This window comes from Bacillus sp. NPDC077411, assembly GCF_044543425.1.
Classification (GTDB): domain Bacteria; phylum Bacillota; class Bacilli; order Bacillales; family Bacillaceae_G; genus Bacillus_A; species Bacillus_A bruguierae.
The window spans coordinates 364135-421805 of sequence record NZ_JBITWA010000002.1 but is presented as its reverse complement, the minus strand read 5'-3'; the positions used below and the strand labels follow the sequence as shown (position 1 = coordinate 421805).

The following is a 57671-nucleotide window of genomic DNA, read 5'->3' as shown; positions in this document are numbered from 1 at the left end:
TGGACACAAATTATACCTCTTCTGATTTCAGTGAATGTTTTGCATAATCTTAATTCGTTTACAATTCTAGCCCTACAACAGTAAAAATGCAACAATTTGATACAGTTTTATTGAGTATTTTTCAAATTTTCTAACTTCTTACCCCTCTTTTATAACAATGTCTTAGAATGGAATATGGTGTATAAAATTACGATATATGAAATTATGAACTTGATCTTCTTTATAGCGCTTTAATAGTTCATTTATGACATAGTCATAATGCTCATATCTTTCCACATGTTCGACTGTTTCCGTGATTCCATCAAAATCTGATCCGAATCCAACATTCCTCTCACCACCAAGCATACATACATGCTCTACATGGCGCAATATATCATCCGTACAAACAGACTTGTTTGCAGCTAAAAACATTGGAACGAATGTTATCCCAATCATTCCGTCTTTTTGAATTAACGCTCTTATTTGTTCATTTGTTACATTCCTTGGATGCGGACATAACTCATAGCTATTTGAATGCGATGCAATAGGATAATCAGCAAGTTCCATCACATCCCAGAACCCTTTCTCTGACAGATGAGAAACATCTGTCCATATCTTGTAACGATTTAAATCTTCCACTACTTTTTCTCCAAACAGTGTTAAACCGCCACCTCGAGACTCTAACGCTCCATCAGCAACTAAATTCGCGTAGTTCCAAGTAAGTCCAACAGAACGAACACCAAGATAATACAACGTTTGTAGCTTCGTTAATTCTTTTCCAATTGCATCGCATCCTTCTAAAGTTAAAAGGGCTCCTATATCATCTTTTTCTAATTGCTGAATATCTTCTTTTGTCCGGATCAAGTTTATATTCGGCAGTGCCAAAATTTGTTCATGAAATATATTCGCCATCTCTAATGCAACTGCAAATCGCTGTCCATATGGAATTTCTTCCGGTACATAAATTGCAAAACACTGAATACTACCGCCCTTTCGTTTTAATTGATCGTATGTAATATGTAAAAAAGAATCATTTTGAAAAGTTCGCTTGCCTTTCCCGAGCCATAGCTGCCACAATACATCACAATGCGCATCAAAAATTTTCAATGCTTTTCATCCTTTCTTCCTAAAATATCCTTACATTCCATCAGTGGTAAACTTCATCCACCCCTCCGAATTTTAAATTGAGGGCCTTATTGCCCACAAATAGAAGAATAAAAATGACCTGTTTGCAAATGCAAACAGGTCATCCAATTTAACGAGGCTCTACAATTAACTTAATTGCTGTACGTTCTTCACCATCAATCATAATATCTGTGAATGCTGGGATACATATCAAATCCACACCACTTGGCGCCACAAATCCTCTCGCAATTGCTACTGCCTTTACGGCTTGATTCAATGCACCTGCACCAATTGCTTGCATTTCTGCTGAACCACGCTCACGAATGACTCCAGCAAGTGCACCAGCTACAGAGTTAGGTACCGAAGTTGCTTTAACTTTTAATATTTCCATTGCTCGTTTCCTCCTCGTTTCTTTAAAAAATATTAGCGATTGAATTCACTTTTAACTTATATTCACGAGCAATGATTCATATTCCTGCTAAAACCCTCTAATTTTTCTAAAAAATTAAAATATATTCTCTTTTCTAATTTTTTATTTTTTATTCAAAAAAAGGCTGATCATCATTAATTAAAATACGATCAATTTTTTTAGCTTTCCCTGTATTTGGATCTACATCAATTAGTACAGCACTTAACTGCGTTCTTCCATTCGTTACTTCAAATCGCACTGGAAGGTTTGTTAAAAATTTCTTCAGCACAGCTTCGCGATCCATTCCTAAAATCCCATCATATGGACCTGTCATCCCAACATCTGTAATATAAGCCGTTCCACCTGGTAAAATACGATTATCCGCTGTCGGAACATGCGTGTGCGTTCCAACAACTGCTGTAGCACGTCCATCTACATACCATCCAAGCGCTTGCTTTTCACTCGTTGTTTCCGCATGAAAATCAATAAAAATAATGTTCGTACGTTTTTTCGCAATTTTAATCAATTCATCCACTTTTCGGAATGGACAATCAATTGGCGGAAGGAATGTGCGGCCTTGTAAATTAATTATCGCTACTTCTATACCATTACAGTTTACAAAAACAAGTCCTTTTCCTGGTGTTCCTTCTGGGAAATTTGCTGGTCTTGCAAGATACTTTGCATCATCAATAAACTCAAAAATTTCACGGTTATCCCACGCATGGTTTCCAAGTGTAACTGCTTGTGCACCGCACTCTAAAAAGTTACGATAAATTTTCTCTGTAATTCCACGTCCACCTGCAGCATTTTCTCCGTTAATAATTGTAACTGTAGGTGTATATTTTTTCTTTAATGCAGGCACGTAATCTTGAATCATCTTTCTTCCTGGCGAGCCTACTACATCCCCAACAAATAAAATTCTCATTGTTCTTACCCTTTCCATCTATACATTCTTCGCAGTTTCTTCTCATAAACTGCAACCTTCACTTATAAAAATACGGATCTTCTCACATTTTCCTATTTCGTGAATCATTTCCGATTCTACAAGCTTTTCTATATTGTGTCCATTCTCAGCACAAAAAAATAAAGTGGTGCAACACCACCACTTTATTTTGCATATTCAACTGCACGAGTTTCACGAATAACAGTAACTTTAATATGTCCTGGATAATCCAGTTCATTTTCAATACGTTTTCGAATATCACGTGCTAAACGATGAGCCTCTAAGTCATCAATTGTATCTGGTTTCACTAAGATACGAACTTCGCGTCCAGCTTGGATTGCATAAGATTTCTCAACACCTTCATAAGACTCAGAAATCTCTTCAAGCTTTTCAAGACGACGAATATAATTTTCAAGCGTCTCACTTCGTGCTCCAGGTCTTGCTGCTGACAGTGCATCTGCTGCTGCCACAAGAACTGCGATAATAGAAGTCGGTTCTGTATCTCCATGATGAGATGCAATACTATTGATAACCACTGGATGCTCTTTATATTTTGTCGCAAGCTCGACGCCAATTTCAACGTGGCTACCTTCAACCTCATGGTCAATTGCCTTTCCGATGTCATGCAATAAACCAGCACGACGAGCAAGCTTTTCGTCTTCACCAAGTTCAGCTGCCATTAATCCAGCCAAGTAAGCAACCTCCATAGAGTGTTTTAAGACGTTTTGACCGTAACTTGTTCTAAATTTCAAACGACCTAAAATCTTAATTAAGTCTGGGTGTAATCCATGTACACCTACTTCAAAAGTCGTTTGTTCTCCAACTTCACGAATATACTCATCCACTTCACGTCTTGATTTTTCAACCATTTCTTCAATACGCGCTGGGTGAATACGTCCGTCTTGTACAAGTTTATCCAAAGCAATACGAGCAGTTTCACGACGAATCGGATCAAAACCTGATAGGATTACTGCTTCTGGTGTATCATCAATAATTAAATCAATACCCGTTAATGTTTCTAGTGTACGAATATTACGTCCTTCACGTCCGATAATACGACCCTTCATTTCGTCATTTGGGAGATTTACAACTGAAACCGTTGTTTCGGCAACGTGATCAGCAGCACATCTTTGCATAGCTAAAGATAGGATTTCTTTCGCTTTCTTATCTGCTTCTTCTTTTGCACGTACTTCAGTTTCTTTTACCATAACAGCGATTTCATGCGAAATTTCATTTTCAACTTTTTCTAAGATAATAGCTCTTGCTTGTTCACGCGTTAAGTTAGAAATTCGCTCTAATTCATCTTGTTGTTTTTGTACTAACTCTCCCACTTTGCTTTCCAAATCTTCAATCTGCTGTTGTCTTGCTACAAGAGATTCCTCTTTCTTTTCTAACAATTGCTGACTTTTCTCAAGCGATTCGTCTTTTCGATCAAGGTTCTCTTCTTTTTGCATTAAACGATTTTCTTGTTTTTGCAACTCGCTTCTTCGGTCACGAATTTCTAATTCTGCTTCTGTACGAAGTGTATGAATTTCATCCTTTGCTTCTAATAGCGCTTCTTTTTTCAGTGCTTCTGCTTGACGATTTGCATCTTCTACAATGCGCTTCGCTTCATTGGCCGCACCGTTAATCTTCGCTTCTGCAATGGACTTTCGAACAAAAAACCCAACAACTGCACTGACGATGGCCAGCAAAATGGAGATGAGTATCCAAAATTCATTACTCATAAATTCACCTCCTCTTGCTATGAATGAAAAAAGACTGCATGGATGTACATTGTTTGCACCTGCAACGTACAGCGATGACCGTCGTCCCGCCTTTTCAAGGGACTTTCTTCATTTCACAATTAAACTAGACATATGCTTATTTCGGAAAGTATACGTCCTCTCCGAATGTTACTTCTCTTCTTGAGAAGAGTGTGTCGTATATAATATAAGAAAAAATATACATTATCATTGTATCTACCGCTATTTTCATTGTCAAGCATTGTCTACCTTTACTTTCTTTACCTATGATAAAGTGAAACTTTCCATCAGTAAGGTTTCTTTATCCCTCCACCGATTATTATATATATACAAGTTAAAAAAAAACGACATAAACCCCATTTCTTTTTAGGGGAAACAAGAGCATCTGGCCACGCATAGAAACGGTCAGGGCCTTTTCCTACCACATGCAATGTTTAAAACAAACGGAGAAAGCAAGTAGCGGTCATGTTGTATTCTGCATAACAGCTACTTATAAAGAAAAGCGGAAGCAGCTCGCTCAGAACAAGAGGGGGATGGAGCTTCTGACATAGAGGCGCTTTTTGCCTCGGCGGAAGACGCGAAGCCACCGACTGTTCTAGCCGCTGGAGCTGGATCATAAAGAAAAGCGGAGACGACTGTTTAGACATGAGGGCCTAGGAGGCAGAGCTAGACAAAGGTGTCGAAAAATTAAAATAGATTTATATAATTAAATTCATTTAAAGTAGGATATTACTCTTCGTAAATAGCGGGATAAAAAATAAAAGACACGAAACCGTGTCTTTTAATCATTAAGAAGAGTCATATCTTCTCCACTTCCAGATGCACCCTCTTCACCAATACCATAATGTTCACGAATAAAGAATGCTATTTCATCTGTAACTTCTGGATTTTCTTTTAAGAATTGCTTCGCATTTTCGCGCCCTTGTCCTAAGCGTTCCTCATTATAAGAATACCAAGCTCCGCTCTTTTGAACGATATCAAGTTCAGATGCCATATCTAAAATTTCGCCTTCTCTTGAAATTCCTTCTCCGTACATAATATCAACTTCTGCAACGCGGAAAGGAGGCGCTACTTTATTTTTTACTACTTTCACTTTTGTTTTATTACCAACAATATCGTTACCTTGCTTTAACTGCTCAGCACGACGTACTTCTAGACGCACTGTTGAATAGAATTTCAACGCACGTCCACCTGGAGTTGTTTCTGGCATAATTCTATAGATTTTCCATCTCTATAGCGCGGACTATCTCTTCATCTCTTTACAGAGAGCCTTGCACTTCCAGCAGGAGCCTATCTTCTGCCGTACCCTACTCAGTTAACTTTAAACGTCCTTTTCGGTAGTCTCTACACCTTCTTCATACCATTCTGAAGCTTGGCACGGTATTACCCTATTATTTGGAGGGCTTCACCGTTAGCAGCTATATAGCTACACCCTTAGGCAATAAGGTTCACAAGGTTTTTTGAACATGCTATCACTAGCAAGGGAAACCCATAGTAAACTCCTTAATCTATAAAGATTAAGCAACCATTTGTTGATTTCCAAACATAACCCCAACTTTTTCACGAATTTGGTTAATGAAAATTGCGATTGTTTTTGACTTGTTAATCGCACCAGATAATTTACGAAGAGCTTGTGACATTAAACGTGCTTGTAAGCCAACGTGAGAGTCACCCATTTCTCCTTCAATCTCCGCTTTTGGAACAAGTGCTGCTACAGAGTCAATAACGATAATATCAATTGCACCGCTTCGTACTAATGCTTCCGCAATTTCTAGCCCCTGTTCTCCTGTATCTGGTTGAGATAATAATAATTCATCAATGTTAACACCTAGTTTTTGTGCATATACAGGATCCATTGCATGTTCTGCATCAATAAATGCCGCTTGTCCGCCTTGACGCTGTACCTCTGCAATCGCATGTAAGGAAACTGTTGTTTTACCTGAACTTTCAGGTCCATAAATTTCAATAATACGGCCTCGTGGATAGCCACCAACTCCAAGGGCAACATCAAGTGCCAATGAACCACTTGGTACAGTAGAAATCCTACGTTCCGCTTGCTCCCCTAGTTTCATAATAGAGCCTTTACCGAATTGTTTTTCTATTTGTTTTAACGCCATATCTAATGCCGCTTGACGATCACTCATTCAAAAATTCCTCCTTAACTTAAATGCTAATTTTATTATACATATTTTCTTCCCATTATGCCAACAAAAATCGAACGTTTATTCGTTTTTTTTATTTCCAGTAGATGAAAACCTCTATTTTTCTATAGAAAATAACAGAAGCTAGAAGAGATTTATATCTCTTCTAGCTTCTTATACAGATGATAAAACCCATATTTTACAGTTCGTTCACGAATTTGCTGACGACTTCCACTTAATGTAAGGGGAATAACTACCGTTGGCTGTTCATCTATTGCTAAGCCGATAAACACTGTTCCTGGCTCTTTTCCTTCAGACATATCCGGCCCTGCTACTCCAGTAAAACTAATTCCGATATTGGCTTGCATCAGTTTTTTCACATTTTCAGCAAGATAACGGGCACAAGCTTCACTAACAGCTCCATCTGTTTGTAAAGTCTTTTCCGGAACATGTAAAACATGTTGCTTTACATCATTGCTATAACAAATTACGCCGCCTGTAAACAGAGAAGACACACCGGCAACCTCAGTAATACGATTACCAAATAAGCCACCTGTTAAACTTTCAGCACATGCAATCTTCAAACATTTTTGTTTGAGCAAAGTAATTGCTTTTTGATGAAGAAGATCTTGATTATATCCATAAAAAAATTGCCCTACTCTTTGTAAAATCAATTCTTCTACATGATTTATCAAAGATTCAGCTTCTTTTGCATCATGGTGCTTTGCTGTCAAGCGAAGCGTTACTTCTCCTTCAGAAGCAAGGGGAGCAATGGTCGGATTCGTTTGAGCATCTATTAAATCTTGAATCGTTGCCTCTAATTGTGATTCTCCAATTCCAAAAAATCGAAGAGTGCGAGAATATAGATTCTCACCAGATGTAAAAGGAAGAAGCCAATTCTCTACATAACTTGTATACATTGGATTCATTTCTTTAGGTGGTCCTGGAAGTAAAATATACACCTTGTTATCTTTACATAATCCCATACCCGGAGCCATACCATGATCATTTGCAAACACAGTTGCTCCCCTTAAAACAAGAGCTTGTTTTTTATTATTTTCTGTAAACTCTCTTCCCGTTCTTTTATAATAATCAGCAATGGAATCAAGTGCTATTTCATCATATACAAGCTCTTCCTGCAAGGAGGAAGCAATTGTTTCTTTCGTTAAATCGTCTTTTGTTGGTCCTAAACCACCTGTGAAAATCAACATATCTGCACGTTTTTGAGCGATTTCAATTGCCCGACGTAATCGATTATTGTTATCCCCAACGACAGTGTGATAATATACATCGATTCCGATAGATGCCAGCTTTTCTGATAAAAATTTGGCATTCGTATTCGCAATTTGCCCAAGCAATAGCTCTGTACCAACCGCGATAATCTCTGCATTCATCTTCCATTCCCCCATAAGCCGTTATTTCGAATCCACAAAAACTCCTCTATTTTTCCAGAAATAATCCCATCCTGAAATAATAGTGAAAATAAGTGCAACCCATATTGAAATATCTGCAATTGGAATATGAATTAAATTAAATGGAACATCGTGAAGTAAGTAGGCAGAAATTGCAATAACTTGCATCCACATTTTAATTTTCCCAGGCATCTTCGCAGCAGCCACTTCCCCTGTACCAGCTAATACAAGACGCAAGCCTGTAACAGCAAATTCTCGGCTAATAATAACAACCGCCATCCAAGCCGCTACATAATGTAAATCTACAAGCGTAATTAATGCCGCAGATACCAATAATTTATCCGCCAAAGGATCTAAAAATTTCCCTAAATTCGTTACAAGATTATGTTTTCTTGCATAATGGCCATCAATCCAATCTGTCGCAGAAGCAATAATAAAAACAAGAGCTCCAGCTAAGTGCTGAACTGGCAATTCTACATCTCCAATTGTATACACTCCCCAATCAAATGGAGCGAGCATAATAATTAAAAATACAGGAATTAAGCATATTCTTGATACAGTAATTTTATTTGGTAAATTCACAGCTATTCCTCCATCATGTCAAAAACAGTTTATGCATTGAAAAAAGTCATCGGAACGATGACTATTATTGTGCAGGTTGTTCCCCTAAGTTTTTAATCACCAAAATTTGATGACGCATTTCTTCTGTATTTTGTGGGAATTCAATAACTTGACCGTTAATTTTAATTTCAACATTTGGCGCACTACCAATGTTTAAACGCGCAACTTGTTCTGACGATAAATCCTGTTGTTGTGTTTCATCCTTATTTAAAGTACCTGTATAGAATACTTTACCACTTTCATTTTTAATATCTACATAACTTGTACCTTTTGCTGTTATTTCTAGTTTAAACTCTTTATTATGGCGAAGTTCTAATATAGATTCTTTCCCATCCTTGTCAACAACTTTAATCTCTTGTTGAGCTGTATTTTGTTGCTGCTGAGGTTGTTGAGGTACTGCTTCTTTTTTCTCTTCTTTTTTCTCTTCTTTCTTTTTATCAAGAGGAGAATTTTCCGCTTTTTCCACTTCTGTTTGTGCATTTTTCGTTTGTTTTACTTGACTATCGTCATTTTTACCTAAAACAAACTGAAATACAAACCAAATTGCAACACCAACAGCAATAACAAGCAATGTAATTAAAATTTTAGGCATATGGTCTGCAATTGGCGATGACGCTGCTCTTTGCACAGTTTCCTGCGCTTTTTGTCCCGTTGGAACTTGCGGAACACTCTGAGAAGCCGTCTGTGGTATTTCGTGTCTATATTCTTCTAGTGTCGCCTCTCCATTTAGCCCAACTGCTTCCGCATATTGCTTTATAAAGGCACGTGCGTAAAAATCCCCGGGCATTATACTAAAATTTCCTTCTTCAATACCAATTAAATAGCGTTTTTGAATTTTCGTAATTTCCTGCAGCTGATCGATGGAAAAACCTTTCATTTCTCGTGCTTCTTTCAGCTTTTGTCCTAATTCTGTCAATGCTAACACCTCAATATTTCTTTAAAAGTCGAACATAGAAAAATTATTTTGATTTCCCTGTTCAATTTCATCTACTAGACTGTATTGAATTTCTTCATCGTAATCATTTCGCAATTCAATAATGTAATCAAAATCATCAAGTGTATATTCTGACTGACTCACAAATACATCTGGATGCTCTACAACCTTTGTTGCTGGCAATCTCATAATTTCGCGAACAAGCTGCCAGTGTCGTTCATTTGCGCGCTTCGTTGAAACAATTCCATCTAAAATAAAGATATTATTATCATTATATTCATCTTCAATTAATTGACTGCGTACCGTCTGTTTAATAAGAGTAGACGACACAAAAAGCCAACGTTTATTTGCACACACACTTGCAGCAACGATGGACTCGGTTTTTCCAACGCGCGGCATCCCACGAATTCCAATTAATTTATGGCCTTCTTTTTTCATAAGTTCTGCCATAAAATCAACAAGTAAACCTAATTCATCACGAACGAAACGAAATGTTTTCTTATCATCCGCATCCCGTTGTATATATCTTCCATGCCGAACTGCTAATCGATCACGAAGCTTCGGTGGACGATATTTCGTTACAGTTATATTATCCATCGTATTTAGAATTGATTCAAGTCTAGAAATTTGTTCTTGATTATCGCACATTAATAATAATCCGCGCCTAGCATTGTCTACCCCATTAATTGTTACAATATTAATACCAAGCATACCGATTAACGAAGAAACATCACCAAGCAAGCCAGGTCGGTTTTTATGTATTTCATACTCAAAATACCATTCAATCATTTGATGACACTCCCCTTGCTTACTTTACATCTACGTACTATATTATATGATTTTCTCTTAATAGGAAAGTGAAATGTATAATCGAGAACTCAATTTAATGTAGAGATTCTCAAAATCGACAAAAAAAGAGAGGATTCTTCCTCTCTTTTCGCTACTTATGGTTGACCATTTTCACCATTAAGTTTGCAATTGTATGTTGCTCCTGTTCATCTGCAACCTTCCAAAGCTCCATCAATAATTTTTCTTGGTCATTTCGTGCTTCTACTTCATTTGCTAAATAATCCCCAATGCGATAAGCCATATCAGAAATTGCACCGCCGTCTAAGCCTTTTCCTTGTGCTTGATCTAAACGCTCTCCTAAAAAGCCTTTCCATTGTTCAAAGTTATCTAATACTGACATTGTTAAGCACCTCGCTATAAAGTAATGGAGTCATGTTTACTATTTGCCATTATGTCCTTTTTTATGTACGAGAGCAAAAAGTAAAATATGATACTCCTTACTTTAAGCAATTAACAATGCCAGCCCCCATTAACCCCAATAATTTGACCTGTTATATAAGATGCTTGTGAAGAAACTACAAATGCAACTGTATTTGCCACTTCCTCTGGCAGCCCTAATCGACCAAGCGGAATTTCTTCTGCAATCTCTTGCTTTTCTTCATTCGAAAATATATGCAGCATCTCTGTTTCAATTGCACCTGGAGCAATTGCATTTACTCGTACACCGCTTAATGCAACTTCTTTTGCCAATGCTTTTACATATGAATTTTGTGCTCCTTTTACCATAGAATACAACACTTCACAGGAAGCACCTATTTGTCCCCAAATGGAAGAAATAACGACAATATTCCCACTTCGGTTTCGAATCATTGAGGGAAGTGCAAATGAAACAAGTTTATATACATTTTTCACTTGCAGTTCCACCATCTCATTTAATTGTTCATCGGTAATATCTGTTTTTAACCCAAAGATACTTTTTCCAGCTGCATATACAACAGTATCAATTGGATGATAGATTTGCGACCATAGTTGCCAAGCACCATCTATTTCTGATAAATTAGCTTGAACTGGAATAATATCTTTCAGTTCTTGTTCTAATTGCTGAACTCTCTTTTCACCTTGGTTATAATGAACATACACTGTGTAGCCATCTTTCACTAACTGTCTTACAATGGCAGAACCGATTCCCCCACTTCCCCCGGTAACTAATGCAAACTTCTTCATCTTTTTCCTCTCTCTACTACATTATTTCTTCGGAAGTACCTGGCAAATACTTACTCGTTCTTCTTTTAAAAAGCTTTTCGAAACTGTTTGTAAATCTTCAATTGATAAACTTTCCAAAACAGATAATGCGTCAAACAAACTAGACCCATTAAATGCATATCGTGTGAACTGATTTGCAATATACTCTGGTGAATTTAGCGAGCGTAAAAAACCACCTATTTTCTTCTTTTTCACACGCTCTAACGTTTCTGCGCATAACTCATCATAATCTGTTTGCAACAAAATATCAGTTACGCGCTTTGCTAGTTCATCCGGTTGCTTCGTATCTCCGCCAATCATCGCAAAACCGAAACTGCTTTCTTCTGTATAATCATACGAAAACGTATCATCAATTAACCCTTCATTATACAATGTTTCATAATGGGTAGAACCTTTTCCAAATAAATAATCTAACAGAAGCGTTAAAGCAATTTCTTGTTTCAGCAAGTCTTTTCCTTCTTGTTTCAAGTCTTTCGTTTTCACACCAACTAAACATTTCGGTGTTTGTACTGGCATTGTAATGACCATTTTTTTCTCATTTACTTGTTCTGGTTCTTCATCAAAAGACCGCGCAATTTCTGAGGGAGCAGTATAATTTTTCTTCGCTTGATTTTCACGCACTAAATTCATTGTCTTTTCTGGATCAATAGAACCAACAACAAATAATAACATATTACTTGGGTGATAAAATGTATGATAACATTCATACAGCAAATCTTTTGTAATTTCGCTAATCGAATCAATTGTTCCAGCGATATCAATCTTTACAGGATGTTTCCTATATAAACTATCAATTAACCCAAAGTATAAGCGCCAATCTGCATTATCTTGATACATTTGAATTTCTTGCCCAATAATTCCTTTCTCTTTCTCAACAGTTTGTTCCGAAAAGTATGGATCTTGCACGAAATCTAACAATGTTTCTAGATTCGTTTCAACGTTTGATGTACAAGAAAATAAATATGCAGTTCTTGTAAACGATGTAAATGCGTTTGAAGAAGCTCCTTGCTTACTAAATAATTGAAACGCATCGTGATCCTCTTTTTCAAACAATTTATGTTCTAAAAAATGTGCAATTCCATCTGGTACACGAAGCATCTCGTCTTTCTCAAGCGGCACAAACGTATTATCAATAGAACCATACTTTGTCGTAAATGTTGCATACGTTTTATTAAACCCTTGCTTTGGGAGAATATATACTTCTAGGCCATTGGACAGTTTTTCGTAATACAGCGTTTCTTTTAATTGTTCATACACGATTTTTTCCATCTTAAACACCCTCCGTCCCATGTAAGAAGTAAATTGTATCTAGCTGAATATTATTTGCTACTTTAACGATTCCATCTTTCGTTACTCGTTCAATCTCTGTTAACCATTCTTCTACAGGGCGGTCATAATTTGCAATTACTCCATGATACAGAAGTTCTACAAGACCGCGCGGCGTATCAATTGTCTCTAAAATTTGATTTTTAATCACACTTTTTGTTTGTACGATTTCCTCATCAGTAAAATCGCCATTTTGCATCGCTATCATTTGTTCTTTAATAATCGTAACAGCTTTTTCATAATTTTCTCCCTCAATTCCAGACATTACAAACAGAAGTCCTTTATGACTTTCATAACGAGAAGCAGCATAATATGCCAAGCTGTTTTTCTCACGTACATTAACAAATAATTTCGAATGCGAGAAACCACCAAACAAGCCATTAAATAACTGCAAAGCAAAATAGTCTTCGTCACGATACGTAATATACGTGCGGTATCCAATATTTAATTTACTTTGTTTAAGTTCTTGTTTTTCTACAACCTCTTGCTCTTCCTCATTTTTCTTATGAAGCAATACATTTCTTTCTTTCGGTTCACGTTTAGAAACAGAAAAATACCGTTTCACAAGGTCAAGAGCTCCTTCTTCAATATCACCGATAATGTATAAATCCATTTCATCTTCAGCTATTACTTTTTTATAATATTGATACAACGTTTCGTTTGTAATCTTAGAAACGTGCTCTTTTTGACCATTTGCACTTAAGCGATACGGTTCTACTTTACACATTTCTTCGATAAGGCGTTCATTGGCATAGCGCATTTTATCATCAAACGTAGATTCAATACGCTGCACGAGTGCACGTTTTTCACTTTCTACTACCGTTTGTAAGAAACCACTTCCTTCTGTTGCTGGTCTTAGTAAAATATCAGCAAGCATAGCAAGCGCTTTTTCAAAGAGCGGCGGCGCTTCTTGTAAATAAGTTTCATTGGCAATGTCTATATAAATAGAAATAATATGATCCTCACCCTTTTTACTTACATCAACAGCTAATGACGAACCATATAACTCCTCTAAATATTGACGAATTCGAATAACAGATGGGTGTGTTTCTGTAGCACTTTGTAATACATAGGGAAGCAAGGCCCGTTCTGTTACCGTTTCTTCACATAACGGTGACTTTAACCGTAATACAAATGTATTCGTTTTATATTTTTCTGTTGGAATCATATGTACGCGTAATCCACCTAATTCATGTGTTTCTTGTTTTATAAGATCCATTCGTAAACCTCCTCTAAAAAGGAATTTTCTTCTTCAATATACAGTTTTCACAAAAGAAAATGCAAATTTTCTCATGTATTAACGTTATTGTATGTAAAAAAACTCGCACTAATGTGCGAGCTTTTTAGCTTTTAGCGTTTTCCTTTTTCATACGGTGTTCCAAGCGCTTTTGGTGCTTCAGAACGCCCAACAAAACCGACAAGTGCAAAAATTGTTAATACATATGGTAATATCGTTAAAAAGATACTTGGAATTTGATTTAAAACAGGAATTGTACCACCTGTAACACCAAGTGACTGTGCAAATCCAAAAAATAACGCTGCACCTAGCGCTCCAATTGGATGCCATTTTCCAAAAATCATTGCTGCTAACGCTAAAAATCCTTGCCCTGTAATTGTAGAGCCAGAAAAATTATTTGAAATAGATGTTGAAAACACAGCACCACCGACACCCGCAAACATACCTGATAAACAAACTGCAATGTAGCGCATTTTATAAACATTAATACCCATCGTATCAGCTGCCATCGGATGTTCTCCAACAGCACGTAATCGTAAGCCAAATGGTGTTTTATAAATTACATACCAAACTACAAATGCTAAAATAATTGCGATATAAGAAGTTAACGGTACATCAGAGAAAAATACTTTTCCAATAACAGGAATATCAGAAAGGCCAGGAATATCAATTTTTTCAATACGATATTGGATAAAATCAGTTTGACCTTTTCCAAAAATCTTTTTAATCGCAAACACTGTTAATCCTAACGCTAAAAAGTTAATCGCCACTCCACTAACAACTTGATCTGCACGGAATGTAATTGAAGCAACCGCATGAAGAAGCGCAAATAATCCCCCGCCAATCGCTGCAAAAATAAGTGCAATCCACGGCGTCATCGCTCCCCATGTATCCCCCATTAATAAAGTTGTAACAACGCCAATAAACGCACCAAACAGCATTAAACCTTCTAATGCAATGTTAACAACTCCAGAACGTTCACTAAATACGCCTCCAAGTGCTGTAAAAATAAGCGGTGCTGCCGTATATAACGTACCTGTGACAAGAACGGCTACAATATCTAGGAAACTCATTTATTTCCCCTCCTTGCTAAAACGCGAAAGTGCCCATCGTAAAATATAGCTACATGCTACAAAGAAAATAATACATGCAATAATAACGTTAATAAGTTCAGATGGAACGTTCGCTTCAAAGTTCATTTGCGGTGCAGCACTTTTCAATCCGCCAAATAAAAGTGCTGATAACAAAATACCAAATGCATTATTTGCACCAAGAAGAGCAACGGCAATACCATCAAATCCTATTCCTGTAAAAGAAGACATCGCTGTCATGCTCTGGAATGTTCCAAGCCCCTCCATTGCACCGCCAATTCCAGCAAATGCACCAGCAATCGTCATTGATAACACAACATTACGTGATACTTTCATTCCCGCATATTTAGAAGCGTGCTGATTGAATCCAACTGATTTGAGCTCGTAACCTAATGTTGTACGATCTAACAAAAACCACATAATAAGTGCTGTAACAATCGCTACAACGATTCCCCAGTGCAGGCGAGAACCATCTGTTAAAGACGCTAACCAAGAAGAAGCTAAAGACGCACTCGCTTTTATATCATACGATTTTTCATTTGCTTCATGTAAAAAATTCCTTATAATGTAATAAGTTACATAAAGTGCGATATAATTCATCATAATTGTGACGATAACTTCATTTACCTTAAACTTCCCTTTTAAATATCCAGGAATAAATCCCCACAGTCCTCCAACAAGTGCTGCAACTAATATCGATAATGGAACATGGAGGAAAGGTGGTAACGAAACAGCATAACCGAACCAAACCGCAGCAAGCCATCCCACTAACAATTGTCCTTCTACCCCGATATTAAACAAGCCTGTACGGAAGGCAAACGCTACTGATAAACCAGCAAGAACAAGTGGAATCATCGTACGGAGTGTTTCACCTATTGCACGTGGATTTCCGACCATGCCATCCCATAATGCGGCATAGCCGACGATTGGATCGTATCCGCTCGTAATCATGACAATGGCTCCAACAAGTAAACCAAAAATAACGGATAATACAGGTACTAAAATATTAATTGTTCGCTCCGTTAAAAATTTTTTAGCCATTTGTGTTCACCTTCTCTTTCTTCTTTCCCCCAGCCATTAATAGACCTAGTTGTTGCTCATTTGTTTCTTTTGCATTTACAATATCAACAATTTTCCCTTCATAAATCACAGCAACGCGGTCGCTTACATTTAAAATTTCGTCAAGTTCTAACGAAAGCAACAGAACTGCCTTTCCTTTATCACGCTGTTCAATTAACTTTCTATGAATAAATTCAATTGCCCCAACATCTAAACCACGTGTTGGCTGTGCTGCAATTAATAAATCCGGATCACGATCTACTTCACGAGCAATAATTGCCTTTTGCTGATTTCCTCCAGATAATGCTCGCGCTGGCGTATGCTCACTCGGTGTACGAACATCGAACTGCTCAATTAATGATTTTGCTTTTTCGTAAATCTTTGTAAAATTTAAAACACCTTTTTTAGAATACGGATTTTTATAGTACGTTTGCAGTACCATGTTATCTCCGATAGAAAAATCAAGAACAAGTCCATGCTTATGACGATCTTCAGGAATGTGCCCAACACCTTCCTCTGTAATACGTCTAACTGGCCAATTTGTTACGTCTTTCTCTCTTAACGTAATAGAGCCTGACTCAACTTTTCGTAAACCAGTAATCGCTTCTATTAATTCGCTTTGTCCATTTCCATCGATTCCAGCAATACCAACAATTTCTCCTGCACGAACAGTTAAGTCAAGTCCTTTTACGGTAGGTAAATGACGTGCATCGTGCACAACAAGATTGGAAATTTCAAGTACATTTTCACGTGGTTTGGCGTCTGACTTTTCTGTTTTAAAATTCACTTGACGTCCAACCATTAATTCTGCAAGCTTGTTTTCATCTGTATTTGCAACGTCTACCGTTCCAATTCCCTTTCCTTTACGAATAATTGTACAACGATCACATACTTCCATAATTTCTTTCAACTTATGTGTGATAAGAATAATAGATTTCCCTTCTTGCACAAGCTTCTTCATAATATGAATAAGTTCTTGAATCTCCTGCGGCGTTAATACAGCTGTCGGTTCGTCAAAAATTAAAATTTCTGCTCCACGGTAGAGCGTTTTCAAAATTTCTACACGCTGCTGCATTCCAACAGAAATATCCTCTATTTTCGCATATGGATCTACCGACAATCCGTATTGCTCAGATAATGCTTTAATTTCTTTAGCAGCTTCGTTAATAGCAATTTTCCCGCTTTTCTTCGGTTCATTTCCGAGAATAATATTTTCTGTAACTGTAAAATTATGAACTAGCATAAAGTGCTGATGTACCATGCCAATTCCAAGATTATTCGCTACATTTGGATTTGTAATTTTTACAGGTTTCCCTTTAATTTTAATTTCACCTTGTTCTGGTTGATACAATCCAAACAAAACATTCATAAGTGTGGATTTCCCAGCACCATTCTCTCCAAGTAACGCATGAATTTCTCCCTGTTTCACTTGCAGCGTAATATTATCATTCGCCACAATCCCTGGGAATACTTTTGTAATATTATTCATCTCAATGACGTATTCCATATTATTCCTCCTTAACAGGACAAAGTTCTTTATATATGCAAAGGTTAGTTCCTAGAACTAACCTTTGCTATCGATCTACCATTATTTTTTAAGAGAAGCCTCATATGTTTTGTACTCATCTGGAGTAGATGGCACTTTAATTTCACCACTTACAATTTTCTTTTTAAACTCTTCTACTTTTGTTACAATTTCTGGATTTACTTTTTTCACGTTGTCAGTTGTTTTTGCAATTCCAACACCATCATCTTGTAAACCAAACTCTTCTTTTTTACCGCCTTCAAGTTTACCGTCTTTTGCTTTTTGTGAAACCTTTTCTACCGCAACATCAACGCGTTTTACCATTGAAGTTAATGTTACATTTTCTGGCATACCTTCTTGGTTTTGATCACGGTCAACCCCAATTACCCAAACATTTTCACCTTTTTTCTTACGGTTTTTCGCTTCTGTAAATACACCATTACCAGTTGCACCAGATGCATGATAAATTACGTCAATACCTTGACCGTACATAGCCGAAGCTAATACAGAACCTTTTTCTGGTTTATCAAATGCTTCTGCATATTGAGATATAACTTCAATATTCGGATTTACAGTTTTCGCACCAGCCATGAAACCAGATTCAAACTTTTGGATTAGAGGACTTTTAATTCCTCCAATAAATCCTACTTTATTTGATTTTGTTGTCATTGCTGCAACCGCACCTGCAAGGAAAGAACCTTCGTGGTCTTTAAATGTAATACTTGTTACATTTGGCTTATCAACTACTGCGTCAACAATTGCAAATTGTTTTTTCGGATTCTTTCCTGCCGTTTCTTTTATAGACTCTTGCATTTTATAACCAATTCCAAATGTTAAATTGTAGTTCGTGTCTACAAATTTTGCTAAATTTGGAATATAATCTGCATCCTTAGTAGATTCAAGGTAGCGATATCCTTCATTTTCTTTTAACTTGTTATCTTTACCAAACTTTTTTAAACCTTCCCAAGCAGATTGGTTGAATGATTTATCATCTACTCCACCAACATCTGTAACCATACCAACTTTAAAGTTTTTACTTTCTTTTCCCTCTTTTTTCTCACTTGACTTATCAGTGTTTCCACAAGCTCCTAAAATTGTGCTTGCTGCCAACGTTAATGATAATAAAATCCCCGCTTTTTTCTTCATACTAAAAACCCCTCCTAAAATATGTATCTAGTTACTTATACAGCCATGCCCCTATTTTCTTGCTGTCACCTCCCTAAAATGGGTACAATTTACATACGCTTTCTTAACACATGGAAGCTAAATTTGTCTGCTCGAAAATAATTAATAGAATATAAAATCGGTTCATCATTTTGATCATAATGCATTTGCTTTAATACAAGTAATGCTGTTTCCGGTTCACATTCTAAAATTGGTGATATTTTAGAGTGATAACCGAGTGGTTCAATATGAGCAACAGCATACGTAATGCGTTTATGTGTATTTCTATGAATGACCGTAAGCAGTGATTCCTCTTTGTATTCTGACAAATCAGGAAGAACTTCTTTCGGTAACTTATCAACGCAATAAACAACAGGTTCCCCATCTGCTGTACGAACGCGTTCAATCATAAGTGTTTCAAAACCATCTTCACTATTAAATTTTTCTTTTTCTTCTTCCGTTAAATTCCCTACTGCTGATGATAGAAATACTGTACCTGGCTTTTTTCCTGCATTAGCGATCATATCTGTAATACTAGATAATTGTTCAATTCCTGAAGAAAACAAAGGTTTTGCATTCACAAATGTCCCTACACCGTGCCGCCTAATGACAACGCTTTCTTCCTCTAAAATTCGAAGTGCTTCTCGCAAGGTTGCTCTACTCACACCTAATTCTTTCGCTAAATCAAATTCGGACGGTAGCTTTTGCTTCTCTTTATATACACCGCTTTTAATCTTTTCTTTAATATGGTCAATCACTCGTAAATACAAATGTCGACTATCTGATTTTACTGACATAAGACTCCCCTCGCACTCCACTTATTCGACCTCTGATGTAAGACCTCTTTCCTATTTCTTCCACATTCAATATATCATGAATCCTCTTAAATAAAAATAAGAAAATTGTAACTTGTCGAATAAGTCCTAATAATTTCGTTAAATGGAATTTTCTTTCTTTAACCCATAAAAAAAACTTTGCACCTTACATTTCTCATATGTTGAAAAAGTTAGGAACAAAGTTGCTATACACCTTGTATTGACACTTTTTCCTCATAGTCTAGCAAATTTATGGTTGCTAGGTAGAAACTTATGGACCTTATTACCAAGATTATATGAGGGATATTTTGATTTCGAAGTAATCGTACCACTTGATATGATTACTGTCAATACAATCCAAGAAAAAAATCGAACGTTGAAATTTAAAAAAACACAACCATTCGTATTCCCAACAAAACATACTGATAGTAAGCGCTATCATTTCTATTCAATAAAGAAACCGACTAGAATCACTTCCAATCGGCTTCTTTATCATGAACTTTTCTCTTGAATATCTTTTATCAACACTTCACGAGGCTTGCTTCCTTCATACGGACCAACAACGCCGTTCATTTCCATTGCATCAATTAACCTGGCTGCACGCGTATATCCAATACGAAACCTACGCTGCAACATAGAGACTGATGCGGTTTGCATATCTACAACGAGCTGCACTGCTTCATCATATAAATTATCCTCTACCTCTTGCATCGTTTCTTGTACATCTTGTGGAATCATATCTTCTTGATATTGTGCTTTTTGCTGCGCAACAACATATTCTACTACTTTCTCTACTTCATCATCTGATAAAAATGCACCTTGTACACGAACTGGCTTAGAAGCACCAATCGGTACGAACAACATATCACCGCGTCCTAATAATTTCTCCGCTCCCCCTGTATCAAGAATTGTTCTTGAATCAGTTTGAGAAGAAACCGCAAAAGCGATTCGCGATGGAATATTCGCTTTAATAACACCGGTAATAACATCTACAGATGGGCGCTGCGTCGCAATAATTAAATGAATACCAGCTGCACGTGCCATTTGTGCCAGACGCATAATCGCATCCTCTACATCAGAAGAAGCAACCATCATTAAATCTGCCAGCTCGTCCACGATAACAACAATATACGGAAGTTCTGGTTGCTTCGCTTCAGATTGTTCATTATGTTGTTTAATGTATTCGTTATACCCTTCAATATTACGTGTTCCGCTATGGGCAAACAATTCATAACGCCGTTCCATTTCATTGACAACCTTTTTTAGTGCCTGTGACGCTTTCTTCGGGTCTGTCACAACAGGCGTTAATAAATGCGGGACACCATTGTATACATTTAATTCTACCATCTTTGGGTCAATCATCATGAGTTTCACTTCATGCGGTTTAGCACGCATTAAAATACTTGTAATAATCCCGTTAATACATACACTCTTTCCGCTACCGGTTGCGCCCGCTACGAGTAAATGAGGCATTTTATTTAGGCGAGCCAATACAGCTTCTCCTGTAATATCACGCCCAAGTCCAATTAATAGCTTTTCTTCCGGATGATTATTCGCTTTCGAATCTAATACTTCTCTTAACGTAACCACTGCAACTTCTGAATTTGGCACTTCAATTCCAACAGCTGATTTCCCTGGAATTGGTGCTTCAATTCGAATATCTTTCGCCGCTAAAGCTAGTGCTAAATCATCACTTAAACTAACAATTTTACTAACTTTAACCCCCATATCAGGATACACTTCATATTTTGTAACAGCTGGCCCTCTATGAACCTTCGTTACTTTCGCTTTCACACCAAAGCTTTGGAATGTTCGTTCTAACTTTCGAGCATTTTCATAAATCGTTTCATTTTCATTTGTTACTTGCTTATTGTTCGGAAACTTTAATAGCTCTAAAGACGGCAACTTATAATCTTTATTTTCAACATCGGAAAAATGCATTGGCGGCGCTGTCGTCTCTCCGGCAATCGATTCAACAATTTTTTCACCTTTTTTCCGCTTTGTCTTTTCTTCTTGTATAGGCAAAGCTTCTTCTTGAATTGCTTCAGGAATAAAGGATTCTTCACTTATTGGATCTGGCGTTGCATAGTTTTCAGTAAAGTTTGATATAATTGGCGGCGCTATATCAACCTCTTCTATACTGTCAACTAACTGCGGGGCTTTTGGTACATGACGCTCACTCCGGGTACGAGCAGTCTTTTTCTTTTCAGTTTTTTCAGCAGCGCGTTTCGTTTGCCAGTCTTTATAATCACCTTGCATCACTTCAAATTGCCGTCTAAGTATATGTCCAATCGGCGCAAGTACTTCTCCTATATGTTTATTTGTAATGCATAGTACACCAAGTAAAATGAGAATCATTCCAATTATGTACGCGCCAACCTCATCAAATAAAAAGTAACATGTCGCAAACATAATAGCCCCAAACATTCCCCCACCTAAGTGTACCGAGTCGACTCCTTTTTTCATTTCATGAAAAAACAAATCTTTTGTCGTTACAATAACAGATGTACTTTGCACTGCCCCATCTTTTGTTAAAAGGCTGACTAATGTAATGTGACTAAACATCAATATAGCTAATACAATTAAATATAGACCAATCAATCGTTTGTTTAATAAATTCGGCCACTCTCGTTTTATAACAAATGCTATAGAAAGTACAATAACCCCAAGGACTCCAAGTATGTACCATTCTCCAAAGAAAAAGCGAAAAAATAGCACGAATGCTTTTCCGACAACACCTAGTTGCATAATTGTAATGATGGAGAGCGCAAAAAGAGTCAAACCAACGATTTCGTAGTACAAAGTTGGCTTTATGGTACGTCTTGCTTTTGTTTTCGTCCCTATTTGCTTTTGTTTTGCCATTTCTTCACCTCAAATTCTCATTCAAAAATATATTTTTCTTAGAACAAGTGCAGTTTCCATCTCGTTATTTTACCCACGGATTATTTTAAATCGAAGAAAGCGAAACTTCCATGCATGCTTTTTCATCCACTCAAACAGGATTTTACAGGATAAATTGAAGAAAGCAGCCTACACACGGCTGCTTCACCCTCTTGTTTTTTATATTATACCATAGCTCATAAACAAAATCCTGCTTTTACGAAAAGGATATTTTCTGCCCAGGTTCATACTGTAAAAAATGCTGAGGGTTTGTACTTAATACACGTACAACAGAATAATTATTTTCATTTCCCATTTCTACAACCATATCAATACCATCTACATGTATCATTTTCTGCTTCGCAAATTCTGTATGATCTATCGGATACACGAGTTGTTCTGGCATAATCGTATACAAAATCATTGCAACAACGCCCCGCCTTGTTCAGTTGATGTTTTTGTATCAATTAATTCATTTAATTTTTTAATCGCTTGGCCAATCCCTCCAACATCATCAATTAAACCATATTTCACCGCATCCACGCCTACAACATTTGTACCAATATCTCGTGTTAAATTCCCTTTTGCAAACATTAACTCCTTAAAACGATCTTCTGTTACTTTTGAATGCTTTGTTACAAAACGAATAACACGCTCTTGCATCTTATCTAAATACTCAAATGTTTGTGGAACACCTATTACAAGACCTGTAAGACGAATAGGGTGAATTGTCATTGTTGCTGTTTCTGCAATGAATGAATAATCTGTTGATACCGCAATCGGCACACCTATGGAATGGCCTCCACCAAGAACAATCGATACAGTTGGTTTCGAAAGCGAAGCAATCATTTCAGAAATCGCAAGCCCAGCTTCTACATCCCCTCCAACTGTATTTAACAAAATTAACAACCCTTCAATTTTAGGATTTTGTTCAATTGCGACAATTTGCGGAATAACATGCTCATATTTGGTTGTTTTATTTTGCGGCGGCAATTGCACATGCCCTTCAATTTGCCCTACAATTGTTAAACAATGAATACGTGATTCATTTAATTGCGGGACATTTGTTTGTCCAAGTTGCTGAATTTTCTCTAGTACAGAAGCTTCTTTCACTTCTTCTTTTGTCTCGGCCTCTTTTTCTTCATTTTTCATTTCATCACGCTCTACCATATCGTAACCCCTTTCTCACGTATACAACTATTATTTGTTAAGTTATAAATTTCATTCGAAAGAGGATAAAGTGAAACTTCCATCAGTGTTTTTTACCTCGCAGGAAGAAGCGAAGCCATCGAACATTCTAGCCACTGGAGCTGGATCTTAATCTTAAGATGGAGGTCTTACTGCCTGCGAATAGCGAGATAAAAGAAAAAGCTACCTATAAATAGGTAGCCACTTCTTATACTTCCATAATAATTGGTAAAATCATCGGTTTTCGCTTCGTTTTTTCAAATAAAAATTGTCCAAGTAACTCACGAATATTTTGTTTTAACGTAGACCATTCAATAGAATATTCTTTAATAGATTGTTCTACAATTGTACGCACAATATCAGTTGATTTTTCAATTAACGCTTCAGATTCACGAACATAAACAAAGCCTCGTGAAATTATTTCTGGTCCAGAAATAATTTTTTTCTCTTCTTTTCCAAGCGTCACAACAACGACTAAAATACCGTCTTGTGATAACATCTTTCGATCACGTAACACGATATTCCCAACATCACCAACGCCTAACCCATCAATCAATACATTTCCAGCAGGAACTTTACCTGCTAGTTTCGCTTCACCATCTGTAAAGGAGATTACCTCACCTTTCTCCGTGATAAAAATACGATCCGAGTGAATACCAACATCTTGAGCTAAACGGGCATGCGCCTTTTGCATACGAAATTCACCATGTACAGGCAAGAAGTACTTTGGTTTCATTAAATTCAACATTAACTTTAATTCTTCTTGACTACCATGTCCGGAAACGTGTACTTTCTTTTCTCCATAATATACTACATCCGCACCTGCTCTAAATAGTAAATCAATTGTTCTTGAAACAGATGTTTCATTCCCTGGAATTGGAGATGCAGCAATAATGACTGTATCACCTTTACGAATTGAAATTTGTTTATGAGCTTGTCTTGCCATTCTAGAAAGAGCAGCCATTGGCTCCCCTTGGCTACCAGTCGTTAATATTGTCACCTTTTTCTCAGGATAATTATCAACATCCTGCAATGAAATTAACATACCATCTGGAATATTTAAATACCCTAGATTATACGCGATATCAACAACCTTTACCATACTTCGTCCAACTACCGCTACCTTACGCCCAGTTTCATATGCTGCATCAAAAACTTGTTGAATACGATGTACATTAGAAGCAAATGAGGCCACAATAATACGGCCTTCTGAATTATAAAATACTTTAGATATTTCCAAACCGACTTCTCTCTCAGATCCTGTATAGCCAGGGCGCTCTGCATTTGTACTATCAGATAGTAAGCAAAGTACACCTTCATTCCCAATTTGCGCCATTTTTCCAATATCCGAACCATTATTCCCAATAGGAGTTTGATCAAATTTAAAATCACCAGTATATACAATTGCACCTTGTGAAGTATGGAAGCAAACACCCACGGCATCAGGAATACTGTGTGTTGTTTTAAAGAAAGAAACAGTTGTTGTATCGAATTCTACAGTAGCATTAGAATCAATCGTTCTTAAATCAACGCGACCTAACATACCTGCTTCTCCTAATTTTTCTTTCACAAGACCATTTGTTAGTTTTGTTCCATAAACTGGAATATCTAATTTTCTTAACACATAAACGATACCACCAATATGATCTTCATGACCATGTGTTAAAAATAACCCTTTTACGCGCTCTTTATTTTCCACTAAATATGTGATATCAGGAATAACAATATCTATTCCAAACATCTCTTCTTCCGGAAACATAAGTCCTGCATCCACAATAAAAATTTCAGAATCAATTTCTACGCAGTACATATTCTTTCCAATTTCGCCCACTCCACCGAGAGCGAATACTTTTACAGTATCTATCTCTTTCTTCTTCATGTTGTTTCCTGGTTTAAAACTATTGTAAAAACTGATCCCACTAACATTGTAGAGAAACCAGGGGAAACTCCACCATCATTTTTCAACATCTAAAACGAAGGTCTTATCACGTTTTTTGTTTTTAAACCAGGTTCCACCTCTCTTTCATTATATAAATCATATGTTTTATGTAATTTCATACAAAATCCGATAATCCGTAAAGTTTTTCCATTTTTGCTAAGCATACCCGTACTAAGCTACTTAGCCATATTATAACTGATATAAGAAATAGAACACAAGTTAAATTATAAGAAAGAAAAGAGAAGAATATGTATAAGATGATAAACTGGATTTATTTCACTACTACTTGCAAGAAGCAAAGTGAGACATCTCGCAGTATGAATTTTCTTTATTCATCACCTATATATACAAGTGAAAAAACGATATACCCCCCCCTTTCCTTTTAGGGGGACGAGAGCATCTGGCCGTGCATAGAAGCGGTCAGGTCCATTTCCTGCCACATGCGAGGTTTAAAACAAAAGGAGCTAGGAGTACAGGTCATGTTGTATTCTGCATAGCAGCAACTTATAAAGAAAAGCGGAAGCGGCTCGCTCAGAACAAGAGGGGGATGGAGCTTCTGACATAGAGGCGCTTTTTGCCTCGGCGGAAGACGCGAAGCCACCGACTGTTCTAGCCGCTGGAGCTGGATCATAAAGAAAAGCGAAGACGACTGTTTAGACATAAGGGGCTAGGAGGAGAATCTGGACAATGCTTTATCGAATTTTGAGGTGGGAGTATTACTAAACACAAAAAAGTGGCTTAGCACATATCACTAAGCCACTTTCGTATTAGCGAGGAATAGATTGTATAACTTCAAGTAATCTCGTTCTTTCTACTTCAGTTAATGGCAGAAGAGGGAGACGAACAGATCCAACATCTAATCCTACGATTTGCAGTGCAGTTTTAACAGGAGTTGGACTCGGCGCCATAAATAATGCATTCGTCACTCTTACTAACAATTGATGAAGTGTTTGCGCTGTTTTCATATCACCAGTTTGAAATGCCGCAATCATGTCTTGCATTTCGTTACCAATAATATGAGAAGCAACAGATACAATACCTTTTGCTCCAATTGCCATCGCTGGCAATGTTAATCCATCATCACCACTGTATACGGCAAAATCATCATCTGTTTTTTCTATGATTTCTGTCATTGTTAATACATCGCCGCCTGCATCCTTGATTGCAACAATGTTTGGAATTTGCGATAAACGAACAACTGTATCAACAGAAATTTGTACGATAGATCGCCCCGGAACGTTATATAACATAATCGGCAGTTTTGTACTTTCAGCAATTGTTTTAAAGTGCTGATACATACCTTCCTGGCTTGGTTTATTATAATACGGTGCAACTAACATAATAGCATCTACGCCTACTTCTTCCGCTTTTTTCGTAAGCTCGACAGAAGCATGTGTATTATTGCTACCAGTTCCAGCGATTACGGGCACCCTTTTATCGACAACAGATACAACATGACGATATAGCGCTACCTTTTCTTCAGATGTTAACGTAGGAGATTCACCTGTTGTTCCTCCTACAACGATTGATGTTGTACCATTATCAATCAAATAGTTTACCAATTTTGTTGTCTTTGCAAAATCGATGTTTCCATTTTTATCAAACGGTGTGACCATCGCAGTTGCAATTGTCCCAAAATCTCTCATGGTCTCACTCCTTATCATTCCAGTTACTTTTCTTTTGAAAGTTCAAATGCACAATGAAGCGCATTTACGGCATCTATCAGTTCTTCTTCTTTCACAAGTACCCATATTGTCGTATGGCTATCTGCAGACTGTAATATTTGAACACCCTTTTCAGCTAATGCTGTCACAATCTTCGCAGTCACACCTGGAACACCTGCGATACCAGCTCCAACAATAGATACTTTTGCACAGTGCTCGGTTACAATTGGATCATATCCAAGCTTATGAAGTACTTCAACAGCTCGATCTGCAACATCATCACTAACTGTGTATGCTACACCTGTAGGAGAAATATTGATCAAATCTACGCTAATCTTTTCATTTGCCATTTCTTTGAACACTTCTGTTTGTAGGTCGTATGCTCCGTCCTTAGACAACACTTTAATTTGCGTGACACTTGAAGAATGAGCAATACCAGTTACCGGACGTTCTTGTACGTCGCGTGCGCCATCATACGCTGCAATTAAAGTTCCTTCGCTATCAGAGTATGTCGAACGCACACGTAATGGAACTTTTGCATGCATCGCAATTTCAATTGCACGCGGATGAACAACTTTCGCACCTTGATATGCCATATTACAGATTTCATTATATGTTACATTTTCAAGATGACGCGCATCTTTTACAATACGTGGGTCAGCGGTCATCACACCTTCTACATCTGTAAAAATATCAATATATTCAGCATGAAGTGCAACACCTAACGCTGACGCTGATGTATCACTACCCCCGCGTCCCAGTGTTGTCGTATCGCCTTCTGTCGTTTGGCCTTGGAAACCTGTTACAACGATTACATCTACTTCTTCTAACTCTTTTAATATACGTTCACAATTCATTTCAATAATCTTAGCGTTTGTAAAATCATCATTTGTGATAAAACCAGCTTGTGCACCATTGAATGCTGCTGCTTTAATTTCATTTTCATTTAACATATTTGAAAACACAATTGCTGAAATTAACTCACCACAAGACAACAATAAATCTTGTTCACGTTTTGAAATGAACGACTGTTTTTCATTTACAAGGCTTAATAATGTATCCGTCGCATAAGGCTCACCTTTGCGTCCCATTGCAGATACAACAACTACAATTTTATAGCCTTCTTTTAATGATTTTTTGATGTGATGAAGAGCATGTTCTCGACCATTTTCATCACGTACAGATGTACCACCAAATTTTTGGACAATAATTTTCATTTTCGCACCTTCTTTTAGCCGTTTACACTAATTGTAATTTCACTAATCGTTCTGCAATTTGAACAGAGTTCCATGCAGCACCTTTTAATAAGTTATCCGATACGACCCAAAGATGGAATCCTTTATCATTGTTTAAATCTTTACGAATACGACCAACAAATACTTCGTTTTTACCAACTGCAGTTGCTGGCATTGGGTATACTTGTTCTGCTGGGTTGTCTTGCAGTACAATTCCTTCTGCATTCGCTAACAGATTACGCACATCTTCTACTGTTACACCTTCTTTTTCCACTTCAATGTAAACAGATTCAGAGTGACCAGATACAACTGGCAAACGTACGCATGTAGCAGCTACTTCAAGATCTGGCATATGCATAATTTTCTTTGTTTCATTAATCATTTTCATTTCTTCAAATGTAAAGCCATTATCTTCAAACTTATCAATTTGCGGAATCGCATTGAAGGCAATTTGATAATGTTTTTCATCACCTTTTACTGGTAAAACATTCGCTTTTACTTCTTCACCGTTTAAAATGGCTTGTGATTGTTCGTGAAGCTCTTCAATTGCAGCGGCTCCTGCTCCTGATACAGCTTGATATGTGGAAACGATTACTCGTTTTAAACCAAAGTGTTGACGAACTGGTTCAAGAGCAACTACCATTTGAATTGTAGAACAGTTTGGATTTGCAATAATTCCATTATGTTCTAATAAATCTTTTTCGTTTACTTCTGGTACAACAAGCGGGACATTTTCTGTCATGCGGAACGCACTAGTATTATCGACAACGATTGCACCGCGCTTTGCAGCTTCTGGTGCTAATTGTTTTGATACAGACCCACCTGCACTGAAGAGTGCAATATCCACTCCTTCAAAACTTTCAGGAGTAGCCTCTTGTACTGTTACTTCTTCTCCTTTAAATAAAAGCGTTTTACCTGCAGAACGTTTAGATGAAAGTAACGTTAGCTTCCCAATTGGAAAATTACGTTTCTCTAAAGTATTTAACATTTGTTCACCAACTGCGCCGGTTGCTCCAACTACAGCGACATGAAAAGATTTTTTCTTTTCCATCACTATGCCCCTTTCTAGGTACCAATCCTTCTATACTTAGAATAAAAAGGAGTAACAAATACTCCTTCTCATTCTTAATAGAATTAATTTTATCATATTCTGCGATAAGAATGATGGTTTCATGAAAAAAATTGTCTGTTTTTCGCTTATTAATTCATATACTTGAATTTTTCTACAACTACAGGTTGCAGTTGTTTTCCTTCCATCGATTCTACAATTGTATCTTGCAGTAATTCCATACGCGCCACCATAGAGTTCGGTTTATTATACGGTGAATCTTGCCCAAACGGCACAAAATAAATATTCTTTGTTGCCATAAGGCGCATCAAATTCACACCATTTAACCCAAGAGCGTCATTCGTTGAAACTGCTAATACAACAGGTTTACCATTTCTTAGTGTAGCTTTGGCAGCCATTAATACAGGTGAATCTGTCATTGCATTCGCGAATTTACTCATCGTATTTCCTGTTAATGGCGCTATAACCATGCAATCTAATGGAATTTTCGGACCAAGCGGTTCTGCCTTTACAATAGAATCAATTACTTTATGACCTGTAATGGCTTCTATTTTCTCAACCCACTCTGCACCTTCACCAAATCTTGTGTTTGTCGTTTGTAATGTATACGATACGACAGGTAGTACTTCCGCTCCATCTGCAACAAGTTTTTCTAAGTGAGGCATGACTTCTGCATACGTACAATGTGAGCCTGTTAGTCCAAAGCCAATTCGTTTACCTTTTACACTCATTTTTTATTCTCCTTTCTTGCATCTACATCTGCCATTAATAAATTAGAAAGGACATTTGCGAGAATCTGTCCGGCTGTTTTTGGTGCAACAATTCCTGGAAGTCCAGGAGCTAACAAAGCTTTAATCCCTCGCTTTTCTGCATAACGGAAGTCTGTCCCTCCCGGTTTAGAGGCTAAATCAATAATTAATGTATGGGCAGGCATTTTTGAAATTGCACTTGCCGTTACAATAAGGTGCGGAATTGTATTAATGACAATGTCAACATCTTGTACTTCTTGCTCTATATCTCGCATTTGAAATGGTGTAAATGTCATCTCTGTAATACGAGCGATATGCTCAGAACGACGAGCACCTACTTTCACTTTCGCTCCTAGTGACTGAAACGCTCTTGCTACACTCATTCCAGTTCGCCCAAAACCTAATACCATTACTGTAGATCCATGAATTGTATAATCGGTATGTTGAATAACCATCATAATGGTCCCTTCAACAGTTGGAATTGAATTATAAATCGCTACATCATCACGATCAAACAATTTGACAAGTTTTCGATTCGTTGAAGAAGCAATTGTATCTAAGTAAGTGTTACTAATACCTGAATATATCGTAAAATGTGCTGGCGTGTTTTCGATTTGTTCTTTTGTAATCCTAATTTTTGCATTAGAAAAAATTGTATCAATCTGTCCGTTTGCATCTGCTCCAGCTACCGGCAAAATGATGGCGTCTAAAGAAGTAAAATCGAGATTTTGCATACTCTCTTTTGCTGATCCTGTAAATCCATGATCAAGTTGGTCAAAGCCTACTAATGAGAGTCTTGCATCAAGCTCAACTAGCTTACGAATGACTTCAAGCTGTCTTGCATCTCCTCCTATGACAGCAATATGAATATCAGTCAACATTCTTTTCTTCACCTTCTTTTTCTCTCATTATAAGAAAAGTGCCTACTTTTTCGTTTTCCTCCACATCATATGTAATGTACGAGTATAAGGTGATTGAAAACAACAAAGTAAGGGTGATTTACATCTATGGATTCCCACAATAAAAAAGATGACCGTAAGGGTCATCTTTTAATTAGAATCTGAATAATTAGCAAGGTCAAAAATAATCATATCTTGCCCCACTTTTTTAATTCTACTCCACTCCACACGCACTTCTTGTTGTCCTCGTTTAAACCCTCCCCATTTTCCAACTGGAATAATGAGTGCTTGAATCTTCCCATCTTTTTCATCAATCTCTAGGTCAGCATGCCCTAGTACTCCCATTCTTTCCGCACGCTGTAAATCAACAATTTCTTTCCCACTTAGCTCACTTAATCGCATTCCATCCTCTCCTTACATAACACTCTAATTAAAAGATTTCTTTATATTAAGTACCTATTCTAAACTTCAAAAAAAATACCCATATATAAGTAAAAAAATGATATAAGAACCTCTTTTCTTTTTAAGAGAGCATCTGGCCGTGCATAGAAACGGTCATCCTACCACATGCAAGGTTTACAACAAAAAGAGAAAGCGAGCGCAGATCATATTGTATTCTGCATAGCAGCAACTTTTATGCTGAAACAATTAAATGAATAGATATACAAATATAAAGTGAAACTTCCATCAGTGGGGGTTTTTCTTCATCCCCCACCGATGGAAATCCTGCCCAATCGGGCGCATACCAGCAGTTATCTCCCACCTATCTTCTTTAGAAAAGCGGAGGCGGCTTGCTCAGAATCTTGAGGTGGGAGTCTTACTACCCTAAAGTAGCGGGACAAATTAAAACACCGTTTCTCCTTAATAAGAAACGGTGTTTTTTACTTGTTTATTTTTGACTTATCCCTTTTGGAAGTTCTCCATTTGGACTAATCAGTGCTGCAGAAAACTCATCTGTGAACATGTCACGAATTAATGTATCTACATCTGTTTTTGTAACACTGTTTACACTTTCAATAATTTCATCTAAAGAACGGTGTTTTTTTAGAAGTAATTCATTTTTACCATTACGGCTCATCCGACTATTTGTACTTTCTAAACTTAACATCAGATTGCCTTTTAGTTGCTCTTTACTGTTAAGTAATTCTTTTTCTGTGATACCTGTATCTTTTAATGTATCAAGTGTTTGTTGAATTGTTTCGTACAACATATCGAGTTGCTGACTGCCCGTTCCCCCGTAAATTGTTAACATACCTGTATCTTCATAAGAAGAATGATAAGAAAATACAGAATACGCTAACCCGCGCTGCTCACGCACTTCTTGGAACAAACGACTACTCATACTACCGCCTAGAATATTATTCAATACAATTAGATTATAGATACTTTCATCGCCCATCTGTAATCCTTTAAATCCTAAACATAAATGGGCTTGCTCTGTTTCTTTTTTACGTGCTACTTTATTTGGATGAAAACTAGGGTTATGTACTTGTTCGCGATTTGTCGTTCCTTCATAATTTCCAAAATATTGTTCGACGATTTGAACAAAGGATTCATCAATGTTACCAGCAATAGAAACAACAACATTTTCTGGTGTATAATGATCTTTCATATACTCACGAAGCATATCGCCTGTAAACGTTTCAAGCGTTTGCTCTGTTCCTAAAATAGGATATGCCAGCGGGTGCGTCTCATACGTCGCTTTCGTTAACATATCATGGACAATATCATCTGGCGTATCTTCATACATTTTAATTTCTTCAAACACAACATTTTTTTCTTTTTTCAATTCTTCTTCAACAAACGTTGAATTAAAGAACATGTCCGTCAAAATATCAAGTGCGTATTTTGCATGTTCATCTAACACTTTTGCATAATAACATGTATATTCCTTTGATGTAAACGCATTAACTTGCCCGCCAATGCTATCGAAGGACTCTGCAATTTCTCTAGCACTACGTGTTTTCGTCCCCTTAAAAAACATGTGTTCTAAAAAATGCGAAACCCCATTATTCGTTTCATTTTCATTTCGTGATCCCGCATGAATCCATACTCCAATTGCAACAGAACGTACTGTTGGAATATGCTCCATTACGATTCTTACTCCATTTTTACATGTATATTTTTTGATCAAAAGCCTTCCTCCTATTGACAAATTCTCTGTAAAAAGATTCTATTATATAATCATAACAAGTTTAAGGGCGAATGTCATGCAAATGTGTTTAATCAATACGCTTTTCGTCTACTAAAGCAGATACGTTTCCTACGGTATACCCTTTCTCTTTTAACTTTGAAATCAATGTATCAAGCGATTCCGCTGAAGAAGAAGTTGGATGCATTAAAATAATGGCACCGGGATGTACTTTACTTAACACTCTCTGTAGCAATACGTGCGGTTCTGGATGCTTCCAATCAATTGTATCCACTGTCCACATAATTGTCCCCATGTGCATTTTTGCAGCAGTATGAACAACATCGTCACGAAAACTACCACTTGGAGGTGCAAACCAACGCACTTTTTGATTTGTAGCCGCTTCAATGACTTGATTCGTTTTTTGTAATTGTTCATGAATTGCATGAACTGACAAGGTTCTCATGTCAGGATGCGTATATGAATGATTTCCCACTTCCTGGTCAGCATCTGCAATCATTTTTGCAAAACGTAAATTCTCTTTTACCCATCTTCCCTCTAGAAAAAAAGTTGCTTTAACATTATGCTTTTGCAGTATTTCTAACATCCGCGAAAGATATTCATTCCCCCAAGCAACATTAATGGTAAGAGCAACCATTTTTTTACTTGGATTCCCTCTATAAATCGGTGTAGGTGGTAAGTCTGTTAAATGTACTTTTGGCGATACTTCTCGGTATACCAATTGCTTCTCATCAAAACTGCCATACCTCTTCATGTTACCATAGGAAGCCCTTACATCTACTTCCTTCCCATTGTATCCTGGCGTCGCTTTCCACACTCTATCAATACATGCATTTTGCGGCGGAATCGCATACACTTTTGCTCTTTCTTCAATCTCTTCATACAAACGGTCTTTTGCATATGATATATACGAAATATGCATAGGGGCGAACCATAATATAACTATAAGTAAAATGATGCGAATTTTCATAAAGCACCCTCCAGTAAAGTGAAACTTCCATCAGTCAGGGGTCTTCCATCCACCGACTAATAGTTAGTCCGATTTCCCTTCTATTCTTTTGATGTACTCTTCATTAAAACAAAGTAATCAAAAGTTTCTTTTCTTATCATTGTTAATTTAAACGTTCTCATTAAAACTATACTCTGTTATATACAAAAAACCTTGAGATATATCCCAAGGTTTTTTACATAATAAAAAAGCTAAGGGAATCCCTTAGCTTTTCTTTTGCTTATTCTTGTTCTTGCTTTGCAGCTTCTTTTTCTTGCTCTTGCTTTGCAGCTTCTTTTTCCTGCTCTTCTTTAAGCAATACTTTTCGAGATAAGTTTACACGACCTTGTTTATCGATTTCGATAACTTTTACTGAAATCTCATCACCGATTTTCACAACATCTTCTACTTTCCCTACACGTTCAAGTGCTAATTCAGAAATATGAACAAGACCGTCTTTACCACTGAATAATTCAACGAAAGCACCAAATTTTTCAATTCGTTTTACTTTCCCTAAATAAATTTCACCTACTTGCACTTCACGAACGATATCTTCGATAATTTTCTTCGCTTTTTCGTTCATCTCTTGATCAATAGATGAAATAAAGACTGTACCATCTTGTTCAATATCAATTTTCACGCCTGTTTCTTCAATAATCTTGTTAATTTGCTTTCCACTTGGCCCAATAACATCACGGATTTTGTCCGGATTAATTGTCATTGTCACAATCTTAGGAGCATATTGAGATAACTCCGTACGTGGCTCAGCAATAACAGATAACATATGATCTAAAATGTGCATACGTCCAACTTTTGCTTGTTGCAATGCTTCTTCTAAAATTTCACGTGATAACCCTTCAATTTTAATATCCATTTGAAGTGCCGTTACACCTTGAGCTGTACCAGCTACTTTAAAGTCCATATCACCTAAGTGATCTTCCATACCTTGGATATCCGTTAAAATTGTGTAGTGCTCACCAGACTTCACAAGTCCCATTGCAATACCAGCAACTGGAGCTTTAAGCGGAACACCTGCATCCATCATCGCTAAAGTGCTACCGCAAATACTTGCTTGAGAAGTAGAACCATTTGATTCTAATACTTCTGATACAAGACGAACTGTATATGGGAAATCTTTTTCAGATGGAATAACAGGTTCAAGAGCACGTTCACCTAACGCACCGTGCCCAATTTCACGACGACCTGGTCCACGCATTGGTCTTGTTTCACCAACACTAAAGGATGGGAAATTATAATGATGCATGAAGCGTTTAGACTCTTCTACACCAAGACCATCTAAAATTTGCACATCGCCTAATGCTCCTAATGTACAAATACTTAATGCCTGTGTTTGTCCACGTGTAAACAAACCAGAACCATGCGTACGAGATAAAATCCCTACTTCTGATGCTAGAGGACGAATTTCATCACCTTTACGACCATCTGGGCGGATTTTTTCAACTGTAATAAGACGACGTACTTCTTCTTTTACAATTTTATATAAAATCTCATTTACTTGTCCTAATGTTTCAGCATCAGCTTCTTGCGCCTCATAATGCTGGATAACACGCTTTTTCACTGCATTAATTGCATCTTCACGCGCATGTTTTTCGTGCACTTGAATTGCTGAATGCATATCTTGCTCTGCCATTTCACGTACAGCTTGATCAAGCTCAGCGTTCACTTCATATAACTGAACTTCCGTTTTTTCTTTTCCAACTGCTTGTACAATTTCTTCTTGGAATGCAATCAAACGTTTAATTTCTTCATGACCAAACATAATTGCTTCTAACATCGTTTCTTCAGGCACTTGATCTGCACCAGCTTCTACCATGTTAATCGCATCTTTTGTTCCAGCAACAACAAGGTGAATATCACTCTTCTCTTGTTGTTCAACTGTTGGATTCATAATAAATTCACCGTCAATACGACCAACTGTCGCACCAGCAATCGGGCCTTCAAATGGAATATCTGAAATCGATAATGCTAATGAAGAACCAAGCATAGCTGCCATTTCTGAAGAACAATCTTGATCTACACTCATTACAATGCTGACAACTTGTACTTCATTACGGAAACCATCAGCAAAAAGAGGACGAATTGGACGATCGATTAAACGGCTCGCTAAAATCGCTTTCTCACTTGGACGACCTTCACGTTTAATAAAGCCGCCTGGAATTTTCCCTACTGCATATAAACGTTCTTCATAGTTTACTGTTAGTGGGAAGAAATCTACATTTTTTGCCTCTTTTGATGCAGTTGCTGTAGATAGAACTGCTGTGTCGCCATACCTTACTAATACTGCTCCGTTTGCTTGTTTTGCAAGCTGACCTGTTTCAATCGTTAGCTGACGACCAGCCAAATCTATCGAGAAGACTTGCTTTTCCTGACTCATTTAAGTACCCCTCTCAATTTAAAATATTCAATTCTTCTATGTAAATGGATAATATATCACAATATTCTTCCTCTAGTATTACCGAAAATACAGTAAGCTATCAAGAGTAGAAGATATATTTTTACCTAACAAAAAAGCGGGAATATTCCCGCTTTTTTGACTATCGACGTAATCCAAGCTTTGTGATTAGTTCACGGTAGCGAGTGATGTCTGTGTTACGAAGGTAAGTAAGTAAGTTACGACGTTTACCAACCATCTTTAAAAGACCGCGACGTGAATGATGATCTTTCTTGTGAGTACGTAAGTGCTCATTTAGAGTGTTAATTTGCTCCGTTAGGACAGCAACTTGAACTTCTGGAGAACCAGTATCAGTCTCATGAGTTCTAAATTGTGCAATGATTTCATTTTTACGCTCTTGTGTTAAAGCCATCCTATTTCACCTCCTAAGTAATAAATCCCCAATTACCTAGCAAACGTCGGTGAGTCGTAATGCCAAGCAATGGTTATTGTAAAGTACATAAGATAGAATACTACTTTTCATTAGAAAAAGCAAGTATATTCTTTCCCGTACTAAAATATTCTTGTGCCGTTCTTTTATCTTTTGCAATTTGGGTAACTAACTCATCAATACCATTAAATTTTTTCTCTTCTCGAATACGCATATGCCATTCAATAGTAACAACCTGATTATATATATCCTCATTGAAATGGAATAGATGCACTTCAATAGACAATTTACGTTCATCTTCTTTAAATGTTGGTTTATAGCCAATGTTACATACGCCATCATGCCACTCATCATGAACTTTTAATCTTGCCGCATATACACCAACAGGTGGTAGAAGGTATTCATCGCTCAAAGCTACATTAGCTGTTGGAAAACCAATTTTGCGTCCACGTTTATCTCCGTGCACAACCGTTCCTTCTACTGTATAAGCTCTACCTAAAATAGATGGAATTTGTTCCATTTCCCCATTTCGAATCAGTTTTCGTAATGCCGTGGAACTTACTTTTTCTTCTTGAAATTCAACTTTTTCGATCACGGTCTGGGTAAACTCTCCTCTTGCATGAAATGGTAAAGTCTCCATCGTCCCTTTTCCTAAACGTCCATATGAATAGTCAAAACCTGCTACTACATGCTTTACATTTAGCCCAATAATATATTCATCTACAAACTGTTGTGGCAGTAATCCAGCAAATGATTCATCGAATTTCACCACATATAACATATCAATCCCTAAATCTGCAATTACTTTTTCTTTAATAGATAACGGTGTAATATACTCCACATGCGCTTCTTTTTTCCCTAACACAACAGATGGGTGTGGATGAAACGTTATGACAGCACTTTTATATCCTCTTTCATCTGCTACTTTTTTTGCTGTTCGAATCACACGTTGATGCCCTAAATGAATGCCATCAAAAAATCCTAATGCCATTACAGTAGGTGGTAATTCTATTTTATTTTGTTCGTGTGGATGAGTTAAATGAATGAGTTTCACGCTTGAATTCACCTTTTTCTGTAATAATCCTTCCAATTATTCATTATAGCTGTAGTTCTTGATTATTCACAAGTACTTTCATCGGTTTCAACATACCTGGATGCTTTGGATGATGTTCATAAATCGCTAAGCAGCGTTCATTTTCATCAAAAATTGTAATGAATGGCGCTGTCACTTGTTCTTTATTCGGTAAAAACATACCATTCTTCACTTCCTCTGCTTGTTCCCTACTTACAACCATTTTTGGAAACTTATGTAACGATTCATCAATCGAAATAAAAATAGAATCTACCGTTCCATTGTGCACGTTTTGCTCAATTTCTTCAAATGATATGCAATCTTCTAATTTAAACTCTCCTGATGCTGTTCTCACAAGATCGGACATATGCGCTGGAAATCCCAGCTTTTCCCCAATCATAACAGCTAATGTTCTTACATATGTTCCTTTACTACAAGTCACACGAAAACGGAAGGAAATTGTCTCTCCTTCAAATAATTCACGGTTATCAAGTAAAGTGAACTCATGAATCGTAATTGTACGAACTGGACGCTCTACTTCTATTCCCGCCCTTGCATATTCATATAGTTTCTTTCCATTCACTTTTACAGCCGAGTACATTGGTGGTACTTGTTCGATTGTTCCTGTTAAGGCAGCTAATACTGATTCTACTTCTTGACGTGTAATAACACGATTGACATCTTGTTTTTCAACAACTTCACCTGAAGCATCTTCTGTAGTGGTTGAAAATCCTAGCGTAACTTCACCTTCGTACGTTTTTGTTTCACTCGTTAAAAATTGTGCAATTTTCGTAGCACGTCCTACACAAATTGGTAATACACCTGTCACATCTGGATCTAAAGTCCCGGTGTGCCCTATACGTTTCTCTCTTAATATTTTTCTTAATTTAAATACACAATCATGTGATGTCATCCCTTTTGGTTTATGTAATAGCACTACACCTTCCATATATTCACCTCATCGTTATACTTTTTGTATGTCAAACTTACTTCAGATTGAAAAAATGGATAGACAAATGTCTATCCATTATTCTTCACGTTTACCGTCTTTATTAATTTCATGTAAAAGTGTATCAATTCGATGACCGTATCCAATCGATTCATCAAATTCAAAGGAGATTTCAGGTGTTTTTCGAAGACGAATACGCTGTCCAATTTCGGAACGAATAAAGCCTTTTGCCTTCGCTAAACCTTTTAATGTATTTTCTTTCTGTTCTTCGTCTCCTAAAACAGAAATGTATACTTTAGCAATTTGTAAATCTCCACTCACTTGTACATCTGTTACTGTCACAAATCCAACACGCGGGTCTTTAATTTTACGACTAATAATGTCGCCTAATTCTTTTTTCATTTGTTCGCCCACACGGTTTGCACGTAATTTCATAACCATTTCACCTCATTCAATACCATTCCAATTGTGTTATTGTACGTTCAATTTCAGGAAATGAATCAATGTAGGCAAGTACACGATCCATTTCTTTTTCGCACACAACACGATTTGAGGATACGGAAACAATCGCAATTTCTGTACGTTGCCATACATCTTGATGCCCAACTTCTGAAACAGATACATTGTAACGCTGTTTTACACGAGTTAAAACACGCTGTAAAATTGCTCGTTTCTCTTTTAAGGAATGCACATCATAGATTATACATTCGAATGAGAGTGAAGCGATAATCATCGCTTCACTTCTTCCATAATGTACGCTTCAATAATGTCTCCTTCTTTAAGATCATTATACTTCTCAATTGTAATACCACACTCATAGTTTTGTGCAACTTCTTTTACATCGTCTTTGAAACGTTTTAACGTATCAAGTTGGCCTTCATAAATAACTACGCCGTCACGAATGATACGCACGCCGCTATCACGTGTAATTTTACCGTCTGTTACGTAACATCCTGCAATTGTTCCAACTTTCGTTACTTTGAACGTTTGACGAACTTCTGCTTGACCAATTACTTTTTCTACGAATTCAGGATCTAGCATACCTTGCATTGCTGCTTCGATCTCTTCGATTACTTTATAAATAATGCGGTGCAAACGAATATCAACGTTTTCTAATTCAGCTGTACGCTTCGCGTTGACATCAGGACGTACGTTAAATCCAATTACAATTGCATTAGATGCAGAAGCTAAAATAATATCAGATTCTGTAATTGCACCTACGCCAGTGTGGATAATTTTTACTTTTACGCCTTCAACATCAATTTTACGAAGTGATGCTGCCATTGCTTCCACAGAACCTTGTACGTCTGCTTTCACAATCAAGTTAATTTCTTTTACATCGCCTTCTTTAATTTGTTGGAATAAATCTTCAAGGCTTAATTTAGATTTTTCACCACGCTGTGCAAGCAATGCTTGTTGTGCACGTGATTCACCGATTTGACGTGCTTTCTTCTCATCGGCAAATGCCATAAAGCGATCGCCTGCTTGTGGCACTTCGTTTAAGCCTGTAATTTCAACAGGAGTAGACGGACCAGCAACTTTCACACGACGCCCAATATCATTTACCATCGCACGAACACGGCCGAATGATGTACCAACAACGATTGGGTCTCCTACTCGAAGTGTACCGTTTTGAACAAGTAATGTCGCGATTGTTCCTTTACCTTTATCAAGCTGTGCTTCGATTACTGTACCAGTTGCATAGCGATTTGGATTTGCCTTATATTCTTCTACTTCACTTACAAGAAGAATCATTTCTAGCAAGTTGTCAATTCCTTCATCTTTAATGGCAGAGATTGGTACGAAGATTGTATCGCCGCCCCAGGCTTCTGGAACTAACTCATATTCAGTTAACTCTTGCATTACACGATCCGGATTTGCTGATGGTTTATCCATTTTATTCACAGCAACAATAATTGGTACTCCAGCTGCTTTCGCGTGGTTAATCGCTTCAACTGTTTGTGGCATAACACCGTCATCAGCTGCTACAACTAGAATTGTAATATCTGTAACTTGCGCACCGCGTGCACGCATTGTTGTAAATGCTGCGTGACCTGGTGTATCTAAGAACGTAATTTTTTTGTCATTTACTTCAACTTGGTATGCACCAATATGCTGCGTAATTCCGCCCGCTTCACCAGCAGTTACTTTTGAATTACGAATAGAGTCAAGTAATGTTGTTTTACCATGGTCAACGTGTCCCATAATTGTAACGACAGCCGGACGTTCTTTTAAATTCTCTTCATCGTCTTGCTCGTCCATAAACGTCTCGAATTCTGTTTCACTAACAATTACTTCTTCTTCTACTTCAATACCATAATCACTAGCAATTAGCTCAATTGTATCTTTATCTAAATCTTGGTTAATTGTTGCCATGATTCCAAGCATAAAGAGCTTTTTAATAATTTCAGATGGCTCTTTGCTTAATTTTTTCGCAAGTTCGCTTACTGAAAGCGTACCAGAGAAAGTGATTTTGTCTGGTGTTTCTACCACTTGCGTTTGTTGTCTTCCAGCAAAGTTTTCTTGACGTTTGTCTTGATTCCCTTTGCCTTTTTTCTTATTCTTATTGCTGTTCTTTTTGCTGCGAACAACTTTTTCCTCTACTTCAAACTCATCTGCAACAGAAGGTTTTTCTGCTCCATCATTATATTGATTATCTAACTTGTTTACTACTTCATCGTCTAACATCGTCATATGATTCGAAACCTCGATATTCATTTCTTTTAGTTTTTTAATAATATCCTTACTTGAGATATTGTGTTTTTTTGCATATTCGTGTACTCGAATTTTACTCATACCTTCACCCCCGGTAAGTTATATCGAGCATGCTAAGCAGCTTCTTAGCAAAGCCGTCATCTAACACCGCTACAACGACTCGTTCTTCTCTCCCAATCGCATGCCCTAATTCTTGTCGATTTTCGACCTTTCTCATTGGTACGTTGTAGAACGTTGTTTTGTCCGTAATACGCTTTGTTGTATTTGCTGACGCATCTTCAGAAAGCAATACGAGCTTTGCTTTACCACTTCGAACTTCTTTTAAAACAAGCTCTTCACCCGATATAATCTTTCGGGCCCGATTAGCCAGCCCTAAAAACGATTTCCAATTGGACACTTACTTCGACTCCTTCTCAACAAGCTCGATTAGCTCTTCATAAAGAGAGTCATCAATTTTCGCTTTTAGGTGATGTTCCAAAACATTTTTCTTTTTCGCCTGAGAAATGCATTCTTTATCTTTTGACAAGTATGCACCGCGTCCTGATTGTTTGCCTGTTAAATCAATCGACACGACTCCCTCTTTGGAACGAACAATGCGAATGAGCTCGCGTTTTGATTTCATCTCTTGTGTTACCACACATTTTCGTAACGGAACTTTTCGATTGCTCACGTTCATCACCTCTATTCGATTTCATCTTCAGCAGAATCGAATGCGATTATCATATCTTCTTCTGTTAAAAGTCCTAGTTGTTTCGCATCAGACTCGCTTTTAATATCAATTTTCCAATTCGTTAATTTTGCTGCAAGTCGCGCATTTTGTCCACGCTTACCAATTGCTAAGGAAAGTTGATGATCTGGAACAATTACAGTAGTTGCTTTTTCTTCTTCGTTTACAAGCACTTTTACAACTTGTGATGGACTTAGTGCATTTGCTACATATTCCACTGGATCATTTGACCAGCGAACAATATCAATTTTTTCACCTTTTAGCTCATCTACAATGCGTTGTACACGTTGTCCTTTCGGTCCTACACAAGAACCTACTGGATCTACATCTACATTTTCAGAGTACACAGAGATTTTTGAACGATCTCCTGCTTCACGTGCCACAGAACGAATTTCTACAGTTCCATCATAAATTTCTGGCACTTCAATTTCAAATAAACGCTTTAAAAGGCCTGGATGCGTACGTGATACATAAATTTGCGGTCCCTTTGTTGTTTTCTCTACTTTTGTAATGAAAACACGGATGCGATCATGCGGTTTGTACTGTTCGTTTGGCATTTGCTCGCTTACTGGTAAAAGTGCTTCTACTTTCCCTAAGCTTACATAAATAAAGCGAGCATCTTGACGTTGTACAATACCAACCATAATGTCTTCTTCACGGTCGCTAAACTCAGAATAAATCACGCCACGTTCTGCTTCACGTACACGCTGCGTCACAACTTGTTTTGCTGTTTGTGCTGCAATACGCCCGAAATCTTTTGGCGTTACTTCAATCTCTAATACGTCGCCCTCTTGATAGTTTGGGTTAACTTGTCTTGCTTTTTCAACAGAAATTTCAAGACGTGGGTCAAATACATTTCCCACTACATCTTTACGCGCTAATACTTGAATAGTTCCAACTTCAGGATTGAAGCTAACGCGAACATTTTGCGCTTGATTGAAATTTCGTTTATAAGCAGAAATTAAAGCTGCTTCAATAGCATCAATAATAATATCTTTGCTAATACCTTTTTCTTGTTCTAATACGAGCAAAGCATCTAACAACTCAGTGCTCATGAAGATCCCCCTTCTTACTAAAACGTAACTGCAAGTCGCGCATTGGCAACTTTATCCATCGGAATTTGGATTTCTTTTTTACGTGTTTTAATTGTTAATAGTAATGTAATCATTGTTCCATCATATGCAAGCAACTTTCCTTCAAACATTTTCTCACCATCGATTGGCTCGTATGTTTTAATTGCAACTTGTTTGTCTACTGCTTGCTGGAAATCTTTTTCTTTCTTTAATGGACGCTCCGCTCCTGGAGAGGATACATCTAAAAAGTAAAGATGAGGAATTGGATCCTCTTTATCTAAAGCTTCACTTAATCGCTCACTTACCGCACCACATTCCTCAATATCTACTCCTGTATCAGAGTCAATGGATACGCGTAAAAACCAATCTTTTCCTTCTTTCACATACTCTACATCTACAAGCTCAAGACCAAGCTCTTCGACAATTGGCTGCGCAAGTGCTTCAACAACTTCTGTAACTTTCTTATCCATAAACAGCCTCCTTTCTGCCGCCATGTAACAGTTGAAAGATTTCATCCTGCGTACTTTTAACCAATGCAGTTTGTATATTCTTTCTCGTTAGCTAACAAAAGCCCCTGCTAATAAGCAGGGAATATCTGTCTTAGTATTACCAAATTTAAGAAGTAAAACTTGTAACAAAATATGTATATACGACAGAAGCGTCTACGAAAATTTTAGACGCAGAAACGTAGATAGTAAAACGAAAGAGTGGGTTTCCCCACTCTTTTTTTCACAAAATATACATGACATGGTTATCTCGCTATCTAGTATAGCATAGTGACCATAGTTTTGCAAAGACTTTTCCTACCTATTAGAACAGTGATAACTGGTTTTGATCTGGAAGTTCTCCTAAACAACCTTGACTATCTAAATACTCAATAATTGTTTTGGAAATCTTACTGCGCTGTTGTAAATCCTCTTTCGATAAAAACTCGCCATTTTCACGTGCTGCTATAATGTTTAATGCAGCATTTGTACCAAGACCAGGTATTGCATTAAACGGCGGAATTAATGTATTCCCATCAATAATAAAGTCTGTTGCACTAGAGCGATATAAATCAACTTTTTGGAATGAATAACCACGTTCACACATTTCAAGTGTCATCTCTAATACTGTTAGTAAGCTTTTCTCTTTTGGAGATGCATCTAATCCTTTTTGCGTAATTTCATCAATTTTAGCACGGATAGATGCTGAACCTTTTACCATTGCATCTAGATCAAAATCATCGGCACGAACAGTAAAGTATGCTGCGTAGAATAAGAGTGCAAAATGCACTTTAAAATACGCAATGCGCACAGCCATGAGTACATATGCTGCCGCATGGGCCTTAGGGAACATGTACTTAATCTTTTTACATGAATCAATATACCATCCCGGCACATTATTATTGCGCATTTCTTCTTCCCACTCTGGAGGTACACCTTTCCCTTTACGCACAGATTCCATAATTTTAAACGCTAAAGATGGTTCTAAACCTTGGTAAATTAAATACACCATAATGTCATCACGACAACCGATTACTTCACTCAATGTACATGTACCATCATAAATGAGTTCATTTGCGTTTCCAAGCCATACATCTGTACCGTGAGATAGTCCAGAAATTTGGACAAGCTCTGAGAATGTCGTCGGCTTCGTTTCTTCTAACATTTGGCGAACGAATTTCGTACCAAATTCCGGGATACCAAGTGTACCAGTTTTACAATTAATTTGTTCCTCCGTTACACCAAGTGATTCTGTACCCGAGAAAATTTTCATTACTTCTGGGTCATCAGTTGGAATCGTCTTTGGGTCCACTCCACTTAAATCTTGAAGCATACGAATCACTGTCGGATCATCGTGTCCGAGTATATCAAGTTTTAATAAGTTATCATGAATAGAATGGAAATCAAAATGTGTCGTTCTCCATTCCGCCTCTAAAGAATCTGCTGGAAATTGAATCGGTGTAAAATCAAAGACATCCATGTAATCCGGCACTACGATAATACCACCTGGATGTTGCCCTGTTGTTCTCTTAACACCCGTACATCCTGCTACAAGGCGATCTACTTCTGCCCCTCGTATCGTTAAATTATGGTCTGAAGCATAGCCTTTCACATAACCATACGCGGTCTTTTCGGCAACGGTCCCTATTGTTCCAGCACGATATACATTATCTTCACCGAACAGTACTTTCGTATAGTTATGAGCACGAGGTTGGTATTCTCCTGAGAAGTATAGTGATAGGTAAGCATTTGATATTATCTCCAGCTTTTCCCCCACTCCACACCGTGCGTGAGGCTTTCACACTCACACGGCGTTCCATCGTTAACTCTGTCGAAGTTTGTTTCGACGTTAACGACTTGTGCCCTTCCCTCTGAAATGTTTTTATCCTCCGACTTATTGGTTATTCAGTCATCTTCAGCATTTCATTAAGCGGTACTACGGCACTACTGCCACTTTCGTAAAATGTGTTATAGCATTTGCCTTTCCACATACCATCATCATCGAAGTGCAACCTTCTCTTATGTCGAAAGCTTCACACGTTCCACTATTCCTATCTGTACATAATTCCCTTAGGTTCCCCCTAAATTCCGCCAAGCTTGACTGTGCCTGTAACACAGTATGGATTTTCATAACCAAACGTTTACTCATCCACACTTGGAAGTCCTCTTTGGACCCCGTTACATTTCTGTAACGTGATATTCTCGAAAAGTCAGTCGAGGGTTCGTCCCAGTGATTCTACTGATTCTAACCATAGGAATTTTATAGACACCAGACCTATCATTCACAGAAGGTTTCTACCTCCCTTTCCTCGTCTTTACGTTAGGGTTAACTTCAGCCTACTTTAACGGGCTTCAAACGATGTTGATGTTTGCAATATCGCTATCGCTTGCCGTAGCTTCAGTGAGTGTGTTTCAGGACGTTACCCCATCATTCCACACTTTGGAATAGCAGTTCTACTAGCAGATGCTAGTGCTTAACCTTTTCAGTTAAGAACGTGTCGCACTCAAATCGATATCCGGAACCTTATCTCCTTTAAAGCCAAGGAACGTTTCGAACGGAATATCATGACCGTCTTTTTTATATGCAGTTCCGCAGTTTGGACAATCTTTATCAGGTAAGTCAAATCCAGAACCGACTGAACCATCATTAAAGAACTGCGATTGCTTACAATTTGGACAAACATAATGCGGCGGCAAAGGGTTTACTTCTGTAATTTCCATCATTGTCGCAACAAATGAGGAACCAACCGAACCACGTGAACCAACAAGATAACCATCAATAAGTGATTTCTTTACAAGTTTATGCGAAATCAAATAAATAACAGCAAACCCATGTCCAATAATACTTTTCAATTCTTTTTCCAAGCGGGCCTCTACAATTTCTGGAAGTTCATCACCGTAAATACTTCGAGCCATTTCGTAACTCATATCCCGCGTTTCATCATCTGCACCTTCGATTTTTGGCGTGTAAAGGTCATCTTTTACAGGCTTTACTTCCCCAATCATCGATGCAACTTTTTGTGTATTTGTTACAACAATTTCTTTTGCTTTCTCTTCGCCTAAGAAGGAGAAGCATTCTAACATTTCATCTGTTGTTCGGAAATACACAGGCGGCAATGAATGACGATTTAATGGATTCGCTCCGCCTTGCGAACTGACTAAAATTTTCCGATACATTGCATCTTCTGGATTTATATAATGAACATTTCCTGTTGCAACAACAGGCTTATCTAACGTTTCGCCTAACTTTACTAAGTTAGAAATAATTGTTTTTAATTGACCTTCATCACGAACGAGCTCAAGCTCTACCAAATGTCGTAACACTACCGGAGGCATAACCTCAATGTAATCATAAAACTGGGCAATTTCTTCTACTTCTTCCGGTGCCTTTTGCATCATCGCTTCAAATACTTCACCTTTATCGCAAGCTGTACCGACTAATATACCTTCGCGATATTTCTTTAATAAAGAACGCGGAATACGGGGTACACGATAGAAGTATTGAAGATGAGCGTAAGAAACAAGTTTATATAAATTTTTCAGCCCTTCATCCGACGTTGCAAGAAGCGTCACATGACTTGGACGTCCACGTTTATACGCATCTCCTTGTCCCATACTGTCATTTAACTGATCGTGATATTCATAGCCTTTTTCAATTACATTTTTCAGCATTTTCACAAGCAAATAGCCTGTTGCTTCTGTATCATAAATCGCACGGTGATGTTGTGTTAATTCGATATCAAGCTTTTTACATAACGTATTTAAACGATGGTTTTTCATCTCTGGAAATAAGAAACGAGCCAATTCTAACGTATCAATAACTGGATTTTTCGGTTTTTCTAGCCCGCTTTTCTTAAATCCAACATTTAAAAATCCCATATCAAAGCTTGCATTATGAGCGACAAGTGTATGATTCCCCATCCACTGTTCAAACTTTTTAAATACTTCTTCTACTTCTGGTGCATCTGTTAGCATATCATCTGTAATACCAGTTAATTCAATGATTGTTGCTGATAACGGTTGATGTGGATTTGCAAAGGATTCAAAACGATCAATAATCTCTCCGCCCTTTACTTTCACAGCAGCAAGCTCAATAACTGTATCATATACAGCTGATAATCCTGTTGTCTCAACGTCAAATACAACATATGTTTCGTCTGCCAGTAATCGATGTTCCTCATTATAAGCAATTGGCACACCGTCATTCACAAGGTTCGCTTCTACACCAAAAATCACTTTAATCCCCGCTTTTTTTCCAGCAGAATACGCTTCAGGAAAAGCTTGTGCAACAGCATGATCTGTCACAGCTACCGCTTCATGTCCCCATTTTGCTGCTTGACTCACAAGTGTAGATACAGAAGTTACAGCGTCCATTTGGCTCATCGGTGTATGCATATGAAGTTCTACCCTTTTTTCTCCTTCATTTGCTTTATCTTTCCGAGACGGGCCTGTTATTTCATTAATGTCGTTTGCAATCATGACCAAGTCTCGAACGAACGTATCATTTTGAATCGATCCACGCGCTTTTACCCACATTCCTTTTTTCAAGGATTGTAAGAGTGGAATATCTTCTTTATCGCGTGAAAACATTTTAATCATAATAGAATCGGTGTAATCTGTTATTTTTAATGTCAATAATGTACGTCCACTACGAAGTTCTTTTGTTTCCACATGGAAGACATAACCTTGAACAGTTTTTCTTCTTTCTTCATCTTGAATTTCACGAAGTGGTGTAATCTCCTCATCAGGCTTAATGAGATAACCGAGTACAATCGGCCCTTCATGTACAACATCACTTTCTTCCGCTTGTTTCTTGGCCATTTCTTCCATGGCTTGTATAACACGCTGACGATCCTCTTGCTGTGTTTGTTCACGAAACTTTTGAACTTCCTCTTCATTTTGTTTTATATTTGTTTCTAGCTGAAAACGAGGAAATCCAAAAACTTCATATTGGTCTCCGACTGGCTTCGCAAGATTTTTCTTTAGTGCAGTAGATTCTAAATCATTATTCACATCAAGTAACAACTTCACTCCGTTTACATGCGGAAGTTGCTTTTTTAAATATGCAAACATAGGCGAGAAAGTAATTCGATCTGTACAGAGCGGCCAATACGCCTTGACCTCTTCTTCCGTAAATTGCTTATTCTCTGTTTCTAATGAAAATGATGTTTTTGCAATATGAGAAAATGACTGCTTAAGCTGTGTTTCAAGCAATTCATATAATTCTGTTGGTAAAATACGTGGTACTTGTAAATCAAAATGCCAACTCTTATTTGCTTTATCAACAACTAACCTTTGAATGCCACCACCTTGTAAATATTGATTGATAAGGTCTTCAGGCATTTGTAACTGTTGGAGCAAAATTTGAAATCGCTCTTGTTGTTCGTTTGTTAATGACATAAGCAACCTCCTTCCATCTGCTATTATAAATTGAAACGTTCCACAAAGAAAGAGAAGGTACCTCATCACGAGGTACCTCTTCTTATTTTAAAATATTTGCAATGTATGTGTGAAGTTCTTCGACTTTCACTTCTGCAGATTCATTTGTTGCACGTACTTTTACTTCAACAATACCTTCATCAGCTTTTTTACCAACTGTTACTCGGACTGGAAGACCAAATAAATCTGCATCAGCAAATTTTACACCGGCACGCTCTGCACGGTCATCTAATAACACTTCATATCCTTGCTCTTGTAATGAACTGTAGATATTTTCGCCTACTTCACGCTGTGCATCAGATTTCATATTTACTGGAATCACGTGTACATGGAATGGTGCAACTGCTTTTGGCCAAACCAAACCATTCTCATCATTAAATTGCTCAGCAATAGCCGCAACTGTACGAGATACACCAATTCCGTAGCAGCCCATAATAATCGGCTGCGTTTTACCATTTTCATCTAAGAACGTTGCATTCATTGATTCACTATAGCGAGTACCAAGTTTAAATACATGTCCCACCTCAATACCACGAGCAAAACGAATTGTTCCCTCGCCGTCTGGGGAAAGGTCTCCTTCTTGGATAAAACGTAAATCTGTATATTGGCTTACTTTAAAGTCACGTTCTGGATTTACATTCACATAATGGAAACCTTCTTCATTTGCTCCGCAACATCCATTTACGATAGCCTCCACCGCATGGTCAGCAATGATTTCTACTTCTGTTACACCAATTGGACCTAAAGAACCTACTTCACAGTTTAACAACTCTTTTACTTCTTCATGCGATGCAAGTTCGACAACAGAAGCACCATATAAGTTTTTCAACTTAACATCGTTTACTTCATGATCTCCGCGAACAAGCACAACGATAAACTTCTCGTCTACTTTAAAGACCATAGACTTAATACAATTTGTTGCTTCAATATTTAAGAACGCACATACTTCTTCAATTGCTTTTTGATCTGGCGTCGCTACTTTTTCAAGCACTTTTTCTACTTCATCACTCTTTTCATAAGAAGCAATAACAGGTGCCATCTCAATATTTGCAGCATAATCAGATGTATCAGAGTATGCAATTGTATCTTCTCCTACATCTGATAATACCATAAATTCATGTGTATCTTTTCCGCCCATCGCTCCAGAGTCAGCAATAACAGCACGGAAATTTAAACCGCAACGTGTGAAAATATTAGAGTACGCCTGGAACAGACGATTATATACTTCATCTAAACTCTCTTGCGTTGCATGGAAAGAATATGCATCCTTCATTAAAAATTCTCTTCCACGTAACAAACCAAAACGAGGTCTTTGCTCATCACGGAATTTTGTTTGAATTTGATAAAGTGTCAAAGGTAATTTCTTATATGACTTAATTTCGTCACGTACAAGATCAGTAATCACCTCTTCATGTGTTGCACCTAAAGCAAACTCACGGTTATTACGATCATTCATACGCATTAATTCTGAACCATATGAATACCAGCGGCCAGATTCTTGCCATAATTCAGCTGCTTGAAGAGCTGGCATTAACAATTCTACAGCACCAGCTTTCTCCATTTCTTCACGAACAATACGTTCCACTTTATGCAACACTTTCAGACCAAGCGGTAAAAAACTATATATGCCTGAAGCATTTTGACGCATAAATCCTGCGCGCAATAGAAGCTGATGACTTTTAATTTCTGCATCAGCTGGCACTTCACGCAGTGTAGGACTAAATACCATACTTTGTTTCATTCTATAGCACCTCTTTTATAAGAAAAACTTCCGTATATCATTCCATGTTACAACTAACATAAGTAACATTAGTAAAGCAAAACCAATAAAGTGAACCATTCCTTCTTTTTGACGGTCAATCGGCTTCCCGCGGAGCGCTTCAATTAAGAAAAAGAAAAGTCGCCCTCCGTCAAGTGCAGGAACAGGTAATAAGTTAAATAAACCAAGATTTATACTTAAAACAGCTGCTAAGCTAAGAACACGAATCGGACCATATTCTACAACTTGGTCTGTTAAATTATAAATCCCTACTGGACCAGATAAATCGTTAATAGAAAAATGTCCTGTAACTAGCTGAATAAGCGAGACAAATATGAGCTTTGTCCATCTGCACGTTTCATCAAACCCTAATTTGATAGAACCTAAAACTGATTTCTCAACAGGCTCTTGTACACCGAGTTTACCAACTGTAACGTCGCCCTCTTTTTCAGCAGCAGGAGTAACTTGAATTGCCATTTTTTTGCTATCACGCGTTATATCTATCGTAATTTCTTTTCCAGGATTTTCACGGACAATATTTGTGATATCTTTCCAACTGTTTGTTGGTTGCTGATTAATAGATGTAATCTTATCACCTTCATGTAATCCTGCTTTCTCGGCAACGCTATTTGGCATTACTTTTCCAATCATTGACTTATCGACAGGAATACCTTGAATAAGCCCGATCACAATGAAAATTACAAAAGCAAGAACAAAGTTCATTGCAGGGCCAGCAAAAATGGCAAGCGCTCGTTGCCCCAATGTCTTTGAACCAAATTGTCGGTTAAACGGAGCAATTTGTGTCTCCTCTCCTGCTGAAACGCAATGAGCTTTCTCATGTACTCGAAATGTTTGTAATTCTTCTTCATATTCTTCATATCCAGATATAATCAGCTTATGTTCCAAGTCAGCTTGGTCTACTTCAATGACACGAACATTTGGATATTTTTCACGATTATCCAAAACAATTTTCGTAACCTCTTCTTTTTCATTTAAAACAAGACCCACTTTTGTACCAGGTTTTAGTTCAACTGTTTCTGGGTCCTCGCCAGCCATTCGTACATACCCGCCAAGCGGAAGCAAACGAATTGTATACACTGTTTCATTTTTTTCAAACGAGTACAATTTCGGACCAAAACCAATGGCAAATTCACGACACAGAATGCCAGCACGTTTGGCAAAGTACAAATGTCCAAGTTCATGAAAAAATACAAGTGCACCGAAAATTAAAATAAAGGCAATCGCTGTATTCAATTCCCATTACCACCTTTGCTAAATTTGTTCCATCACAAACCGTCTTGTGGCAGCATCAATTTCCTGAATTTCTTCTAAGCTTGGACGCGCAATGACATTGTGATGGTGCATTGCTTTTTCAATGAGTTCTTCTACTGTTAAGAAACTGATTTTCTTTTGTAGAAAAGCTTCTACAGCTGCTTCATTAGCTGCATTCATCACAGTTGGCATACTTCCTCCCATTTTCCCAGCTTCATATGCAAACTGAAGACAGCGGAAACGTTCCATATCCATTGTTTGAAAATGTAATGTTCCAATTTCCCATAAATTCAACTGTTTAGCATTTGGAAGCGAAAAACGATCAGGGTAAGTAAGTGCATATTGAATTGGAACACGCATATCTGGTGTACCAAGCTGTGCCATTACACTACGATCTTCAAACTCAACCATAGAATGAATGATACTTTCTTTATGTAATACAACATCGATTTGCTCATAAGGGATATTAAAAAGCCAATGCGCTTCAATAACCTCTAATCCCTTATTCATCATTGTAGCAGAATCAATAGTAATTTTCGAACCCATAGACCAGTTTGGATGACGAAGTGCATCTTCCACTGTTACATGTTTAAGCTCATTCCTTGTTTTATCTCGGAAACTTCCACCTGATGCCGTTAAAATTAATCTAGAAATTCGTTTCTCATTTTCCCCATTCAAACATTGAAAAATAGCAGAGTGTTCACTATCTACAGGAAGCAAAGGTACGTTATGTTTCTTTGCAGCTTCCATAACTAAATGTCCTGCTGTTACTAATGTTTCTTTATTTGCAATTGCAATCGTTTTTTTTGCCTCAATTGCACGCAATGTCGGTAATAATCCAACACTCCCAACAACAGCGTTTACAACTATTTCTGCATCTGGATGAAGTGCAACTGCAAGCAGTCCTTCCTCTCCATATACAATTTTCGTATTTCCACAAACCGTCTGTAATTTCCAAGCATCTTCTTTTTGCCTTACAGAAACAATCTCAGGAGAAAATTCTTGAATCATCTGCTGAGCAAACTCAATATTTCTCCCGACAGAAAAAGCAGCGAGACGGAATTGGTCTTGGTGCGCGCGCAATACATCTAATGTTTGCGTTCCAATTGATCCGCTTGCACCTAATAAACTAATGGTTTTCATTGCTTCTACTCCTCGTTCATTCATTAAATGAAATGTAAGAAATGTAATAGCGGCAATACAAATAGCCAGCTATCAGTGCGATCAAGAATACCACCATGTCCTGGCAAAATTGTACCCGAATCTTTCACACCATAATGACGTTTAAATGCTGACTCTACTAAGTCTCCAATTTGGCCAAATACCGATATTGCAACTGTAACTGCAATAAGGACACCTATATTGGAATGAACCGGTAAAAATACATTATACACAAGAGCAACAACAATTCCACATAAAATACCGCCGATAGAACCTTCTATCGTTTTATTTGGACTAATTTCCGGCCAAAGTTTTCGTTTTCCGATAGCTTTTCCGATAAAATAAGCGCCGGAATCCGTTGCCCAAATTACAAACAACGCATAAAATACGTACTGAATCCCTGCAATACGTGTTTCATTTAAATAAAAGAAACCCATCGCAACATACGTTGTTGCCATTAATAAAAATGCAGCATTGTCAAAAGTAAATGTATTCTTAGAAAGGACAGTATATGATAAAAGTAATAAGACAATTACAAATGTAATTTCTACTTTTGATAAACCAATTGTTTCAAATACGCCCATTACATCACTCGGAACTAAAATAGTCCATAACAATAATGCTGATAAAATTGTCGGTACAGAAATAATCGTTAGTTTATTCATTCGAATTAATTCATATAATCCAACAGAAGCTAATGCATACACTAAAATTGTAAAAGGCACGCCACCGTAAAATACGATGGGGATGAATAGCGCGGCAGCAATCACTCCAGTAATTATTCTCTGTTTCACTACCAAACCCTCTCTTTCTACACGCCTCCAAATCTGCGACCTCTATTTTGGAAGTCAGTAATAGACTGTAATAAGTGTTCCTCTGTAAAATCTGGCCAATATACATCGGTAAAACAAAATTCTGTATAAGCAATTTGCCATAACATAAAATTACTTATACGAAGTTCACCGCTTGTTCGGATTAGCAAATCAGGATCAGGCAATGTTCTTGTCATTAAGTACGAAGAAATCATTTCTTCTGTTATTTCTTCAGAACGAAGTTTTCCTCCCTCACTATCCTTAACTATATTTTGCACAGCAGACACAATTTCATCACGACTTCCATAGTTTAACGCAAAATTTAAAATTAACCCCGTGTTATCTTTCGTATCTTCACTTGCTTTTTCCATCGCTCTTCGCGTATGATCTGGAAGGCGATCCTTTTGTCCCATCACACGTACTTGTACATTTTCTTCAACAAGCTCCGGTAAAAATGTACCTAGAAACTCTTCAGGAAGTTTCATTAAATAATCCACTTCCACTTTAGGTCTTTTCCAGTTCTCTGTAGAAAAGGCGTAAAGGGTCAATACTTTAACACCGAGCTTGCTGGCAAACTTCGTAATTTTCTTTACGACTTGCATCCCTTCATGATGACCTGCAATACGAGGCATCGCTCTTCTTTTCGCCCATCTTCCATTACCATCCATAATGATTGCAATATGTGCTGGAATTTCTCCTTTTTTTGCTTCTTCTACGAGATGATCAAACGACGCAATCTTATTGCCTTTAAAAAAAGGAAGTTTTCTAAACATCATTCAAACCCTCCAACGAGCAGACATATGCCTAAAAGTGTAAAAAGACCCCCTTAAGAAGAGGGTCATATTTGCGAAAATTTCGCGATTACACTTCCATAATTTCTTTTTCTTTGTTTTTTGTAATATCGTCAACTTTTACGATATACTTATCTGTTTCTTTTTGGATATCTTCTGTATATCCTCTTAAGTCATCTTCTGTAATATCGCCATTTTTCTCAAGTTTCTTTAAATCATCATTTGCATCGCGACGAACGTTACGAACAGCTACTTTTGCATCTTCAGAATATTTCTTCACAACTTTCACAAGTTCACGACGACGTTCCTCTGTTAATGCAGGGAATGCAATACGAATAACAGATCCATCATTAGAAGGATTTAATCCTAAATCAGCTTTTAAAATTGCCTTCTCAATATCACCGATAGATGTTTTATCATACGGTTGAATAACTAGTAAACGTGCTTCAGGCACTGTGATATTTGCTAATTGTACAACTGGCGTTGGTGCACCGTAATAATCTACTTGTACTTTATCTAATACAGACGCACTCGCACGACCTGCACGAACTGTTGAAAGTTCACGAGAATATGCTGCAACTGCTTTTTCCATTTTTTCTTTTGCATTATTCATTACTTGTTGTGCCATCTTATTTCCCCCTTACAATTGTTCCAATATTTTCGCCGATAACGGCGCGCTTAATATTTCCTTCTTCCATAATTGAGAATACAATTAGTGGAATATCATTGTCCATACATAAAGAAGAAGCTGTAGAATCCATTACACCTAAACCTTCTTTTAAGACATCTAAATATGTAAGTGACTCATATTTTGTCGCTGTTTCATCAACAGTTGGATCTGCACTATATACGCCATCTACATTATTTTTCGCCATTAAAATAACATCTGCCTCAATCTCAGCTGCACGTAATGCCGCTGTTGTATCAGTAGAGAAGTAAGGGTTACCTGTACCTGCCGCAAAAATTACAACACGTTTCTTCTCTAAGTGACGATTTGCCTTACGACGAATGTAAGGTTCTGCTACTTGGCGCATTTCAATAGAAGTTTGCACACGTGTTTGAACTCCTAAATTTTCCAAGCTATCTTGAAGAGCTAAGGAATTCATTACTGTTGCTAACATGCCCATGTAGTCGGCTGTTGCACGGTCCATTCCCATCTCGCTCCCGATTTTTCCACGCCAAATGTTACCGCCACCAACAACGACTGCAACTTCTACATCAAGCTCAGCAATTTCTTTTACTTGCTGTGCAACAGATTTAATAACAGATGGGTTTATTCCAAACCCTTTATCTCCAGCTAAAGCTTCACCGCTTAGCTTTAATACTACACGATTATATTTTGGCTTACTCATAATGAACCTCCAGTACTTGCATCTTTATTTTAAAAAAGGGAACACAATGTGTCCCCAAATCTTTATTAGTTGTTACCTTTTACTTGGTTCATTACTTCTTCAGCAAAGTTATCTTCGCGTTTTTCGATTCCTTCACCAACAGCGTAGCGAACGAATCCTTTTAATGTTCCACCTTTAGACTCAACGAACTGACGAACTTTCATATCAGGGTTTTTAACGAATGCTTGGTCAAGTAAGCAAATCTCTTCGAAGAATTTGCCAAGACGACCTTCAACCATTTTCGCAACGATTTTTTCTGGCTTGCCTTCGTTTAAAGCTTGTTGTGTTAATACTTGACGCTCATGCTCAACTTCTTCAGCTGTTACAGCATCGCGGTCGATGTATTTAGGATTAACTGCTGCAATGTGCATTGCTACATCTTTAGCAGCTGCTTCATCTGTAGAACCTTCAAGAACTGTTAATACACCAATGCGTCCACCCATGTGTAGGTAAGCACCGAATGCATCTGCATCAGTTTTTGATACGATTTCGAAACGACGAAGTGTAAGTTTTTCACCAATTTTAGCGATTGCTTCGTTGATGTGCTCTTCTACTGTTTTGCCGTTTGAAATTGTTTGAGCCATAGCTTCTTCAATGTTAGCAGGTTTGTTAGCTAATAAGTGAGCAGCTAATTCTTTAATTAATGTTTGGAAACCTTCATTTTTCGCAACGAAATCAGTTTCAGAGTTTAATTCTAAGATTAAAGCGTCGTTACCGTTTGCTTCGATGTAAGTTAAACCTTCAGCAGCAATGCGGTCTGCTTTTTTCGCAGCTTTCGCAATACCTTTCTCACGTAGGAAGTCAATTGCTTTCTCCATGTCACCGTTAGTTTCTGTTAGCG

The 57671-nt window shown here is 37.5% G+C and carries 48 protein-coding genes, 4 pseudogenes and 1 riboswitch (1 of these 53 running past the window's edge); all 52 genes and pseudogenes read right to left on the bottom strand.

Going from position 1 to position 57671, the window contains the following annotated elements; all coding sequences use genetic code 11:
* Positions 1–162 precede the first annotated feature (162 nt).
* Positions 163–1086 carry a dipeptidase gene (locus ACIGHG_RS05490; RefSeq protein WP_396547466.1) on the bottom strand — a complete coding sequence of 308 codons (924 nt, stop codon included), beginning with the start codon at positions 1084–1086 and terminating at the stop codon, positions 163–165.
* 148 nt (positions 1087–1234) lie between these two features.
* Positions 1235–1495 carry a stage V sporulation protein SpoVS gene (gene spoVS, locus ACIGHG_RS05485; RefSeq protein WP_020059065.1) on the bottom strand — a complete coding sequence of 87 codons (261 nt, stop codon included), beginning with the start codon at positions 1493–1495 and terminating at the stop codon, positions 1235–1237.
* A 148-nt stretch (positions 1496–1643) separates the two neighbouring features.
* Positions 1644–2438, bottom strand: coding sequence for a TIGR00282 family metallophosphoesterase (locus tag ACIGHG_RS05480; protein ID WP_396547464.1), 795 nt, complete (start codon positions 2436–2438; stop codon positions 1644–1646).
* Between the two features lie 182 nt (positions 2439–2620).
* Complete coding sequence (gene rny / locus ACIGHG_RS05475) at positions 2621–4183, bottom strand: ribonuclease Y (RefSeq protein ID WP_090912848.1); 1563 nt, start codon at positions 4181–4183, stop codon at positions 2621–2623.
* 799 nt (positions 4184–4982) lie between these two features.
* A pseudogene (locus tag ACIGHG_RS05470) lies at positions 4983–5408 on the bottom strand (recombinase RecA family protein); the annotation flags it as partial.
* Positions 5409–5730: 322 nt separating this feature from the next.
* Positions 5731–6345 (bottom strand): annotated as a pseudogene (recA, locus tag ACIGHG_RS05465) (recombinase RecA); the annotation flags it as partial.
* Positions 6346–6497: 152 nt separating this feature from the next.
* Positions 6498–7736, bottom strand: a complete 1239-nt coding sequence (locus ACIGHG_RS05460; RefSeq protein ID WP_336473228.1) for a competence/damage-inducible protein A — start codon at positions 7734–7736, stop codon at positions 6498–6500.
* 21 nt (positions 7737–7757) lie between these two features.
* Complete coding sequence (gene pgsA, locus ACIGHG_RS05455) at positions 7758–8336, bottom strand: CDP-diacylglycerol--glycerol-3-phosphate 3-phosphatidyltransferase (RefSeq protein ID WP_336473227.1); 579 nt, start codon at positions 8334–8336, stop codon at positions 7758–7760.
* A gap of 64 nt (positions 8337–8400) precedes the next feature.
* The gene (locus ACIGHG_RS05450) at positions 8401–9291 is read right to left on the bottom strand and encodes a helix-turn-helix domain-containing protein (RefSeq protein WP_396547513.1); all 891 of its coding nucleotides are present in this window, start codon (positions 9289–9291) and stop codon (positions 8401–8403) included.
* 21 nt (positions 9292–9312) lie between these two features.
* Entirely contained in the window at positions 9313–10098 is a 786-nt protein-coding gene (locus ACIGHG_RS05445) for a DUF3388 domain-containing protein (protein WP_090912837.1), read from the bottom strand.
* 151 nt (positions 10099–10249) lie between these two features.
* Positions 10250–10498, bottom strand: a complete 249-nt coding sequence (locus tag ACIGHG_RS05440) for a DUF3243 domain-containing protein (protein WP_090912835.1) — start codon at positions 10496–10498, stop codon at positions 10250–10252.
* A 110-nt stretch (positions 10499–10608) separates the two neighbouring features.
* Entirely contained in the window at positions 10609–11322 is a 714-nt protein-coding gene (gene ymfI, locus ACIGHG_RS05435; protein ID WP_090912834.1) for an elongation factor P 5-aminopentanone reductase, read from the bottom strand.
* A 21-nt stretch (positions 11323–11343) separates the two neighbouring features.
* Entirely contained in the window at positions 11344–12630 is a 1287-nt protein-coding gene (gene yfmH / locus ACIGHG_RS05430) for an EF-P 5-aminopentanol modification-associated protein YfmH (protein WP_336473225.1), read from the bottom strand.
* A gap of 1 nt (position 12631) precedes the next feature.
* Positions 12632–13906 carry an EF-P 5-aminopentanol modification-associated protein YfmF gene (yfmF, locus tag ACIGHG_RS05425; protein WP_336473224.1) on the bottom strand — a complete coding sequence of 425 codons (1275 nt, stop codon included), beginning with the start codon at positions 13904–13906 and terminating at the stop codon, positions 12632–12634.
* Between the two features lie 131 nt (positions 13907–14037).
* Positions 14038–14997 carry an ABC transporter permease gene (locus ACIGHG_RS05420; protein WP_336473223.1) on the bottom strand — a complete coding sequence of 320 codons (960 nt, stop codon included), beginning with the start codon at positions 14995–14997 and terminating at the stop codon, positions 14038–14040.
* A complete protein-coding gene (locus tag ACIGHG_RS05415) occupies positions 14998–16056 on the bottom strand; it encodes an ABC transporter permease (RefSeq protein ID WP_090912826.1) in 1059 nt (352 codons plus the stop codon). It abuts the gene before it with no gap.
* Entirely contained in the window at positions 16049–17581 is a 1533-nt protein-coding gene (locus tag ACIGHG_RS05410) for an ABC transporter ATP-binding protein (protein WP_336473222.1), read from the bottom strand. Before ACIGHG_RS05410 ends, ACIGHG_RS05415 begins: the two co-directional genes overlap by 8 nt.
* 81 nt (positions 17582–17662) lie before the next feature.
* The gene (locus ACIGHG_RS05405) at positions 17663–18745 is read right to left on the bottom strand and encodes a BMP family lipoprotein (protein ID WP_336473221.1); all 1083 of its coding nucleotides are present in this window, start codon (positions 18743–18745) and stop codon (positions 17663–17665) included.
* An 89-nt stretch (positions 18746–18834) separates the two neighbouring features.
* Positions 18835–19560, bottom strand: a complete 726-nt coding sequence (locus ACIGHG_RS05400) for a GntR family transcriptional regulator (RefSeq protein WP_090912819.1) — start codon at positions 19558–19560, stop codon at positions 18835–18837.
* A 235-nt stretch (positions 19561–19795) separates the two neighbouring features.
* Positions 19796–19898, bottom strand: a riboswitch (purine riboswitch).
* Between the two features lie 172 nt (positions 19899–20070).
* Entirely contained in the window at positions 20071–22440 is a 2370-nt protein-coding gene (locus ACIGHG_RS05395; RefSeq protein WP_336473220.1) for a DNA translocase FtsK, read from the bottom strand.
* Positions 22441–22675: 235 nt separating this feature from the next.
* A complete protein-coding gene (locus ACIGHG_RS05390) occupies positions 22676–22882 on the bottom strand; it encodes a YlzJ-like family protein (RefSeq protein ID WP_090912815.1) in 207 nt (68 codons plus the stop codon).
* Positions 22879–23610, bottom strand: coding sequence for a ClpP family protease (locus ACIGHG_RS05385; protein ID WP_396547511.1), 732 nt, complete (start codon positions 23608–23610; stop codon positions 22879–22881). The genes ACIGHG_RS05390 and ACIGHG_RS05385 overlap by 4 nt, the downstream gene beginning before the upstream one ends.
* 244 nt (positions 23611–23854) lie before the next feature.
* Positions 23855–25525: a ribonuclease J gene (locus ACIGHG_RS05380; RefSeq protein WP_396547456.1), complete on the bottom strand. Its 1671-nt coding sequence runs from the start codon at positions 25523–25525 to the stop codon at positions 23855–23857.
* Positions 25526–26352: 827 nt separating this feature from the next.
* Complete coding sequence (gene dapA / locus ACIGHG_RS05375) at positions 26353–27231, bottom strand: 4-hydroxy-tetrahydrodipicolinate synthase (protein WP_336473218.1); 879 nt, start codon at positions 27229–27231, stop codon at positions 26353–26355.
* Between the two features lie 23 nt (positions 27232–27254).
* Positions 27255–28466 (bottom strand): aspartate kinase, encoded by a 1212-nt coding sequence (gene dapG, locus ACIGHG_RS05370; protein WP_336473217.1) that lies wholly within the window; start codon positions 28464–28466, stop codon positions 27255–27257.
* Positions 28467–28488: 22 nt separating this feature from the next.
* Positions 28489–29535 (bottom strand): aspartate-semialdehyde dehydrogenase, encoded by a 1047-nt coding sequence (asd, locus tag ACIGHG_RS05365; RefSeq protein ID WP_090912805.1) that lies wholly within the window; start codon positions 29533–29535, stop codon positions 28489–28491.
* Positions 29536–29684: 149 nt separating this feature from the next.
* Positions 29685–30284 carry a dipicolinate synthase subunit B gene (locus ACIGHG_RS05360; protein WP_090912803.1) on the bottom strand — a complete coding sequence of 200 codons (600 nt, stop codon included), beginning with the start codon at positions 30282–30284 and terminating at the stop codon, positions 29685–29687.
* Entirely contained in the window at positions 30281–31183 is a 903-nt protein-coding gene (gene dpaA, locus ACIGHG_RS05355; RefSeq protein ID WP_336473216.1) for a dipicolinic acid synthetase subunit A, read from the bottom strand. The genes ACIGHG_RS05360 and dpaA overlap by 4 nt, the downstream gene beginning before the upstream one ends.
* A 168-nt stretch (positions 31184–31351) precedes the next feature.
* Complete coding sequence (locus tag ACIGHG_RS05350; RefSeq protein ID WP_090912798.1) at positions 31352–31603, bottom strand: YlmC/YmxH family sporulation protein; 252 nt, start codon at positions 31601–31603, stop codon at positions 31352–31354.
* A 487-nt stretch (positions 31604–32090) separates the two neighbouring features.
* Positions 32091–33335: a M16 family metallopeptidase gene (locus ACIGHG_RS05345; RefSeq protein WP_336473215.1), complete on the bottom strand. Its 1245-nt coding sequence runs from the start codon at positions 33333–33335 to the stop codon at positions 32091–32093.
* Positions 33336–33423: 88 nt separating this feature from the next.
* Positions 33424–34323, bottom strand: a complete 900-nt coding sequence (locus ACIGHG_RS05340) for a polysaccharide deacetylase family protein (protein WP_396547452.1) — start codon at positions 34321–34323, stop codon at positions 33424–33426.
* A 259-nt stretch (positions 34324–34582) separates the two neighbouring features.
* Positions 34583–36736: a polyribonucleotide nucleotidyltransferase gene (gene pnp / locus ACIGHG_RS05335; protein WP_336473213.1), complete on the bottom strand. Its 2154-nt coding sequence runs from the start codon at positions 36734–36736 to the stop codon at positions 34583–34585.
* 160 nt (positions 36737–36896) lie between these two features.
* Entirely contained in the window at positions 36897–37166 is a 270-nt protein-coding gene (rpsO, locus tag ACIGHG_RS05330) for a 30S ribosomal protein S15 (protein WP_090912790.1), read from the bottom strand.
* 100 nt (positions 37167–37266) lie between these two features.
* The gene (gene ribF, locus ACIGHG_RS05325) at positions 37267–38238 is read right to left on the bottom strand and encodes a bifunctional riboflavin kinase/FAD synthetase (protein ID WP_396547449.1); all 972 of its coding nucleotides are present in this window, start codon (positions 38236–38238) and stop codon (positions 37267–37269) included.
* 43 nt (positions 38239–38281) lie between these two features.
* Positions 38282–39205, bottom strand: a complete 924-nt coding sequence (gene truB / locus ACIGHG_RS05320) for a tRNA pseudouridine(55) synthase TruB (protein WP_396547447.1) — start codon at positions 39203–39205, stop codon at positions 38282–38284.
* A 78-nt stretch (positions 39206–39283) separates the two neighbouring features.
* Entirely contained in the window at positions 39284–39640 is a 357-nt protein-coding gene (gene rbfA, locus ACIGHG_RS05315; RefSeq protein WP_017151269.1) for a 30S ribosome-binding factor RbfA, read from the bottom strand.
* 16 nt (positions 39641–39656) lie between these two features.
* Complete coding sequence (locus ACIGHG_RS05310) at positions 39657–39938, bottom strand: DUF503 domain-containing protein (RefSeq protein ID WP_035428961.1); 282 nt, start codon at positions 39936–39938, stop codon at positions 39657–39659.
* A complete protein-coding gene (infB, locus tag ACIGHG_RS05305) occupies positions 39935–42001 on the bottom strand; it encodes a translation initiation factor IF-2 (RefSeq protein WP_090912785.1) in 2067 nt (688 codons plus the stop codon). Before infB ends, ACIGHG_RS05310 begins: the two co-directional genes overlap by 4 nt.
* 4 nt (positions 42002–42005) lie before the next feature.
* Entirely contained in the window at positions 42006–42317 is a 312-nt protein-coding gene (locus ACIGHG_RS05300; protein WP_090912784.1) for a YlxQ family RNA-binding protein, read from the bottom strand.
* A complete protein-coding gene (rnpM, locus tag ACIGHG_RS05295) occupies positions 42318–42590 on the bottom strand; it encodes an RNase P modulator RnpM (RefSeq protein ID WP_020059150.1) in 273 nt (90 codons plus the stop codon).
* A gap of 11 nt (positions 42591–42601) precedes the next feature.
* Positions 42602–43702 carry a transcription termination factor NusA gene (gene nusA / locus ACIGHG_RS05290; protein WP_336473210.1) on the bottom strand — a complete coding sequence of 367 codons (1101 nt, stop codon included), beginning with the start codon at positions 43700–43702 and terminating at the stop codon, positions 42602–42604.
* 17 nt (positions 43703–43719) lie between these two features.
* Complete coding sequence (gene rimP / locus ACIGHG_RS05285) at positions 43720–44190, bottom strand: ribosome maturation factor RimP (RefSeq protein ID WP_090912778.1); 471 nt, start codon at positions 44188–44190, stop codon at positions 43720–43722.
* A 340-nt stretch (positions 44191–44530) separates the two neighbouring features.
* Positions 44531–45946: pseudogene (locus tag ACIGHG_RS05280) on the bottom strand (PolC-type DNA polymerase III); the annotation flags it as partial.
* Positions 45947–46707: 761 nt separating this feature from the next.
* Positions 46708–49605, bottom strand: a pseudogene (locus tag ACIGHG_RS05275) (PolC-type DNA polymerase III); the annotation flags it as partial.
* An 82-nt stretch (positions 49606–49687) separates the two neighbouring features.
* A complete protein-coding gene (locus ACIGHG_RS05270) occupies positions 49688–51385 on the bottom strand; it encodes a proline--tRNA ligase (RefSeq protein WP_336473209.1) in 1698 nt (565 codons plus the stop codon).
* A gap of 15 nt (positions 51386–51400) precedes the next feature.
* Positions 51401–52657, bottom strand: a complete 1257-nt coding sequence (rseP, locus tag ACIGHG_RS05265; RefSeq protein ID WP_336473208.1) for an RIP metalloprotease RseP — start codon at positions 52655–52657, stop codon at positions 51401–51403.
* 18 nt (positions 52658–52675) lie between these two features.
* Positions 52676–53818 carry a 1-deoxy-D-xylulose-5-phosphate reductoisomerase gene (dxr, locus tag ACIGHG_RS05260; RefSeq protein WP_090912770.1) on the bottom strand — a complete coding sequence of 381 codons (1143 nt, stop codon included), beginning with the start codon at positions 53816–53818 and terminating at the stop codon, positions 52676–52678.
* Positions 53819–53841: 23 nt separating this feature from the next.
* Positions 53842–54630 carry a phosphatidate cytidylyltransferase gene (locus tag ACIGHG_RS05255; RefSeq protein WP_090912768.1) on the bottom strand — a complete coding sequence of 263 codons (789 nt, stop codon included), beginning with the start codon at positions 54628–54630 and terminating at the stop codon, positions 53842–53844.
* A gap of 17 nt (positions 54631–54647) precedes the next feature.
* The gene (locus ACIGHG_RS05250) at positions 54648–55424 is read right to left on the bottom strand and encodes an undecaprenyl pyrophosphate synthase (RefSeq protein ID WP_090912766.1); all 777 of its coding nucleotides are present in this window, start codon (positions 55422–55424) and stop codon (positions 54648–54650) included.
* An 85-nt stretch (positions 55425–55509) separates the two neighbouring features.
* Positions 55510–56067, bottom strand: a complete 558-nt coding sequence (gene frr / locus ACIGHG_RS05245; RefSeq protein WP_090912765.1) for a ribosome recycling factor — start codon at positions 56065–56067, stop codon at positions 55510–55512.
* 1 nt (position 56068) lies between these two features.
* Positions 56069–56791: a UMP kinase gene (pyrH, locus tag ACIGHG_RS05240; RefSeq protein ID WP_090912762.1), complete on the bottom strand. Its 723-nt coding sequence runs from the start codon at positions 56789–56791 to the stop codon at positions 56069–56071.
* A 65-nt stretch (positions 56792–56856) separates the two neighbouring features.
* A protein-coding gene (gene tsf / locus ACIGHG_RS05235; RefSeq protein ID WP_336473207.1) for a translation elongation factor Ts crosses the window boundary here: on the bottom strand, positions 56857–57671 show its 3' portion. 73 nt of this gene lie beyond the right edge of the window; 815 of the gene's 888 nt are visible here — the last part of the coding sequence; its start codon lies beyond the right edge, outside the window; the stop codon is at positions 56857–56859.

What these genes read in the sequence shown, in the direction of transcription:
- ACIGHG_RS05380 (WP_396547456.1), bottom strand. Translation starts at nt 25,525, where the DNA reads ATGAAGAAGAAAGAGATAGATACTGTAAAAGTATTCGCTCTCGGTGGA.
- ACIGHG_RS05405 (WP_336473221.1), bottom strand. Translation starts at nt 18,745, where the DNA reads ATGAAGAAAAAAGCGGGGATTTTATTATCATTAACGTTGGCAGCAAGC.
- ACIGHG_RS05400 (WP_090912819.1), bottom strand. Translation starts at nt 19,560, where the DNA reads ATGTCAGTAAAATCAGATAGTCGACATTTGTATTTACGAGTGATTGAC.
- dpaA (WP_336473216.1), bottom strand. Translation starts at nt 31,183, where the DNA reads ATGTTGACTGATATTCATATTGCTGTCATAGGAGGAGATGCAAGACAG.
- ACIGHG_RS05395 (WP_336473220.1), bottom strand. Translation starts at nt 22,440, where the DNA reads ATGGCAAAACAAAAGCAAATAGGGACGAAAACAAAAGCAAGACGTACC.
- nusA (WP_336473210.1), bottom strand. Translation starts at nt 43,702, where the DNA reads ATGAGCACTGAGTTGTTAGATGCTTTGCTCGTATTAGAACAAGAAAAA.
- infB (WP_090912785.1), bottom strand. Translation starts at nt 42,001, where the DNA reads ATGAGTAAAATTCGAGTACACGAATATGCAAAAAAACACAATATCTCA.
- dapA (WP_336473218.1), bottom strand. Translation starts at nt 27,231, where the DNA reads ATGAGAGATTTTGGGACAATTGCAACTGCGATGGTCACACCGTTTGAT.
- truB (WP_396547447.1), bottom strand. Translation starts at nt 39,205, where the DNA reads ATGGAAGGTGTAGTGCTATTACATAAACCAAAAGGGATGACATCACAT.
- ACIGHG_RS05310 (WP_035428961.1), bottom strand. Translation starts at nt 39,938, where the DNA reads ATGATTATCGCTTCACTCTCATTCGAATGTATAATCTATGATGTGCAT.
- ACIGHG_RS05270 (WP_336473209.1), bottom strand. Translation starts at nt 51,385, where the DNA reads ATGAAACAAAGTATGGTATTTAGTCCTACACTGCGTGAAGTGCCAGCT.
- yfmF (WP_336473224.1), bottom strand. Translation starts at nt 13,906, where the DNA reads ATGGATCTTATAAAACAAGAAACACATGAATTAGGTGGATTACGCGTA.
- asd (WP_090912805.1), bottom strand. Translation starts at nt 29,535, where the DNA reads ATGGAAAAGAAAAAATCTTTTCATGTCGCTGTAGTTGGAGCAACCGGC.
- ACIGHG_RS05250 (WP_090912766.1), bottom strand. Translation starts at nt 55,424, where the DNA reads ATGATGTTTAGAAAACTTCCTTTTTTTAAAGGCAATAAGATTGCGTCG.
- ACIGHG_RS05440 (WP_090912835.1), bottom strand. Translation starts at nt 10,498, where the DNA reads ATGTCAGTATTAGATAACTTTGAACAATGGAAAGGCTTTTTAGGAGAG.
- ACIGHG_RS05420 (WP_336473223.1), bottom strand. Translation starts at nt 14,997, where the DNA reads ATGAGTTTCCTAGATATTGTAGCCGTTCTTGTCACAGGTACGTTATAT.
- rimP (WP_090912778.1), bottom strand. Translation starts at nt 44,190, where the DNA reads ATGGATAAGAAAGTTACAGAAGTTGTTGAAGCACTTGCGCAGCCAATT.
- rpsO (WP_090912790.1), bottom strand. Translation starts at nt 37,166, where the DNA reads ATGGCTTTAACACAAGAGCGTAAAAATGAAATCATTGCACAATTTAGA.
- rbfA (WP_017151269.1), bottom strand. Translation starts at nt 39,640, where the DNA reads ATGAAATTACGTGCAAACCGTGTGGGCGAACAAATGAAAAAAGAATTA.
- frr (WP_090912765.1), bottom strand. Translation starts at nt 56,067, where the DNA reads ATGGCACAACAAGTAATGAATAATGCAAAAGAAAAAATGGAAAAAGCA.
- ACIGHG_RS05445 (WP_090912837.1), bottom strand. Translation starts at nt 10,098, where the DNA reads ATGATTGAATGGTATTTTGAGTATGAAATACATAAAAACCGACCTGGC.
- ACIGHG_RS05360 (WP_090912803.1), bottom strand. Translation starts at nt 30,284, where the DNA reads ATGAGTGTAAAAGGTAAACGAATTGGCTTTGGACTAACAGGCTCACAT.
- ACIGHG_RS05340 (WP_396547452.1), bottom strand. Translation starts at nt 34,323, where the DNA reads ATGAAAATTCGCATCATTTTACTTATAGTTATATTATGGTTCGCCCCT.
- ACIGHG_RS05415 (WP_090912826.1), bottom strand. Translation starts at nt 16,056, where the DNA reads ATGGCTAAAAAATTTTTAACGGAGCGAACAATTAATATTTTAGTACCT.
- pnp (WP_336473213.1), bottom strand. Translation starts at nt 36,736, where the DNA reads ATGAGTCAGGAAAAGCAAGTCTTCTCGATAGATTTGGCTGGTCGTCAG.
- dxr (WP_090912770.1), bottom strand. Translation starts at nt 53,818, where the DNA reads ATGAAAACCATTAGTTTATTAGGTGCAAGCGGATCAATTGGAACGCAA.
- ACIGHG_RS05480 (WP_396547464.1), bottom strand. Translation starts at nt 2,438, where the DNA reads ATGAGAATTTTATTTGTTGGGGATGTAGTAGGCTCGCCAGGAAGAAAG.
- ACIGHG_RS05385 (WP_396547511.1), bottom strand. Translation starts at nt 23,610, where the DNA reads ATGAAAAATGAAGAAAAAGAGGCCGAGACAAAAGAAGAAGTGAAAGAA.
- ACIGHG_RS05460 (WP_336473228.1), bottom strand. Translation starts at nt 7,736, where the DNA reads ATGAATGCAGAGATTATCGCGGTTGGTACAGAGCTATTGCTTGGGCAA.
- ymfI (WP_090912834.1), bottom strand. Translation starts at nt 11,322, where the DNA reads ATGAAGAAGTTTGCATTAGTTACCGGGGGAAGTGGGGGAATCGGTTCT.
- ACIGHG_RS05410 (WP_336473222.1), bottom strand. Translation starts at nt 17,581, where the DNA reads ATGGAATACGTCATTGAGATGAATAATATTACAAAAGTATTCCCAGGG.
- yfmH (WP_336473225.1), bottom strand. Translation starts at nt 12,630, where the DNA reads ATGGAAAAAATCGTGTATGAACAATTAAAAGAAACGCTGTATTACGAA.
- spoVS (WP_020059065.1), bottom strand. Translation starts at nt 1,495, where the DNA reads ATGGAAATATTAAAAGTTAAAGCAACTTCGGTACCTAACTCTGTAGCT.
- ACIGHG_RS05350 (WP_090912798.1), bottom strand. Translation starts at nt 31,603, where the DNA reads ATGCGATTAAGTGAGCTAAGTGGGAAAGAAATTGTTGATTTACAGCGT.
- dapG (WP_336473217.1), bottom strand. Translation starts at nt 28,466, where the DNA reads ATGAAAATTATTGTCCAAAAATTTGGTGGTACATCTGTACGTGATGAA.
- pyrH (WP_090912762.1), bottom strand. Translation starts at nt 56,791, where the DNA reads ATGAGTAAGCCAAAATATAATCGTGTAGTATTAAAGCTAAGCGGTGAA.
- rny (WP_090912848.1), bottom strand. Translation starts at nt 4,183, where the DNA reads ATGAGTAATGAATTTTGGATACTCATCTCCATTTTGCTGGCCATCGTC.
- ACIGHG_RS05390 (WP_090912815.1), bottom strand. Translation starts at nt 22,882, where the DNA reads ATGATTTTGTATACGATTATGCCAGAACAACTCGTGTATCCGATAGAT.